Source organism: Myroides phaeus, from assembly GCF_900099675.1.
Taxonomy (GTDB): domain Bacteria; phylum Bacteroidota; class Bacteroidia; order Flavobacteriales; family Flavobacteriaceae; genus Flavobacterium; species Flavobacterium phaeum.
Genome location: NZ_FNDQ01000015.1, coordinates 1 through 57,671 on the forward strand (window position 1 = coordinate 1; position 57,671 = coordinate 57,671).

General features: G+C 32.5%; 56 protein-coding genes and 6 tRNA genes (1 of these 62 running past the window's edge). 21 read left to right on the forward strand and 41 right to left on the reverse strand.

Translation table 11 applies throughout. The features are described 5' to 3' along the window. Positions 1-265 precede the first annotated feature (265 nt). The 3 genes from BLT46_RS08660 to BLT46_RS08670 all read left to right on the forward strand — a co-directional run bounded on the left by BLT46_RS08660 (position 266) and on the right by BLT46_RS08670 (position 4,669). Positions 266-1,003, forward strand: a complete 738-nt coding sequence (locus BLT46_RS08660) for a CDP-alcohol phosphatidyltransferase family protein (protein WP_090409263.1) — start codon at positions 266-268, stop codon at positions 1,001-1,003. An 831-nt stretch (positions 1,004-1,834) separates the two neighbouring features. Then, entirely contained in the window at positions 1,835-3,337 is a 1,503-nt protein-coding gene (putP, locus tag BLT46_RS08665; protein WP_090409266.1) for a sodium/proline symporter PutP, read from the forward strand. A gap of 159 nt (positions 3,338-3,496) precedes the next feature. Beyond that, a complete protein-coding gene (locus BLT46_RS08670; RefSeq protein WP_090409268.1) occupies positions 3,497-4,669 on the forward strand; it encodes an MFS transporter in 1,173 nt (390 codons plus the stop codon). A 25-nt stretch (positions 4,670-4,694) separates the two neighbouring features. Here BLT46_RS08670 and BLT46_RS08675 read toward each other — a convergent pair whose 3' ends face one another. Further along, positions 4,695-5,474: an AraC family transcriptional regulator gene (locus tag BLT46_RS08675; RefSeq protein WP_090409270.1), complete on the reverse strand. Its 780-nt coding sequence runs from the start codon at positions 5,472-5,474 to the stop codon at positions 4,695-4,697. An 86-nt stretch (positions 5,475-5,560) separates the two neighbouring features. On the opposite strand from BLT46_RS08675, the gene BLT46_RS08680 reads away from it, so the two are divergent. Then, positions 5,561-6,712, forward strand: coding sequence for a multidrug effflux MFS transporter (locus BLT46_RS08680; protein WP_090409273.1), 1,152 nt, complete (start codon positions 5,561-5,563; stop codon positions 6,710-6,712). Between the two features lie 36 nt (positions 6,713-6,748). Here BLT46_RS08680 and BLT46_RS08685 read toward each other — a convergent pair whose 3' ends face one another. The 3 genes from BLT46_RS08685 to porV form a co-directional block, all read right to left on the reverse strand. Then, on the reverse strand, positions 6,749-8,143 hold the full coding sequence (locus BLT46_RS08685; protein WP_090409417.1) for a hemolysin family protein: 1,395 nt from the start codon (positions 8,141-8,143) through the stop codon (positions 6,749-6,751). Positions 8,144-8,403: 260 nt separating this feature from the next. Continuing rightward, complete coding sequence (cdd, locus tag BLT46_RS08690) at positions 8,404-8,886, reverse strand: cytidine deaminase (RefSeq protein ID WP_090409276.1); 483 nt, start codon at positions 8,884-8,886, stop codon at positions 8,404-8,406. 83 nt (positions 8,887-8,969) lie between these two features. Continuing rightward, the gene (gene porV, locus BLT46_RS08695) at positions 8,970-10,121 is read right to left on the reverse strand and encodes a type IX secretion system outer membrane channel protein PorV (RefSeq protein ID WP_090409279.1); all 1,152 of its coding nucleotides are present in this window, start codon (positions 10,119-10,121) and stop codon (positions 8,970-8,972) included. A gap of 633 nt (positions 10,122-10,754) precedes the next feature. Here porV and gldJ point away from each other — a divergent pair. Both gldJ and BLT46_RS08705 read left to right on the forward strand, forming a co-directional pair. Further along, positions 10,755-12,275 carry a gliding motility lipoprotein GldJ gene (gldJ, locus tag BLT46_RS08700; RefSeq protein ID WP_090409282.1) on the forward strand — a complete coding sequence of 507 codons (1,521 nt, stop codon included), beginning with the start codon at positions 10,755-10,757 and terminating at the stop codon, positions 12,273-12,275. Positions 12,276-12,342: 67 nt separating this feature from the next. Next, the gene (locus tag BLT46_RS08705; RefSeq protein WP_090409285.1) at positions 12,343-13,641 is read left to right on the forward strand and encodes a UDP-N-acetylmuramoyl-tripeptide--D-alanyl-D-alanine ligase; all 1,299 of its coding nucleotides are present in this window, start codon (positions 12,343-12,345) and stop codon (positions 13,639-13,641) included. Positions 13,642-13,714: 73 nt separating this feature from the next. Here BLT46_RS08705 and BLT46_RS08710 read toward each other — a convergent pair whose 3' ends face one another. The 6 genes from BLT46_RS08710 to BLT46_RS08735 all read right to left on the reverse strand — a co-directional run bounded on the left by BLT46_RS08710 (position 13,715) and on the right by BLT46_RS08735 (position 19,995). Beyond that, entirely contained in the window at positions 13,715-14,758 is a 1,044-nt protein-coding gene (locus tag BLT46_RS08710; protein WP_090409288.1) for an endonuclease/exonuclease/phosphatase family protein, read from the reverse strand. A gap of 6 nt (positions 14,759-14,764) precedes the next feature. Continuing rightward, complete coding sequence (locus BLT46_RS08715) at positions 14,765-15,613, reverse strand: rhomboid family protein (protein WP_090409291.1); 849 nt, start codon at positions 15,611-15,613, stop codon at positions 14,765-14,767. Continuing rightward, positions 15,613-16,362 (reverse strand): rhomboid family intramembrane serine protease, encoded by a 750-nt coding sequence (locus BLT46_RS08720; protein ID WP_090409419.1) that lies wholly within the window; start codon positions 16,360-16,362, stop codon positions 15,613-15,615. The genes BLT46_RS08715 and BLT46_RS08720 overlap by 1 nt, the downstream gene beginning before the upstream one ends. After that, a complete protein-coding gene (gene mutL, locus BLT46_RS08725) occupies positions 16,362-18,548 on the reverse strand; it encodes a DNA mismatch repair endonuclease MutL (RefSeq protein WP_090409294.1) in 2,187 nt (728 codons plus the stop codon). Before mutL ends, BLT46_RS08720 begins: the two co-directional genes overlap by 1 nt. 171 nt (positions 18,549-18,719) lie before the next feature. Further along, entirely contained in the window at positions 18,720-19,208 is a 489-nt protein-coding gene (gene ribH / locus BLT46_RS08730) for a 6,7-dimethyl-8-ribityllumazine synthase (protein WP_090409299.1), read from the reverse strand. Between the two features lies 1 nt (position 19,209). Further along, a complete protein-coding gene (locus tag BLT46_RS08735; RefSeq protein ID WP_090409302.1) occupies positions 19,210-19,995 on the reverse strand; it encodes a tetratricopeptide repeat protein in 786 nt (261 codons plus the stop codon). A 134-nt stretch (positions 19,996-20,129) separates the two neighbouring features. Here BLT46_RS08735 and recF point away from each other — a divergent pair, with 134 nt between their 5' ends. The 4 genes from recF to BLT46_RS08755 all read left to right on the forward strand — a co-directional run bounded on the left by recF (position 20,130) and on the right by BLT46_RS08755 (position 24,000). After that, complete coding sequence (gene recF / locus BLT46_RS08740) at positions 20,130-21,224, forward strand: DNA replication/repair protein RecF (protein WP_090409305.1); 1,095 nt, start codon at positions 20,130-20,132, stop codon at positions 21,222-21,224. 17 nt (positions 21,225-21,241) lie between these two features. Next, the gene (gene murB, locus BLT46_RS08745; RefSeq protein ID WP_090409309.1) at positions 21,242-22,255 is read left to right on the forward strand and encodes a UDP-N-acetylmuramate dehydrogenase; all 1,014 of its coding nucleotides are present in this window, start codon (positions 21,242-21,244) and stop codon (positions 22,253-22,255) included. Positions 22,256-22,321: 66 nt separating this feature from the next. Beyond that, positions 22,322-23,428 carry a glycosyltransferase gene (locus tag BLT46_RS08750; RefSeq protein WP_090409312.1) on the forward strand — a complete coding sequence of 369 codons (1,107 nt, stop codon included), beginning with the start codon at positions 22,322-22,324 and terminating at the stop codon, positions 23,426-23,428. After that, positions 23,425-24,000: an RNA polymerase sigma factor gene (locus BLT46_RS08755; RefSeq protein ID WP_090409315.1), complete on the forward strand. Its 576-nt coding sequence runs from the start codon at positions 23,425-23,427 to the stop codon at positions 23,998-24,000. Before BLT46_RS08750 ends, BLT46_RS08755 begins: the two co-directional genes overlap by 4 nt. Before the next feature lie 138 nt (positions 24,001-24,138). On the opposite strand, the gene BLT46_RS08760 is transcribed toward BLT46_RS08755, so the two are convergent. The 11 genes from BLT46_RS08760 to BLT46_RS08810 form a co-directional block, all read right to left on the reverse strand. Further along, entirely contained in the window at positions 24,139-24,450 is a 312-nt protein-coding gene (locus BLT46_RS08760) for a DciA family protein (protein WP_090409318.1), read from the reverse strand. A 5-nt stretch (positions 24,451-24,455) separates the two neighbouring features. Next, on the reverse strand, positions 24,456-24,887 hold the full coding sequence (locus BLT46_RS08765) for a hypothetical protein (RefSeq protein ID WP_090409321.1): 432 nt from the start codon (positions 24,885-24,887) through the stop codon (positions 24,456-24,458). A 5-nt stretch (positions 24,888-24,892) separates the two neighbouring features. After that, positions 24,893-25,846: a signal recognition particle-docking protein FtsY gene (gene ftsY, locus BLT46_RS08770; protein ID WP_090409324.1), complete on the reverse strand. Its 954-nt coding sequence runs from the start codon at positions 25,844-25,846 to the stop codon at positions 24,893-24,895. Positions 25,847-25,977: 131 nt separating this feature from the next. After that, on the reverse strand, positions 25,978-26,130 hold the full coding sequence (locus BLT46_RS08775; protein ID WP_006260302.1) for a DUF4295 domain-containing protein: 153 nt from the start codon (positions 26,128-26,130) through the stop codon (positions 25,978-25,980). 9 nt (positions 26,131-26,139) lie between these two features. Then, positions 26,140-26,322 (reverse strand): 50S ribosomal protein L33, encoded by a 183-nt coding sequence (gene rpmG / locus BLT46_RS08780; RefSeq protein ID WP_090409327.1) that lies wholly within the window; start codon positions 26,320-26,322, stop codon positions 26,140-26,142. Between the two features lie 26 nt (positions 26,323-26,348). Then, positions 26,349-26,585 (reverse strand): 50S ribosomal protein L28, encoded by a 237-nt coding sequence (rpmB, locus tag BLT46_RS08785; protein ID WP_010250743.1) that lies wholly within the window; start codon positions 26,583-26,585, stop codon positions 26,349-26,351. A gap of 82 nt (positions 26,586-26,667) precedes the next feature. Beyond that, complete coding sequence (locus BLT46_RS08790; RefSeq protein ID WP_090409330.1) at positions 26,668-27,912, reverse strand: competence/damage-inducible protein A; 1,245 nt, start codon at positions 27,910-27,912, stop codon at positions 26,668-26,670. Further along, the gene (locus BLT46_RS08795; protein WP_090409333.1) at positions 27,909-28,259 is read right to left on the reverse strand and encodes a histidine kinase; all 351 of its coding nucleotides are present in this window, start codon (positions 28,257-28,259) and stop codon (positions 27,909-27,911) included. The genes BLT46_RS08790 and BLT46_RS08795 overlap by 4 nt, the downstream gene beginning before the upstream one ends. A 4-nt stretch (positions 28,260-28,263) precedes the next feature. Further along, the gene (locus BLT46_RS08800; protein WP_090409335.1) at positions 28,264-28,875 is read right to left on the reverse strand and encodes a fumarylacetoacetate hydrolase family protein; all 612 of its coding nucleotides are present in this window, start codon (positions 28,873-28,875) and stop codon (positions 28,264-28,266) included. Between the two features lie 17 nt (positions 28,876-28,892). Next, positions 28,893-29,666, reverse strand: coding sequence for a 3'-5' exonuclease (locus BLT46_RS08805; protein ID WP_090409337.1), 774 nt, complete (start codon positions 29,664-29,666; stop codon positions 28,893-28,895). A 184-nt stretch (positions 29,667-29,850) separates the two neighbouring features. Next, a complete protein-coding gene (locus BLT46_RS08810; RefSeq protein WP_090409343.1) occupies positions 29,851-30,876 on the reverse strand; it encodes a cytochrome-c peroxidase in 1,026 nt (341 codons plus the stop codon). Positions 30,877-31,106: 230 nt separating this feature from the next. Here BLT46_RS08810 and BLT46_RS08815 point away from each other — a divergent pair, with 230 nt between their 5' ends. Beyond that, positions 31,107-31,556, forward strand: coding sequence for a hypothetical protein (locus BLT46_RS08815; protein ID WP_090409346.1), 450 nt, complete (start codon positions 31,107-31,109; stop codon positions 31,554-31,556). Between the two features lie 58 nt (positions 31,557-31,614). Here BLT46_RS08815 and BLT46_RS08820 read toward each other — a convergent pair whose 3' ends face one another. The 4 genes from BLT46_RS08820 to BLT46_RS08835 form a co-directional block, all read right to left on the reverse strand. Beyond that, positions 31,615-32,052 (reverse strand): acyl-CoA thioesterase, encoded by a 438-nt coding sequence (locus tag BLT46_RS08820; protein WP_090409349.1) that lies wholly within the window; start codon positions 32,050-32,052, stop codon positions 31,615-31,617. 146 nt (positions 32,053-32,198) lie between these two features. Beyond that, entirely contained in the window at positions 32,199-32,603 is a 405-nt protein-coding gene (locus BLT46_RS08825) for a hypothetical protein (RefSeq protein ID WP_090409352.1), read from the reverse strand. A gap of 463 nt (positions 32,604-33,066) precedes the next feature. Further along, positions 33,067-33,858, reverse strand: a complete 792-nt coding sequence (locus tag BLT46_RS08830) for a DNA alkylation repair protein (protein WP_090409355.1) — start codon at positions 33,856-33,858, stop codon at positions 33,067-33,069. Positions 33,859-33,861: 3 nt separating this feature from the next. Then, the gene (locus BLT46_RS08835) at positions 33,862-34,500 is read right to left on the reverse strand and encodes a peroxiredoxin-like family protein (RefSeq protein ID WP_090409358.1); all 639 of its coding nucleotides are present in this window, start codon (positions 34,498-34,500) and stop codon (positions 33,862-33,864) included. Between the two features lie 92 nt (positions 34,501-34,592). Between BLT46_RS08835 and BLT46_RS08840 the strand changes: the two genes are divergently transcribed. Continuing rightward, entirely contained in the window at positions 34,593-34,934 is a 342-nt protein-coding gene (locus BLT46_RS08840) for a winged helix-turn-helix transcriptional regulator (RefSeq protein ID WP_090409361.1), read from the forward strand. Between the two features lie 28 nt (positions 34,935-34,962). Here BLT46_RS08840 and BLT46_RS08845 read toward each other — a convergent pair whose 3' ends face one another. The 5 genes from BLT46_RS08845 to BLT46_RS08865 form a co-directional block, all read right to left on the reverse strand. After that, on the reverse strand, positions 34,963-35,493 hold the full coding sequence (locus BLT46_RS08845; protein WP_245722968.1) for a hypothetical protein: 531 nt from the start codon (positions 35,491-35,493) through the stop codon (positions 34,963-34,965). Positions 35,494-35,776: 283 nt separating this feature from the next. Then, positions 35,777-36,229, reverse strand: coding sequence for a DUF6428 family protein (locus BLT46_RS08850; RefSeq protein ID WP_090409364.1), 453 nt, complete (start codon positions 36,227-36,229; stop codon positions 35,777-35,779). Positions 36,230-36,293: 64 nt separating this feature from the next. Then, positions 36,294-36,623, reverse strand: a complete 330-nt coding sequence (locus tag BLT46_RS08855) for an ArsR/SmtB family transcription factor (protein WP_090409367.1) — start codon at positions 36,621-36,623, stop codon at positions 36,294-36,296. 212 nt (positions 36,624-36,835) lie between these two features. Then, complete coding sequence (locus tag BLT46_RS08860) at positions 36,836-38,269, reverse strand: RtcB family protein (RefSeq protein ID WP_090409370.1); 1,434 nt, start codon at positions 38,267-38,269, stop codon at positions 36,836-36,838. A gap of 381 nt (positions 38,270-38,650) precedes the next feature. After that, a complete protein-coding gene (locus BLT46_RS08865; protein ID WP_090409372.1) occupies positions 38,651-39,745 on the reverse strand; it encodes a slipin family protein in 1,095 nt (364 codons plus the stop codon). 689 nt (positions 39,746-40,434) lie between these two features. On the opposite strand from BLT46_RS08865, the gene BLT46_RS08870 reads away from it, so the two are divergent. The 5 genes from BLT46_RS08870 (at position 40,435) to BLT46_RS08890 (ending at position 45,641) form a co-directional block, all read left to right on the forward strand. Further along, entirely contained in the window at positions 40,435-41,463 is a 1,029-nt protein-coding gene (locus tag BLT46_RS08870) for a helix-turn-helix transcriptional regulator (protein ID WP_090409375.1), read from the forward strand. A gap of 124 nt (positions 41,464-41,587) precedes the next feature. Continuing rightward, positions 41,588-41,911: a hypothetical protein gene (locus BLT46_RS08875; RefSeq protein WP_143021884.1), complete on the forward strand. Its 324-nt coding sequence runs from the start codon at positions 41,588-41,590 to the stop codon at positions 41,909-41,911. 94 nt (positions 41,912-42,005) lie between these two features. After that, entirely contained in the window at positions 42,006-42,971 is a 966-nt protein-coding gene (locus tag BLT46_RS08880; protein ID WP_090409380.1) for a hypothetical protein, read from the forward strand. A gap of 46 nt (positions 42,972-43,017) precedes the next feature. Next, positions 43,018-45,027: a TonB-dependent receptor plug domain-containing protein gene (locus BLT46_RS08885; protein WP_090409382.1), complete on the forward strand. Its 2,010-nt coding sequence runs from the start codon at positions 43,018-43,020 to the stop codon at positions 45,025-45,027. Between the two features lie 188 nt (positions 45,028-45,215). Continuing rightward, a complete protein-coding gene (locus BLT46_RS08890) occupies positions 45,216-45,641 on the forward strand; it encodes an acyl-CoA thioesterase (RefSeq protein ID WP_090409384.1) in 426 nt (141 codons plus the stop codon). Between the two features lie 4 nt (positions 45,642-45,645). Here BLT46_RS08890 and BLT46_RS08895 read toward each other — a convergent pair whose 3' ends face one another. From BLT46_RS08895 to proS, 11 genes are all read right to left on the reverse strand, one after another. Continuing rightward, positions 45,646-46,350, reverse strand: a complete 705-nt coding sequence (locus BLT46_RS08895) for a Dph6-related ATP pyrophosphatase (protein WP_090409422.1) — start codon at positions 46,348-46,350, stop codon at positions 45,646-45,648. 85 nt (positions 46,351-46,435) lie between these two features. Next, positions 46,436-47,746, reverse strand: coding sequence for a dihydrolipoamide acetyltransferase family protein (locus BLT46_RS08900; RefSeq protein ID WP_090409387.1), 1,311 nt, complete (start codon positions 47,744-47,746; stop codon positions 46,436-46,438). Between the two features lie 382 nt (positions 47,747-48,128). After that, a complete protein-coding gene (gene typA, locus BLT46_RS08905) occupies positions 48,129-49,928 on the reverse strand; it encodes a translational GTPase TypA (RefSeq protein ID WP_090409390.1) in 1,800 nt (599 codons plus the stop codon). A 139-nt stretch (positions 49,929-50,067) separates the two neighbouring features. Next, positions 50,068-50,319 carry a 30S ribosomal protein S20 gene (gene rpsT, locus BLT46_RS08910; RefSeq protein ID WP_090409392.1) on the reverse strand — a complete coding sequence of 84 codons (252 nt, stop codon included), beginning with the start codon at positions 50,317-50,319 and terminating at the stop codon, positions 50,068-50,070. Positions 50,320-50,360: 41 nt separating this feature from the next. After that, positions 50,361-50,432 (reverse strand) — tRNA-Glu (locus BLT46_RS08915). A gap of 37 nt (positions 50,433-50,469) precedes the next feature. Continuing rightward, positions 50,470-50,541, reverse strand: a tRNA-Glu gene (locus BLT46_RS08920). A 34-nt stretch (positions 50,542-50,575) separates the two neighbouring features. Then, positions 50,576-50,647 (reverse strand) — tRNA-Glu (locus BLT46_RS08925). Positions 50,648-50,680: 33 nt separating this feature from the next. Then, positions 50,681-50,752, reverse strand: a tRNA-Glu gene (locus BLT46_RS08930). A 34-nt stretch (positions 50,753-50,786) separates the two neighbouring features. Further along, positions 50,787-50,858: transfer RNA gene (locus BLT46_RS08935), tRNA-Glu, on the reverse strand. Between the two features lie 34 nt (positions 50,859-50,892). After that, positions 50,893-50,964 (reverse strand) — tRNA-Glu (locus tag BLT46_RS08940). 76 nt (positions 50,965-51,040) lie between these two features. Continuing rightward, positions 51,041-52,516 (reverse strand): proline--tRNA ligase, encoded by a 1,476-nt coding sequence (gene proS / locus BLT46_RS08945; protein ID WP_090409394.1) that lies wholly within the window; start codon positions 52,514-52,516, stop codon positions 51,041-51,043. Positions 52,517-52,618: 102 nt separating this feature from the next. Between proS and BLT46_RS08950 the strand changes: the two genes are divergently transcribed. From BLT46_RS08950 to rimO, 4 genes are all read left to right on the forward strand, one after another. Further along, positions 52,619-53,641 carry a hypothetical protein gene (locus tag BLT46_RS08950; protein WP_090409396.1) on the forward strand — a complete coding sequence of 341 codons (1,023 nt, stop codon included), beginning with the start codon at positions 52,619-52,621 and terminating at the stop codon, positions 53,639-53,641. A 30-nt stretch (positions 53,642-53,671) separates the two neighbouring features. After that, the gene (locus BLT46_RS08955; protein ID WP_090409399.1) at positions 53,672-55,210 is read left to right on the forward strand and encodes an OmpP1/FadL family transporter; all 1,539 of its coding nucleotides are present in this window, start codon (positions 53,672-53,674) and stop codon (positions 55,208-55,210) included. A 109-nt stretch (positions 55,211-55,319) separates the two neighbouring features. Next, the gene (locus BLT46_RS08960) at positions 55,320-56,177 is read left to right on the forward strand and encodes a hypothetical protein (protein WP_090409401.1); all 858 of its coding nucleotides are present in this window, start codon (positions 55,320-55,322) and stop codon (positions 56,175-56,177) included. 560 nt (positions 56,178-56,737) lie between these two features. Beyond that, positions 56,738-57,671, forward strand: partial view of a 30S ribosomal protein S12 methylthiotransferase RimO gene (gene rimO, locus BLT46_RS08965; RefSeq protein ID WP_090409403.1) — the 5' portion only. Its footprint extends 380 nt past the window's final position; the window shows 934 of its 1,314 coding nt (coding positions 1-934); the start codon lies at positions 56,738-56,740; the stop codon falls past the right edge of the window.

Genomic DNA, 57,671 nt, shown 5'->3' on the forward strand with positions numbered 1-57,671 from the left:
GCTTATCTGATAAGCTCCATTTCTTGTATTTCATAAGTCCAAAGTTATGTAATTAATTTATTAATTTAACTCCAGCTTATTTAGGGGCTAATATACTAACCAATACCCTTATAAAGTACATTTTCACTTTTAAACCTATTTTTATTGTAGTCCACAAAAAGTAATCACTGCTAAAAGTGCGATAATTACTAACTTTATGATACATTTGCACCATATTAAATAGATAAACTAAGCGATTTGCTCAGTTTTTAAACTTTAGATATTTATGAAAAAACATATTCCTAATATTATAACGCTACTTAATTTATTATCTGGATTAATCGCGTGTGTTTATGCCTTTGACGACAATATTCATATGGCTTTCTTATGGGTGTGTATCGGAATATTTTTTGATTATTGGGATGGATTTGTAGCGCGACTTTTAAATGTAAAAAGTGAATTAGGACTACAATTAGATTCTTTAGCAGATATGGTAACCAGTGGTGTAGTACCAGGTTTAGTTGTTTACAAACAATTAGCGAATATTCAAGCTAACCAAGAATTATACAACCTAACACCTGAGACGTATTATATGGGAGTAGTTCCTTATTTAGGATTTATTATCACTTTAGGAGCAGCTTATAGATTGGCGAAGTTTAATATTGATACACGTCAAACTGATTCGTTTATTGGATTGCCAACACCAGGTAATGCTTTATTTATATTAAGTTTACCTATGATTATATCAACAACAGATAATGAAACTGTAATCTCTGTACTAAGTAATCCTTACTTATTAGTTATCTTGAGTATTTTGAGCGCAATCATTATGAATGCAGAGTTACCTTTATTCTCATTAAAAATAAAACCGGGGAATATAGGTGCTTATAAACTACAGATTGGTTTTGTAATCGCATCAATTGTCTTATTAGTAGCATTACAATACTTAGCAATACCGATTATCATTTTGGTTTATATTCTCCTTTCAATTATAAAGAATATAACATCAAAACAAACAGCATAACAAAAGAGGATATGATAGACATCATATCCTCTTTTTCTTTTAAAAACCACTGGTTTACAAAGTAGTACATTTTGCAAACTATACTATTTATTCTTCAAAACAGCATTTACAAAAAAGTTTTGGCATAGTAATTGAACTATACTTGAAAACTTTTTTTTCATACTACTTTTTTTTGCCCTATACTACTTACCCCAATTTGTATAGGGCTTTTATTTTTTTTAAGTGCGCTTCTACGCACAGAAATAGCGATCAAGGTACAAATAATAGACTCTTTCTATTTTCTTTTTTTGTACGTGCTTACCTCAAGAAGCTTCAATATAAAGCAAATCTTTTAAACACCATAGAGTACTCATTTGTAGGTTTTATTTTGAGTGTATGTATAGTGTATGTATACTCCTTGTATAGTCAATGTATAAAAACTATGTAAAATTATACAAGCAATATACATAGCATTCAGATACAATATACATATACCTAAAATATGATTAATAAAACTCTACCATTATAGCTCTCTGATGTTCATTTATAAAATTTATTGATCAAGTGGTAATCTCTATTTTACTTCAAAAAAGTTGTTGTTCAAACAAATTGCCTTTTTTAAAAGCTTATCAAAAAATTAGCAAAAAATATAATGTCACTAATAATTTTAAAAAAACTTTTTCTTTCTTAAATTCAAACCGACAAAAATATAATCAACTAAAAACCAACACCTAACAAATTATCAAAAAGGCAATTATTAATCAGAATAAGCGCCTTTTTTTAATTTTTTTCATTATTAACATTGAAATAAAAATTTTTTACATATTTTTAACAAAACATAATTTAAACAACATGCTAAATAATTTAGACCCAACTATTATTACCTTTTCAATCTATTTGGTTGCTGTTTTAGGTATTGGAATAATAGCTTACTTACGCACAAAAGACTTTTCTGATTACATTTTAGGAGGTAGAAGTTTTGGGCCATTAGTTACTGCTCTTTCTGCGGGAGCATCAGATATGTCAGGATGGCTTTTGATGGGCTTACCTGGAGATATTTATAAATTTGGATTATCTCGTAGCTGGATTGCTATTGGATTACTAATTGGAGCTTATTACAACTGGAAACTTGTAGCGGGGAGACTACGCGTTCACACAGAAGTAAACAATAATGCTTTAACATTACCTGACTTTTTTCACAACCGATTTGGTAGTGATGGTAAAGTGGTAAAAACAGTAGCTGCTATCACTATTCTATTCTTTTTCACTATTTATTGTGCCTCTGGAATGGTAGCTGGTGCAAGGTTATTTGAAACCTTATTCCACATGGAATACATCAATGCTCTATACTTAGGAGCTTTAGCAACTATTGCATATACATTTATTGGTGGATTCTTAGCTGTAAGCTGGAGTGATACAATTCAAGCCTCATTAATGTTATTCGCTTTAATCTTAACACCTGTTATGATTGTAATGCATATGGGAGGATGGGATTCTATTGTTACTTATACAGAACAAGCATCTTTATTGACATCAATTCCTTATAGAAGCTTCACGCATAATGTTGAATTTATTGCTATTATTAGTGCTGCTGCTTGGGGATTAGGATACTTTGGTCAGCCACACATTCTTGCTCGTTTTATGGCAGCTGATAGTGCTAAAACAATGCGTAATGCAAGAAAAATTGGGATGACTTGGATGGCATTATGTCTTGGAGGAGCTGTAACAATTGGTTACTTAGGAATTAGCTACTTCCAAAAAAATCCTGACCAAGCAAGTGTTGTAAGTGGTGACAATGAAATGATTTTTATTGAACTTATCAAACACTTATTTAATCCTTGGGTAGTTGGTGTTTTACTTTCTGCTATTCTTGCTGCAGTAATGAGTACATTAAGTTCGCAACTTTTAATGTCTTCGAGTACACTAACACAAGATTTCTATAAAGCGTATTTTAGAAGAAGCGCAAGTCAAAAAGAATTAGTGTGGACAGGAAGACTTACTGTTCTTTTAATTTCTTTTGTTGCAATCTTAATTGCGTATGACCCAAATAGTAAAATATTAGCATTAGTAGCTCACGCGTGGGCAGGATTTGGTGCTGCTTTTGGACCAGCAATCTTATTCATCTTATTCTGGAAAAGAACAACTGGAGTTGCAACTTTAGCAGGTATTACAGTTGGAGCATTAACTGTTGTCCTATGGCCAATTTTAGTTGGTACAACAGTGTATGAAATCATTCCTGGATTTATATTTAGCTCAATCGCTATTTATTTAGTATCAAAATATGGAAAACAATCAAGTGAAGAAATGCAAAACAAATTTGTGGAAGCAGATGCAATTTATCACCGTGAAAAATAATTGTTAGAATTATATATATTTCTTTTTGTAAAATCCCAAAGGCGCTAATGTCTTTGGGATTTTTTTATGTACTTATAAAATGAAATACAATTCATATAACTGAATAATTGTCTAACCAAAACAAAACTGATAACTTTGCTGACTCTTTTATAGACAATCATGCAGACAACAAATCCAGTACATCCTATCTATAACTTACAGTTTATTTTAGTTTGTTTAAGTTCACTATTATTCTCGGCAAGTTTTAATATGCTTATTCCCGAACTTCCGGATTACTTATCAGGATTGGGAGGAGCAGAATACAAGGGGTTAATCATTGGATTGTTTACCATTACAGCAGGAATTTCTCGTCCTTTCAGTGGAAAACTAACGGATAAAATTGGTCGTGTGCCTATTATGGCAATAGGTTCTGTGGTATGTTTTGTATGTAGTTTGCTATATCCAATCTTGACATCTGTATCTGGTTTTTTATTCCTGCGTTTACTACACGGTTTTTCTACTGGTTTTAAACCAACAGCAACAGCCGCTTATGTTGCAGACATTGTACCGAAAGAACGTTGGGGAGAAGCCTTGGGACTTCACGGAATATGCTTTAGTACAGGAATGGCAATTGGTCCTGCAATTGGTAGTACTATCAAAATATATACTTCTATAAATTTTTTGTTTTACACCTCTGCTCTATTTGCATTATTGTCTATTATCATCTTATTAAATATGAAAGAAACATTGAAAGACAAAGAGAAACTGTCTTTTAAAATGTTCAAGCTAACAAAGAAAGATATATTCGATATTGGTGTATTCCCTGCTGCTTTTGTAACGTTTATGTCATACATCGCTTATGGTGTAATCCTTACGTTAATACCCGATTGGACAGGACACTTGGGTTTAGAAAACAAAGGGATATTCTTTATGATTTTTACCATATCTTCACTACTGGTACGTTTTGTAGCAGGGAAAGTATCGGATAAATACGGCCGTGTATTAATTATCAATATTGGGTTAATCCTTTTATTTGCTTCTTTAATGATTATTGGTTTTTATGAATCAGTATCAGGACTATATATGGGGGCGTTTATGTATGGGATTTCTTTAGGAATTTTATCTCCTGCTTTAAATGCGTGGACGATAGACTTTAGTAATCCAGATCAAAGAGGTAGAGCTATTTCTACAATGTACATAGCTCTTGAAGCTGGTGTTGGTGGAGGAGCATTTATTGCGGGATGGTATTATAAAGACACTATTGCACACATACCAACGATTATGTACGCAAGTGCGGCTGTGATATTCATCAGTATATTATATATGTTTTATAGAAAAGTTTCTTTGAAATAACCTCTTATTCGATTAACATTATATACTATTTCTCCTGCAAATATTTGTTAGGAGTTACACCTGTGTGTTTTTTAAAAAACTCAATAAAGGCACTGTCTGAAGAGAAACGTAATTCTATAGCAATTTCAGAAATAGTTAATTTTTCTGCTAACAATTCTATAGCACGAAGTAAGTTCCACTGTAAACGCCAATCTTGATAAGACATTCCTGTTTCTTTTTGAAAAATACGCGAAATAGTTTTTTCGCTCGCCCCCACTTCTTTACTCAAATCCTTTAAAAAAGGAGGCATTTCTTTCTCAAAAACAAACGACTTTACTTTGTCTATTAATCGATAATCAGTTGGAATTTTAAGCTCATAATTGCCTTTTTTGGCTATTGTTAGTTCATCCCAAAAAACAGTAAGAATGTGCTCCTGTTCTACCGAATATGAAGTAGTCCAGTCCCACCAGGCAATGCGCTCAATTAGTTGTTGCAATAAAGGATTCACAGATAATACAGTTAAATCTGTAGGCAAACTTTTTATCGCTACACTATGAATATAAATAGATCGATAAGCTACTACATTTCTAAATGTTACTCTATGTTTAACCCCTGCCGGAATAAGCAATAACTTCCTTGGAGGAAGTATCACTTGTCTATCCTCAGCAATCAAAGTCATACAACCAGACGGAGCATATAAAATTTGCAGATGACTATTGTGTATATGATAGCCAGAATCGTGTTGTACCAAATCAGAAGCTAATCCTATTACAGGCAAACCAATCTGTTCTAAGTGAAAAATATCTTCTTTGTTCAAGTACGCCATCTGACCTCTAATTGATGTTTTTTGTTTTTATAGTGTTATAAAGATAATCCAATTACGTCAGACCTTTGCACAAAATATCACTCTTTATGCAAACAAAACTCAATATCACTTTGATGGTTCTACTAATGATGTTCCCTCAATTTGTAGAAACAATTTACAGTCCAGCTTTACCATCTTTATCATTACACTTCAACATTCCTCCTGAAAAAACATACCTAACTATAAGTATCTATTTTAGTGCCTTTGCAATTGGCGTAATATTTTGGGGAATAATAAGCGATTATATTGGTAGGAGAAAAGCGATGTTAGTAGGACTACTTGTTTATGCACTTGCTTCGTTGCTTGCCTTGATAGCCTCTACATTTGAAATAGTATTAGCTGCCAGATTTATTGCTGCTTTTGGAATAGCTGTAGGCTCTGTCATTACGCAGACTATGATGCGAGATTTATATAGTGGTCAAGAATTAAATAAGGTATTCTCAATAATGGGTATAGCCCTTTCCATTAGTCCTGTGATCGGATTGTTTTTAGGCGGATTAATTGCATCATTATTAGGGTATGTAGGTGTCTTTTCAGTATTAGCATTATTAGCCAGCATTCTGCTGTTTATTACTTATAACAAGTTGCCAGAAACAAAACAAGGCGAAAGTAAAGTCACTTTTAAAACGATTATACAAGTAGCCCATTCCCTGTTTAGAAGCACAGATATTTGGCAATTTGCGCTGCTTATAATGTGCTTTAATGTGTTGCTTTTTAGTTACTTTACTTATGCTCCTTTTATATTTGAAAAAGCGGGACTAAATACAACAATATATGGCTATAGTGGTGTGCTACTTGCTTTGGGAACATTTATTGGAAGTTATTTTAACAAGCACTGCATTTCGAAGGGAGTTAGCACAACTATGCTTATTAAACTATCCACACTATTAGCACTTATCAATTCCCTTTTGGTTTTCTTACTAAAGGATAGTTTGCTATTTTTACTACCTAACATATTAATCATAGCGTCATTTGGTATAGCAATTCCCAACATACTAAGTATAGCACTACACAACTATAAAACATCTATCGGTACTGCTGGAGCCCTATTTGGCTTACTTTATTACTCTTTAATTGGGTTAGGCTTATTAATTAGTCAGTGGATTAACAACTATGCCTTAGTACTACAAACTTATAGTATTATAGCGCTGGTAATTTCTCTGTTTTTGAATAGTACAAAAGAGCATAAAAAAGGTTAGCCAAATAGCTAACCTTTCTTTTATAATAAAAATATTTTAGTCTTCTTTTTTATCCTCCTCATCATTAGGAGTCTTTAATGATAACTGTATTTTCTCAATTGAGTTTCTATACATTTTTAAGACTTTACCATTATAATTTTCTAAAGAAACTTCATCATTCACTTTATACTCATCAGCTGGGTAAACTTCACTGATTAAACCAGCAAGAGTATCATAGTGTTCACTTTCTACAAGACGTATTGGTAATAATCTATTAATGTCAGAAAGATTATAGTGTGCATTCACAACATAAACACCTTCCTCTATAGCTTCTACAATTGGTTCTTCATTATCATATTCATCTTGAATCTCACCTACAAGCTCTTCTAAGATATCCTCCATTGTTACAATACCTGTAAACTCCCCTACTTCATTAGTAGCGATAGCCATCTGAAGGTGCTTAGCTTGAAACTGTTTAAGAACATTTTTAATTAAAGCATTCTCTGAAATAAAGATTGGTTCACGAATTAAAGAAGCTAAATCAATATCTTGTTGTTCTTTAATCATTGCCTTCATCAAATCTTTAGTGTAGATGACACCTTTAATATCATCTAAAGAATCCTCATATACAGGAAACCTTGAATATCCTTCGTTAATAGCATAGTCAATAGCCTCTTTAACAGTAGTAGACAACTCAATAGCAGAAACATTCTTACGCAAAGTTTGAATATTATTTACACGACGATCGTCAAAATCAAACACGTTTTGAATTAAAAGGCGCTCAGTCTCTTCAATAGCTCCTCCTTCTTGACTTTCAGTAATAATCATTTTTAACTCTTCCTCAGTGTGGATATCAGACCCGTGAACAGGTGTAATACCAAACAAGCGAAGTAGTCCATTAGCTAATCCGTTCATCAACCAAATAATAGGTCTGAATACGAAATAAAATATACGCAAAGGTAACGCTACCGTAAAAGTAGTTTTCGTTGGAAAATGAATAGCTAATGATTTTGGTGCTAATTCACCAAATACGATATGTAAAATTGTAATTATAGCAAATGCTACCGGGAATGAAATACTTTTAGCAAAAGAATACCACTCAGGACCAGTCAGTCCAAATACTTCAAATAAATACATTAATACAGGTGTTAGTGAGCTTTCTCCTACCCAACCTAATCCTAATGATGCTAAAGTAATACCTAACTGAGTTGCTGCTAAGTAAGCGTCTAAGTTAGCAACAATGCCCTTAGCTACACCAGCAACTTTTGAGTTTAACTCTTGATGTACTTCAATCTGAGAAGTACGGACTTTTACAATTGCAAATTCCGCTGCAACGAAAAATCCATTTAATAAAACAAGGAATAGCGTAAGTAACAACTTCGCTACAGAAATTTCTTCGTGTACAATGCCAGAATTAACCAACATTGTAACAATCTGGGGGTGTATATCCATTTTAAGAATTAATAAAAGACCAAGTTTAAGTTTTTTTAAAGGCCTTAAAATCATATTATAAGTAATATGAATCTTATGTCAAAATTACTAATTTAATTGATATTAAGCCTAAGTTAAAATACTAATTTTAAAAAATATATATTAATCTGTCTATCATTCCAATATTAGACCTACTAATAACATAATATTGGACACAAGAACAACTACATCTTTTCTACATAAAAACCTAATCACATAACAATTTACTAAGACCTTTGCCTTTAAATTGAATCTTTCTCAAAGTGAAATGGCAATATATTAACCAAAGAAGGAGAATAGCAAACCTTACCCTCAGCACCCATAAAATACATTTCAATAGGTTGCTCTTGTTTTGTTTCATACTCCAAAATACTCTGTCTACAAGCACCACAAGGAGGTATTGGACTATTGGTAAGCTTCATATCAGATGAAGCTGTAATTGCTATTTTTAATATTTTCTTTCCTGGATGAACTGCTCCTGCATAAAAAATTGCAGTGCGCTCTGCACATAAACCAGATGGAAATGCTGCATTTTCTTGATTAGATCCAACTACAATTGTACCGTCTTCTAACAATAATGCCGCACCAACTCTAAACTTAGAATAGGGCGCATAAGCCTCTTTTCTAACTTGAATAGCTCTCTCCATTAACGCTTTATCTTGGGCTGCTAATTCAGCCATTGAATCATACTCGATAAAGGTTGTAACAATTTCAATTTTTTTCATAATATTTCATTATTAGAGACAAAAAATCCAAACTCACGGTTTAATGTGGTTTGGATTAGTTATACAAATATACTTATTTTTTCTTATCCTTTGTATCTTTTATTACCGATATCAAAAGTTAGAGAAAAACGTAAAGTATTTTCCATTGGATTATTAATTTTAGATGTTGAGAACAGATAAGCCAAATCAATAGACACTACGTTATATTTAAATCCAGCACCAACAGTAGCATATTGTCTTGCACCTTTTTCTACACTTTCGTGAAAGTATCCTGTTCTAAAAGCAAATTTATTATCGAATAAATACTCAGCTCCTAAAGACCAAGTGATTTCTTTCATTTCTTCACTAAACCCTCCTGGTGCATCACCAAATGATTTAAACACTCCTTTAAACCATCCCATATCACCATATTTCTGTAATTCCATTTGGTAATCATCTTGGTTGTTTCTATTAAATTTAGGAGGAGTTGGAACTAACAATTTATTCAATTCTCCAGAAACGGTAATCGTATTTTGTTGGTCAATAATGAAATCAAAACTACCACCCAATTTTAAATTAGCTGGCAAAAATGATCCGTATTGATCTTCATCATACTTTATTTTAGGACCTAAGTTTTGTACGTTAAACCCTGCTCTCCACTTACCGTCAAAATTTGAAAAAGCTATTTTATCTGATTCATAAAATCCAGAAATATCAACAGCAAAAGAACTCGCACTTGTACTTGTTCCATCAACTTCAGGCATTTTTAAATTTGAATTTATAAATCTACCAGTAACAGCCATAGCAAATCTTTCACTTAATTTTAATGAATAAGAAACATCAATTGCAAACTCATTAGGTTTCTTTGTTACTACACCACCATTCAAGTCTTCTCGCAAATCAATCTCTCCCATTCCAAAATAACGTAAGCTTGCACCAATAGCACTTCTCTCATTATATTTATTGTAATAGTTAAGTTGTCCTAAAGACATATCACTTGTTATTTTTGACATATACGGTGTATAACTAACAGCAAAACCTTGACTCTGATCAGCAAATGCATATTTTGCAGCATTGTGTTGTTGAGAAAATGCATCTGTAGTAGTTGCTACTCCAATATCTCCCATTCCTGCCGAACGAGCATCTCCTGCTATCAATAAAAAGGGTACTCCTGTAGTAATTGGGCGATTTTCTTTTTGTGCGAACAAAGATTGTCCTACTAAAACACTAACAAGTAAAGCTGTTACTTTTTTCATTTATCTTTTATTTAAATTCAATATTCTTTTAACGAGCATTAAAATTGTTTGACTCTATAGTTGGGTAAATATATACTTTTAAAATTTCTCATAAAGAAAAAAGCCCAATTAATATTACAATAGTATTAACAATTAAAACGAAAAGTCAATATTACTATTTCCTAATTAGAAATACAAATATTATATCAAAAAACTAAATAGGTATACTTTTACTCATTATTTTTAGCTAAAAACAAATTTTATTAAAAATAATAGTAATAAAAAAACACCCCATTATGTTAAAATTAATAATAAATATTCTCATTCATTACTAAACTCATCTTGTTCTTTGTGTTTTAAAAATGAAAATGATTAAGACTAAAATAATAACTCGTAAATTATTTATCTATATGCTACTTCAAAAACTAAATAAGTACATTTTTAATATATCTTTGTATTTAATTTTTTAGCAATATTTGATTACCGAATATTCCTCATCTATACAATAGACGATTTAAATAAGCGTTATATAGTAGATAGATTTATAAAAAATAACAAAATACTGATAATTTGTATTTATAATAGAGGTAATATTATTGCTAATTAAACGTTAATTACTAAATTGCGTACAATTTCATATCCATTATAATAAAGATGAGAATTAAAAGACTTTTTAACTTTCGAGTACTTAGCGGTATACTAATTGCTGCAAGTATCACGAGTTGTGGTAATTCAAATAGCAACGTTTCAACTGCTACGGGTTGGAAAATTAATGATAGTAAAGGAGGATTCCAATATAACACAAAATACGAACAAAAAACTCCAAATGGAATGGTTGCCGTTGAAGGCGGAACATTTACAATGGGGCAAGTACAAGATGATATTATGTCTGATTGGAATAATAGTCCAAAACAGATGTATGTACAATCTTTTTATATGGATGAAACAGAAACAACAAATATAATGTACAACGAGTACTTATATTGGTTGCGTACTGTATTCCCTCAAAACAATGAGATATACAAAGAAATCTATAATAGTGCTCTTCCTGATACAACAGTTTGGAGAAGTGCTTCTGGCTTTAATGAAGCTTTAATCACAACTTATTTAAGACACCCAGCATATGCAAATTATCCGGTAGTTGGTGTTTCATGGCTACAAGCAACAGATTTTGCTAAATGGCGTACTGACCGTGTTAATGAGTTAGCACTTGAAAAAGCAGGTTATTTAAAAAAAGATGCTAAAATTGTTGAAGCATATGCTGATGCACATTTCAGTACAGATACTTATTTAATGACTCCTTCTCAGGTTTATGGAGGTAATAGCGATATTGTTTATAGAGGTAAAGACAACAAGGCTGCTGAAGGCGACAGAAACCTTTACGCAACTCAAAATTATGGACTTTTCACATCTCAATTTAGACTTCCTACTGAAGCAGAATGGGAATATGCTGCAATTGGTTTAATTGGAAACCGAGAGTATAATAATTATAAAGGGCGTAAAACTTATCCTTGGGATAAATCAGGAAAAAGAAAGAAAGGCAAGCCTGTTCCTCAAAATACTAAATACGCGAACTTTAAACAAGGACGTGGGGACTACGGAGGGATTGCTGGATGGTCAACAGATAATGGAGATATCACAAATGCCGTAAAATCGTATCCTCCAAATGACTTTGGTTTATATGATATGGCCGGTAACGTTGCTGAGTGGGTTGCAGACGTATATGATCCTGCAGTAGATCAAAACGATACTGACTTCAATTTCTATAAAGGAAATGTTTACTACAAAAACAAAATAGGTCCTGATGGAAAACTTGAGATTGTAACAGATCAATCTGTACAATTTGACACGCTTTCTACAGGAAAATTAAGAGTTAGAAACTTACCTGGTCAAATAGCACAAGAGGTATACGACCCAGCAATTATTGATGAAATTGTTCAAACTGGTTTAGGAGGTAGATCTCCTGAAGACAAACCAAAAACAAAAGAGAGAACTGCTTTATATGACAGTAAGTCAAGAGTTATTAAAGGAGGTTCTTGGAAAGATAGAGCTTATTGGTTAGATCCTGCAACAAGAAGATTCTATGCAGAAGATCAATCGACAGACTACATCGGATTTAGATTAATTATGACTAAAGTTGGTCCAAAATCAGATAAACGAAAAACGAAAAATTAGTATTTTTTATAATATTCTTTTACAAAGCCCTAATTCAAATTAGGGCTTTTTTTTATACTTTTGACGCATGGATATAACAGAACTTTACCAATGTTTTTTACAGTGTGACGGAGTTTCTACAGATACAAGAAACATACGCCCAAACTCTCTTTTCTTTGCTTTAAAAGGAGATAACTTTGATGCAAATGAATTTGCACAAGAAGCTTTAAATAAAGGAGCTGCTTATGTTGTAATGGATAATAAAAAATTAATAACTGATGCAACTAAAATGCTTCATGTTCCTAATGTTTTAGGCACTTTACAACAATTAGCTAAATACCATAGACAACAATTAGGTTTACCTGTTTTAGCATTAACTGGTAGTAATGGGAAAACAACTACAAAGGAATTAATAACAGCTGTTTTAAGTCAAAAATATAACGTTAAGGCTACTATTGGAAACCTTAACAATCATATTGGAGTACCATTAACATTATTATCATTTGATGAGGAAACTGATATTGGTATTGTTGAAATGGGAGCTAATCACAAGCAAGAAATAGCTCAACTTTGTGAAATAACTGATCCTGACTTTGGCTATATTACAAACTTTGGAAAAGCCCACTTAGAGGGTTTTGGTGGCTTTGAAGGGGTTATCAAAGCTAAAAGTGAAATGTATGATTATTTAGAAGATCATTATAAAACAGCTTTTGTAAACATAGATGACCCAAGACAAGATGCTAAAACAATTACATTTAATAGATATACTTTTGGAACTGAAGAAACAGCTGATGTAACTATACAAGGTTATAATGCTCAACCAAATGCTACTGTGATATTTGAAAACATAACTTTCAACTCTAATCTGACTGGAATATACAATACCACTAATATAGCTGCTGCAATTTCAATTGGTAAATTCTTTAATGTACCTACAGAAGATATTAAAGAAGCTATTTCTAATTACAATCCTACCAATAATCGCTCACAATGGATTACAAAAAATTCAAATAGTATTTTACTTGATGCGTACAATGCTAATCCAAGTAGTATGCAAGCAGTTTTAGAAAACTTTGTTCTATTAGATGATAAAAGAGAAAAAGTCTATGTATTGGGAGATATGAGGGAATTAGGAAAAGAAAGTAACAAAGAACACAAAGCTATTGTTGGGCGCTTTTCAGAGGATTCAACAAATACTATTTACTTTATCGGAACTGAATTCTACAAGACTTCAAATACAGTCAAAAATCAAAATATAAAATTCTTTGAAACTTTTGATAAATTCAAAGAATTCATAAATGAAAATAAAATAAGTTTTCAAGAAAAACTTTTCTTGATTAAAGGTTCAAGGGGAATTGCTTTAGAAAGAGTATTAGATTTAATTTAATCACATAAAAAAGGGGAAGTTCATTCTTTATATGAACCTCCCCCTTTTTTATATACATGAGGAAACACTATCATTACTTTTCCTCTTCTTTCTTAATCTCTAACCTGGTAATTAATGGAAAATGGTCTGAATTTTTAAACTTATCAAAAGTTTCAAACGACTTAACGTAAATTCTTTTATCTACAAATACATAATCTATACGCATAGGATAATACGAAAAATCATAACTTTTACCAAAACCTTTACCTGCCTCAACAAAGGCATCATTTAAATCTCCTTTTATATTGCGATATACATATGAAAAAGCACTATTATTCATATCTCCACAAATAATTTTAGGAATTGACACATCATTCATATGAGAACGTACTAATTCAGATTGAACCTGTTGCTCTTTAAATGCTTTTGCAATTCTATTAATTATCATTTTTGACTTTGCCTCATCTATTTTCTCATGAATATCAGGACTTATACTTATAGATTGAAGATGTATACTGTAAACCCTAATAGTATCTTGACCTTTCAAAATATCCGCAAACACAACATTGTTATTAGAACTTGGAAGATTTATTTCTCCCTTATCTATTATTCTGTATTTTGAATAGATTGCTTGTCCTGTCTTTATCTTATTACCATGTGATGTGATAAACTTATATGGATATTGTTTAAATCGAAGGTTAGTATTTTTAGAAAACTCCTGAAAACAAAGCACATCAGGATCGTGTAAATCAACAAACTCTTTTATCTTTGACGATACATCAACTCCTGGAATCCAATCAAAAAGATTAAACAACCTAACATTATAACTCATTAATGTAAACTCCTCCTTTGTAACAATTTCATTTCGTCCAGAAAACTTATAAAACTTAGTTATAAAAGTTATCCCCAAAATCAAGATCATTACTGATAACCAAATTTGACGTTTCATTTGGACCAACCAATAAAATAAAAAAACCAAATTGATTATTAAGAACATCGGTAAAATCAAGGTAAAAACAGACAGTAAAGGGAATAGTTTTGGTGCTAAAAAAGGCAAAAAATAACCTACAAGAGACAAAATTGCCACCAGTATATTTCCTCCATAAACTATTTTATTAAACCACGAAAGATCCTTCATAACCTGTTATTTTCCAGCTCTAAATAAAAAGTCTTTTTCTTCTTTAGTTAAACTTTCATATCCAGACTTACTGATTTTATCTAATATCGAGTCTATTTTTTCTTGTTTGCTACCCTCTTGAGTAAAAGATTGCTTATTCTTTTTTGGGTCTTTATTTACATATACTTTTTTAAAATTAGTGCCTTTTTTGGGCTTAAACAAGTTAGCGATCCTATCAAATATAATACTTAAATCTAAACCACTTTGCAATAATTTAATATACAATACTCCAGATATTGCTCCTCCTAAATGTGCTAAATGTCCTCCTACATTCGAAGTAGACAACTGAATCACATCAAGTACAATAATAAACAAAGCTATGTGCCACAATTGAACATTCCCTATTAGAGCCAATCTAACATTCATCCTTGGCGAAAATACAGCTAAGCCAATTAATGGAGCCATTACAGCAGCAGAAGCTCCTACCAAAACACTACTTGTATTTAAAAACTGTGTACCTATTATAAAAAATAGTCCTCCAAAAACAGCACCTAATAAATAAACAGTTAAAAACTGTTTACTTGTAAAATATGTATTGAATAGCTGTCCCACAAAAAATAAAACAATCAGATTAAAAATCAAATGAATTACTCCTGCATGTACAAAAGCATAAGTAAGCAATGTCCACGGTTTTAAAACAGTAGAAGACAAATTCCCTGACAAAACAAACCATGGAAACACAATACTATACAGCGATGAAAACAAAAATTCAAGTACAAACATTAGCACAGAAACACCTATATTCCAAAATATAAGTTTCTGTACAACACCTCCATTCTTATAATTACTAACTAAATCTTTAAATACTTTATTCATTATAAATCCCAACGATTGTGTCTAAACTGTCTTTTCTTCCAATAATACATTAAAATAAAGCCCATAAGCGCTCCTCCAATGTGAGCAAAATGCGCAATACCAGAACCGCCACCAAATAGACTAAATCCACCACTTACACCTCCGTATAAGTCTAACAATAAAATACCTGGTACAAAATACTTAGCTTTCACTGGAACAGGAATAAACATCATCATCAATTCCGCATTTGGAAACATAAATGCAAACGCAACAAGTAAACCATAAATTGCCCCTGAAGCTCCTACTACAGGAGTATTAAAAGCTGATAAAAAATTCATAAGATGTCCTTCTCCTAAAATACCTCCCCATCTTAAATCATACTTTCCTTCACTTAGTAAACTTAATATATCTCCTTTATTAAAACCACTATCAACTAAAGTAGATATTGCTGATTCTATTGTTATATAATTCACTCCTGTATGTACGATTGCTGCACCAAAGCCGCAAAGCAAATAGAAAGTCAAGAATTTCTTACCTCCCCACATAGCCTCTAATGTACTACCAAAAGAGAACAAAGCAAACATATTGAAAAAAATATGCATCATGCCCCCGTGCATAAACATATGTGTTAAAGGCTGCCAAATATAAAAATTAGGGTTTTCTACAAAATACATAGCAAATAATCCTTGCATAGCTGGTACTAAAAAACTGGCTACAAAAAAGATAATATTAACTATTATTAAATGTTTTACTGTCTCTGTTATTCTCATCATAATGCGAATTTTTTTTCTATATCCTCTACCTTCATTGTTATAAAAGTAGGTTTCATAAATGGTGAAATATTAGGCTCTTTACAGGCAAATAAAGAATTTACAATTTCTTCTTGTTCTTCCTCATTTAACACTGTACCATTTTTAACTGCCAAACTATGTGCCAAAGATTTAGCAATGCGATCACTTTGTCCTAAAGTTGTGGTTGGAACACCATCTTGAAAATCTGCAATTAAATCTTCTAAAACAATTGATGCTTCACTTTCAGCAACATTGACTGGTAATCCAGAAATTACAACAAACTCTTGAGCAATATCTTCAAAACCAAACCCCGTTTGTTTCAATAAAGGTTGTAATTCTCGCAACATCTCTATCTCAAAAGGTGCATAGTATAAAGTCAAAGGAAATAACAGTTGTTGTGAAGACGCTTGCTGCACTCTAATATTTTCCATAAACTTTTCATACAAGATACGCTGATGTGCCCTTCCTTGGTCTATAACAACCATACCAGACTTAATAGGACTTACAATGTATTTTCTGTTTATTTGAAAACGTTTAACACCACTATTTTCGTCTTTGCTATTTTCAAATAAATTTCCTGTAACAAAATCACTTTCTAATTTAATATTAGAAACATCTAAGTCGTTTGCAGAAGACTTTAAGCCCTCATACATACTTTCCCATCCAGCTACATTACTTTTAGACGATAATGTACCACTATCTCTTTTTGTAAAGTTTGAAGACGATGACCCTTTACTTAGTTTTGATTCAAACGCAATACTATCATTCCCCTTTGAAGCAATAACAAAGCCGTCATTAAAATCGTCTACCGTACTACTTGCAAAAGCTTCATCATTGCTCTTACTTTCAATTGCATCAATAAATCGCTCATGTTCTACGACATTCTTTGATCCTTCAAGACTCTCTAAGTAATTAGCTTCTGATAAATTCCCTTTACTTTCAATTGTATCGATAAAAGGACTTGACTCAATATTGCTAATATTTGATTTAATAAACCCTTCCGCACCATGCTCAAAAGGATTATACTCAAATCTGTCTGTTTCATTAGTAATTTCTCTATGAAAAGGGTTGAAGTTTCTATCAACTTCTATTGTTGGCGTCGTTGCCTCTGTTCCTTCATAATCATACGGCGTATCCAACGTTGAATCTCTTTGAAAATCTAACAAAGGAGCAACATTAAACTGTCCCAAACTATGTTTTATTATAGATCTTAAAATACTATACAACGCTTGCTCATCATCAAACTTTACTTCTGTCTTTGTAGGATGAATATTAATATCAATTGAATCAGGAGGAACATTAAAATAAATGAAATAGCTTGGATGCGTACCCTCTTTCAACAATCCTTCATATGCAGCTAAAATAGCATGATGTAAATAACCGCTTTTTACAAAACGATCATTAACAAAGAAAAATTGTTCTCCTCTACTCTTCTTTGCAAATTCAGGCTTTCCAACAAAACCCGTCACTTCAACAATGTCAGTAGTTTCATTAATAGGAACTAACTTTTCATTAGTTCTTACCCCAAAAACACTTACAATTCGTTGTCGTAAATTTGTAGGAACTAAATTAAAAACCTCACTTCCGTTGTGAATCAACGAAAAATGGATGTTATTATGAACTAGTACTATGCGTTCAAACTCATCTATAATATTTCTTAACTCTACATTGTCTGATTTAAGAAAATTACGACGTGCTGGTATATTAAAAAATAAATTCTTTACTGAAAATGATGTACCACAAGGAACAACTGCTACCTCTTGACTAATAAGCTTAGTTCCTTCTATGACAAGATGTGTACCTAACTCAGCTGAATGTAAACGAGTCTTTAGTTCAACATGAGCAATAGCGGCAATTGAAGCTAATGCCTCTCCTCTAAACCCTTTAGTACTCAATGCAAACAAATCCTCTGCTTTAGAAATCTTTGATGTAGCATGTCGTTCAAACGCCATTCTTGCATCTACATCACTCATTCCTTTTCCATTATCTATAACCTGTATTAAGGTTTTTCCTGCCTCCTTTAAAATTAATTTAATTTCTGTCGCACCAGCATCAACTGCATTCTCAATCAGTTCTTTCACAACAGAAGCTGGTCGTTGAACAACTTCTCCTGCGGCAATCTGATTCGCTACATGGTCCGGCAGTAAACGAATTATATCTGACATTTATTTGCTTAAGCTTTTTTAGTGTTTATTACGAAATATTTTATCCGAAAAACAAATTTAAAGAAATATAATCGCCTTTACTATTTCTCAATTGTAATTTATTCTAAAATAAAAAAACCTGTAAAATTTCTTTTACAGGTTTTTTTTATTTTCAATAGAATGTACTTCTATTTATCTTCTATTCAATTCTATCATTTTCAATGCAGCAACGGCAGCTTCAGTACCTTTATTACCATGCTCACCACCACTTCTTGCTAATGATTGTTCAATTTTATTATCTGTTAGAACACAGAAAATAACTGGAATTGCAGAAATTAAATTCAAATCTTTAATTCCATGAGTAACTCCTTCACAAACAAACTCAAAGTGCATTGTTTCCCCTTTAATAACGCATCCCATTACGATAACTGCGTCAAGTTCATCATCCACTTCAATCATCTTTTTTGCTCCGAAAATCAACTCAAAACTTCCTGGCACGTTCCATCGAACTATATTTTCTTGAAGCATTCCACAATCTAATAATGCTGCTTCTGCTCCTTTGTATAATCCGTTTGTAATTTCATCATTCCATTCTGATACTACGATACCTACTTTAAAATCCTTTGCATTAGGTAAAGTAGCTTTATCATACTCAGATAAGTTTTTATTTGCTGTTGCCATTTTATTGTGCTAATCCGATCAAAGCTTCAACTCCATTTGCTTCAGCTGAACCTTGATAGTTATTTTTAATATCAGTAAAAATCTTTACTGCTTCTTCTTTCTTTCCTAATTCTAAAGCTACTAATCCAGCTTTATTTAAAAATCTTGGAACAGTAAAATCATTCTTTTGTGAAGCAGCTGCTTTTTTGTAATAATCAAAAGCATCTTCTTTTTGTCCTAATTCAGAAAAAGCATCACCAATAGCACCTAAAGCTAAAGCACCTAATAATTGGTCTTTACTTTTAAATTTCTCTAAATGCTCAATTGCTTTCTGATATTCTCCTTTGTTTAAGTAAGAAGTTCCAGCATAGTAATGTGCTAAATTTGCAGATTCAGTACCTTTATAGTTTTCAATAATACCTAAGAATCCTAATTTTCCTTCTCCACCCTCTAAAGCAAGATTAAACATAGATTCTCTCTCTTCCGTATTCATTAAAGCATTGTTGTAGTATGACTGAGCTTGGAACATTTCATTTGCAGCATCGTCATTTTTAGGCTCAACAACAAATTTATCATATCCAATATATCCCATAGTTGCTAATGCAATTGCACCAACAATACCAAAAATTGCTTTTTGATTACGTACTGCCCAATTTTCAACTTTATTAGCACGCTCGTCTAAAGTGTTAAATACTTCAGCCGTAGTACTATTTGTAGTATCTACATTGTTATATTGATCGAACTCATTAGCTTCTTGTTCTTGTTCTGGTTTAGGAGCTTTATAACCTCTTTTATTATAAGTTGCCATGTATACAAAGTTTAATGAGTCGCAAAAATAGGATTTTTATTGTAATATAAAAGTGCTTTCTATTTATATTTTTGATAATTTGCACCGAAATTTCATAAAGCACTCTTGAAAACGTTAAAAAACCTAATAACTACGTGTATTTAAAAAAATTAAACCTCTTAAATTTTAAAAATATTAGTGACAAAACCTTCACTTTTAACCAGCGAATTAACTGTTTTGTTGGCTTAAATGGTGTAGGGAAAACTAATATCTTGGACGCGATATATTATATGGCATATGGGAAGAGTTATTTCAACCCAATTGCTTTACAAAATATCAAACACAATGAAGACTTTTTTGTAATTGATGGAACTTTTGTCAAAGACGATAAAGACGAACATATTGTTTGTAGTTTAAAAAAAGGGCAAAAGAAAATTCTTAAAAGAAACAGCAAAAACTACGAACGCTTTTCTGACCATTTTGGATTTATTCCATTGGTTATTATTTCTCCTTCTGATAGTGATTTAATTACGGAAGGAAGTGAAACACGCAGAAAATTTATCGATAGTGTTATCTCACAAATGGATAATGCCTATTTGCAATATTTGATACAATACCAAAAACTCATTACTCAACGAAATGCACTACTAAAAAGCTTTGCTCAAAATCAATATTTTGACAGAGAAACTCTTGAAGTGTACAACGAACAAATAGCTGAATTAGCTCATCCTATTCACATTAAAAGGAAAGAGTTTATTAATCAATTTACTCCTATTTTTAATCGCTATCACAAGTTAATTACTGAGGATAAAGATGAAGTTACTCTTTCTTACGAAACACAATTAGACAATATGTCTATGATGGAGCTATTCAACGAGTTTTTAGCTAAAGATAGAATTTTACAATATACCTCAGTTGGAGTTCATAAAGATGACTTGTCATTTGAATTAAAAGGTCATCCTATAAAGAAATTCGGATCGCAAGGACAACAGAAATCTTTCTTGATTGCTTTAAAATTAGCACAATTTGACTTTTTAAAAGAATACAGAGGGGTTGCTCCTATTCTTCTTTTTGATGATATTTTTGACAAATTAGACGAAAATAGAGTTCGAAAAATATTAGAATTAGTAAATTTAGACACTTTTGGTCAACTATTCATTTCAGATACCCACGTAGAAAGAACTGAAAGCTTATTGAATAGTATACATCAAGATTTTGAAATTTTCAAAATACAACAAAACGAAGAATAAATTAAACCAATTACCCCATGAAAATCCTTGAAAATATATCATTAAAACCCTATAATACTTTTGGTTTAGACGTAAAAGCGAAATACTTCGTTGAAGTTAACAACCTAACCGACTTAAAAGAAATAGTAAAGGCTAATGATAGTCAAAAGCTATTTATTTTAGGTGGAGGAAGTAATATGTTACTTACTACTGATATAAACAAAATAGTCGTTAAGTTAAATTTAAAAGGCATTGAGGTAGTTGAAAACGACGAAGACTATGTACTTGTAGAAGCTCAAGCTGGTGAAAACTGGCACGAATTTGTTTTATGGGCTTTAGCACAAGACTTTGGAGGAATTGAAAATCTTTCCTTAATTCCAGGTAATGTTGGTACTACTCCTATTCAAAATATAGGTGCTTATGGAGTTGAAGTTAAGGACACCCTACACAGTTGCAAAGCTTTAAACGTAAAAACTTTAGCTGTAGAAGAGTTTTCCAATAAAGATTGTGAATTTGCCTATAGAGAAAGTATTTTTAAAAATAGTCTAAAAGACCAGTATATCATCACGTCTGTAACATTTAAATTGACGAAACACAACCACAATTTAAAAGTCGAATACGGCGCTATTCAAAAAGAATTAGATTTAGAAAATATTACAGTACCAACTATCCAAGACATAAGCAAAGCTGTCATTCGCATTAGACAAAGTAAATTACCTGACCCTAAAGAAATAGGAAATAGCGGAAGTTTTTTTAAAAACCCTATAGTGTCTACAGAAACATTTAATCACCTACACAGCATTTATCCAACAATGCCTCATTATATTTTGAATGATGCTGAAGTTAAAATACCTGCTGGATGGTTAATTGAGAAAGTAGGATTCAAAGGTTATCGCATTGGTGATGCTGGTGTACATAATCTACAAGCTCTTGTTTTGGTTAACTATGGAAAAGCGACTGGTGAGCAAATTAAAAAGCTTTCTCAAACCGTTCAAAATGAAGTAAAAAAAGTATTCAACATCAGCATATCTGCAGAGGTTAACATCTTTTAAAAAACTTATTTAATTCTTATAGAAAATTGTACATTTGCATACCTCTATTTAGAAGGGATTTTTACTATGCTAACAATATTATTTTACCTATTTATTACAGTCTTAATAATTGAATTTTTACAATATATTATTGTTTATAGTCGTTTGGCATTTTCGTCTCAAACTTCTAACAAAAAATCAATTGATTACGAACCTGTATCTGTTATTGTTTACATTAAAGACCAAGAAGAAAAACTTACTAATTTCTTAACTTCTTTAATCAATCAAAATTACCCACAATTTGAAATTATCTTAGTAAATAATGCCTCTGAAGATAACAGCTTAGATATACTTGAATCGTTTGAAAGACAATTCCCAAATGCCAAATTAGTTAATGTAGCCAATAACGAGGCATTCTGGGGCAACAAAAAGTATGCACTGACTTTAGGAATAAAAGTTACTTCTTATGATCGTTATATTTTTATCGACCCTACTGTTATGCCTGCAAATTTAAATTGGCTAGCAAGCTTAGCAAGTAATTTTTCTACCAAAAAGAAAGTGATTATTGGACATACAAGCATATTAAAAAAGAAAAAGTCTTTTCTTAATAAATTAATGCGCTATCAAAATATGTTTAAATCAATAAACTTATTTTCTTGGGTTGCTTTGGGCAAACCTTTTCACGGTAACGCACAAAATCAAGCTTACGAAAAAGAATTATTCTTTAAAGTAAACGGCTTTATTGAACAAATGAAGATACCTTTTGGTGACGAATATGCTTTTATAAACCAAATCGGAACGAGTAGAAATACAGCAACAGCACTACATCCCGATAGTTTTGTAATCACCGAAAGTGACAATAAATTCTCAACTTGGAAAAAGCAACTTAAAAATAACGACTTACTACTTAAGAATTCGAAAACTATAAACAATATAAAAGTTCGATTCTTTAACTTTTGCCGTGTCTTATTTTTCATATCGTTTGCAGTATTAGTTTCTTTTTTACATCAAATAGAAATAGTTGTAGGTCTTTTTATTTTCAGATATATCTTAATTTATATCTTCAATGCAAAGCTTTTTAAGTTATTTGCAAACAAAGATCTACTGTGGACACTTCCTATATTAGAAATAATTCATATTTTTATGTCTACTTACTATAGTGTTACACATTTTATATCAAGAAAAAAGATTTGAAAGACTTAGTACCACAAAATATCGAAGCAGCACGAAAAGGAGATCAAACTGCCTTCACTTTCTTACTAAATTTTTATTGGTCTGAAGTATACAACTATATCCTTAAAAGATCCGCTAATGAAGCCGATAGTGAGGATATTACGATTGAAACTTTTTCTAAAGCATTTTCCAGTATCAATAGTTATAAACCTGAATTTGCATTTAACACTTGGCTTATATCAATCGCAAAGAACGTACATATTGATATGATTCGCAGGCGAAAAAACATGTCTTTTGTAGATCTTAATGATGAATATAATTCTGAATACAGCAACATCGTTGATGACACATCAAATATAGAAGACAAATTAATAAAAGAACAGAGCTTAGCTATTTTTAAGAACTACATAAAGCTACTAAAGCCACACTATCAGGAGGTGATTGAACTACGCTTCTTTCAAGAGCTTTCTTACAACGAAATTTCTGAAGTTCTAAACGAACCCCTTAACAATGTTAAAGTCAAAATAATGCGTGCTAAAAAGCTTTTAGCAGAGATTATTTTAAAACAAATTGACCACAATTTCAATTTATAAATCTAATGACTGCAAAAGATTTTCTTTTCTAACATATAAAACAACTACTCTTTTAAGAATTAATAATTCAAAAAGATTACCAATATAAAACAAAAAACGTCTGTAATTTTTACAGACGTTTTTTGTTTTATATAAGCACTAACGAAAAATTATATCGCGTATTACATCACGTCTTAATTCTTCATTAATCATTTTTATAATTTTACTTTTACCATATGTCAACTCCTCCCTTACAATTGGAGACGATAAAGCCACATATAATACATCCCGTTTCAAAATAATATCTAAAGTATAATTCGCAATACCAGGCCCTAATAAATTACGCCAAGCCTCGCGAACATCAAGAGAATTGATACCATAATCCAACTTATTCTCTTTGATTATAATCTTCAGAATATCTTGAATACTACTTTCTTCTCTAAGTCGCTTTTGCGCTTCAAATTTTTTCACGATAATTATTTTTTTACACTTACCGGATCTGCTTTCTTATAATAGTAAATGATATTATTCTCATTTTTAACCACTAATTCCTTTTCATTTAATTTAACTAATTCCTCTTTCCATTCAGAAAAATCAGTCTTATATGAAAATAGTGTTTTTCCTCCTTCATTTAAAATAACCAATTGCTCAGGAACATCATTAGTCAAGAACTCTCCACTAAACTGAGGCATTACCTTTTGACGAAATCCAACTCCTAAACTATCAACCTCAAAGTAATCGATCGTTCCATTTACGGTATAATCTTTCTCAGCACCATCTGGCAACTTAGCTTTCTCGATTTCCCAGTAACCATTAACCATTACAAAATCAGCCTGTTTGATCTCTTTACCACACCCTACCAATAGTAATAATGCACTAAAAATAACACTAAATAATATCTTACGCATATCTATTATTTAAAAAATGAATCAACAAACTCATACTTATTGAACACTTGCAAATCTTCAATTCCTTCTCCAACCCCAATATATTTTACTGGAATTTGAAATTGATCAGAAATACCGATTACAACACCACCTTTTGCTGTCCCATCTAATTTAGTAACCGCTAATGAAGTCACTTCAGTTGCAGCAGTAAACTGTTTTGCTTGTTCAAACGCATTTTGCCCTGTAGATCCATCTAAAACCAACATTACATCGTGAGGTGCATCACCAACTACTTTTTGCATAACACGTTTAACTTTTGTCAACTCGTTCATCAAGTTTACTTTATTGTGTAAACGCCCAGCTGTATCAATAATTACAACATCCGCACCTTGATTAACTGCAGACTGTAACGTATCAAACGCAACAGAAGCAGGATCACTTCCCATTTGCTGTTTCACAATTGGAACGTCAACCCTATCAGCCCAAACTTGTAACTGATCTATTGCTGCTGCTCTAAACGTATCAGCTGCCCCAAGAACAACCTTTAAACCAGCCTTTTTAAATTGGTAAGCAAGTTTTCCAATAGTAGTTGTTTTACCAACACCATTAACCCCTACTACCATTAAAACATAAGGTTTTTTATCTTTAGGTACTTCAAACTCCGTAGATTCACCTGATTTTGTTTCAGATAACAAACTTGCGATCTCTTCTCTCAGAATTTTATTTAATTCATCTGTTCCAACATATTTATCACGTGAAACACGCTCTTCAATACGTTCTATAACCTTTAAAGTTGTATTAACTCCAACATCAGATGAAACAAGTATCTCTTCTAAATTATCAAGTACATCATCGTCAACTTTTGACTTACCCGCAACTGCTTTAGTAAGCTTTGAAAAAAAAGAAGATTTAGACTTTTCTAAACCTTTATCTAATGTTTCCTTCTTCTCAGAAGAAAATAGCTTTTTGAAAAAACCCATAATTACGTTATTAACTTACACAAATATAAAGAATAATTACCATCCTTAAAATAGGTGCAAAAACAAAATAGATATAATAAAAAAAAAGCTGTCGAATAGACAGCTTTTTTCAAGATTTTATAATGGTAAAATTATTTCTTGTTTAAGAAATCATCTACGAAATCAGGAGCCATAACAGCCTCAACGAATGTGTAAGCACCTGTCTTTGGAGATTTAACCATTTTGATTGCTTTAGTCAACTTTTTAGAAGATGTTCTTAAAGTTGCTACGGTTTTCTTTGCCATGACTACTAATTATTTAATTTCTTTGTGTAATGTTACTTTCTTCATGATAGGATTGAATTTTTTGATTTCCAATCTATCTGGAGTATTCTTCTTATTCTTAGTCGTGATGTATCTTGAAGTCCCTGGTAAACCAGATGCTTTATGTTCTGTACACTCTAAGATTACTTGAATTCTGTTACCTTTCTTTGCCATCGTATTCTATTTTTTATGGTCTCAGATTATTTTACTAATCCCTTTACTTTTGCATCTTTCAACACAGCAGTAATACCTTTTTTATTAATTGTTTTTAATGCAGACGTTGATAATTTCAATGTTACCCATCTGTCTTCTTCAGCAATGTAGAAACGTTTTTTAACTAAGTTTACAGAAAACTTTCTCTTAGTTTTATTCATCGCGTGAGAAACGTTGTTTCCAACCATTGCTCTTTTACCAGTAATTTCACAAACTCTTGACATTATTTCTTATCTTTTATTTCAATATTCAAAATCAGGGTGCAAAGTAACGAAAAAGAAAATTATTTTACAAAAACTTTTTACGTTATTTTTCTAATATTTCATTATATATCAAGTCTAAACCTTTGGAAACGGCACTATTTATGACTTTCTCCCTTGGTTGACCGAACTGATATTTCTTTGCAAAAACTTTTTCAGGTGTTGCTATACCTATATAAACTGTTCCTATTTCCGCAGGAGAGTCTCCTTTTGTTGGTCCAGCATTACCAGTTGTAGCAATCGCATAGTCAGATTTAAATCTTTCTTTTGCTTTCATCGCCATTTCTATAGCTACCTTTTCACTTACTACACTATATTTATCTATTGTCGCTTGGTTTACTCCTAACAAGTCTATCTTACTTTGAGTAGAATAGGTTACTATCCCTCCTTTAAAATAACTTGAAGAACCTGGCTTCTCATTAAACATTGTAGAAAGTTTCCCCCCTGTACAACTTTCTGCAAAGGAAATAGTTTTTTCTCTATTTTCCAATTCTCTGATAACAATTTCTCCTAAACTTAAATCCTCATATGCTCTCACATAGGGAATTACAGTCTGAGGCAACATTTTTAATTGATTATCAACAACTTGCTCCAAAAATTCCTTAGAATCACCTTGAATAGATAAACGCAATCTAACACTTCCTGCACTTGGTAAATAGGCCAACTTAATATTTTGTGGTAAATTATCTTCCCATTCTTCCAATAATTCTGCTAATAAACTTTCTCCTAAACCATACGTAATTATAGTCTTATGAAGATTAAATGACTTTTGAAATGTCTTTTCTATGAAAGGAACAACCTCATCTTTAAAGATTGTTTTCATTTCAAATGGAACACCAGGTAAAGATATAAATGCTGTATTCTCTTTACACATTAACATTCCTGGAGCTGTACCCACTTTATTAAATAGCACGTTAGCTTTCGAAGGAACTAATGCTTGCTGTCTATTTATTGGAGAAAGAGGTCTTTTAAATAAACGTTCCAACATTTCTGAAACGTGATTTAAAACTCTTTCATCCTCAACTAAGGTATCGCCGAAAAAATCACAAAAAACGTTTTTAGTAACATCGTCTTTGGTAGGACCTAAACCTCCTGTGATAATAACTAAATCAACAATACTTAACTGTTTTTGTAAAACTGCTTCTATCGTCTCTCTTTTATCTGAAACTGTAATAATTTCTATAACATCAAAACCGAGCTTGTCTAATTCTTTTGCAAGATAAGCCGAATTTGTATCAACTATTTGACCTATCAGAATTTCATCACCTATTGTTACTATACTCGCTTTCATACTTGTAAATCGAAATCTTTCTTCAACTCTTTTACAGCATTTTTCACGTGTGTTTTAAAAGACTTGAATATCTCTTTAACTTCTTTAGTCTTCCCTTCTTCTTTTGTCCATTTCTCAATTAAAGAAAGTTCTTCTAAAGCTTGATCCATACCTAAAAAATCTAATGAAGGCAATAAAGCTTGTGTATGCTTGTTAACTTTTACATACGCCTTTTCATCTATCCCTGTCTTCATTTTTTTCAAACGACGACGTGAATCCTCTATAAAAGCAACCAATCTCTCTTTGACAAGTTCTTGATCGTCATTATATTTTTTAAACAACGGACCTAAGTCATAATAAAGTGCCATAAAACTATTTTACATTTAAACGGAATATCGGTCTTCCTGCAATTTCACCTTCTAAAACATCGCCTTCATTTACTTTACCTACTCCTGCTGGAGTTCCTGTATAAATTAAATCGCCTGTTTTTAAAGTGAAATATTTTGAAACTTCTGCAATAATCTCATCTATATTCCAAATCATTTGCGCCGTTGAAGCTTTCTGAACTACATTCCCATTTTGTTTCAACAAAAACTCTGTATCAAACAAATTAGGTAATTCATCCTTTGAAAAAAAGGTTCCAACATTTGCCGAACCATCAAAGCCTTTTGCTTTTTCCCAAGGAAGTCCTTTTTCTTTCAATTTGCTTTGAAGATCTCTTGCGGTAAAATCAATTCCTAACGAAATTTGATCATAATACTTATGAGCAAATTTAACATCAATATATTTTCCTACTTTACACACTTTCAACACAAGCTCTACTTCATAATGAATGTCCTCTGAAAACTCAGGAATTACAAAAGGTATTTCTTTTCCCAACAAAGCGGTATCCGGTTTTATAAACAAAACAGGTTCACTTGGTCTTTCATTATTAAGCTCAGCTATATGATCTACATAATTTCTACCAACACAAATAATCTTCATTTTCTTATGTTATTAGATTAAAACTTATTGTTTAATTTTCTCAATTTAATTCCTGTCAACACTTTTTTAGTATATAAAGGAAAATCAGCATTTTGAATCCAACCATAATAACCTGGTTCCTTTTCTAATACCTCAGACACTAATGCTCCTTTATTTTTTCCGAAAGTAAAAATCTCTTCTCCATCTTCATTTAATGCAATAAAGCCTGCAAAATCTACACTTCTCTTTCTGGTTGTGAATTCAGACAATGCTTTCATATCATTCTCCAAATCTTCATAACGATCTAATTGTGCTTTTAAAATTTCATAAGTAGCATTTGTATCTGCTGCTGCTGAATGCGCATTTTCAAGAGTTTCGTTACAATAAAAACGATAAGCTGCACTTAAAGTACGCTCTTCTTTTTTATGAAAAATAGTTTGAACATCAACCGACACTCTATTTCCCATTTCAAAATCAACTCCAGCGCGCAACAATTCTTCTGCTAATAAAGGAATATCAAATCGATCTGAATTAAACCCAGCTAAATCAGCATCTTTAATCATATTGTAGACTTGTGAAGCCAACTCTTTAAACGTTGGTTCATTAGCTACTTTCTCATCTGTAATCCCATGTATCTTTGAAGACTGCTCTGGTATTGGCATTCCTGGATTTACCAACCAAGTTCTACTTTCTTTGTTTCCGTTTGGATATACCTTTAAAATTGCAATTTCTACAATTCTGTCCTTCGCTACATCAATACCTGTTGTTTCTAAATCGAAAAAGCAAATCGGTCTATGTAATTTTAATTCCATTATTCAGATTTTGTTTACTACAAATATATAAAATGTAAAACACTCATTCAGGTTATAACGTCCTAAGTTTAAAAAACAATTAACGTTAAGATTTAAATTCTACTTATTTTTTAAACAAAAGAAGCCACTTGCGAATAAGTGACTTCCTTCTTTAAAAACAATTATAACATTAACATTATCCCTTTTAGAAAGGTGATTTTTTTACACTATCTGGTAAATCAGAAGATAAACTACCTAAGAAAGCAGCAATATCGTCTAATTGTTGTGCATCAAGTGTTATATTATTTTGTACAATACCCATAATTTCAATTGCTTGTTTTAAATCTGATACCGAACCATCGTGAAAATATGGTGCTGTGTTTGTTACGTTTCTTAATCCTGGTACTTTAAACAAATACTTCTGAACTTCCTCTTTTGTTAAATCATACAACCCATTGTCTATTTTTTCAGATTCAGTCAATTCCCAGTAATTTTTGTACACTCCGAATTTCTGGAACATTTGCCCCCCTAATGCTACGCCATTGTGACAAGTAATACACCCTACACTCATAAAAGTTTCTAATCCTTTTTGTTCTTGTGCAGTTAAAGCTTTTTCATCTCCATCCAAAAACTTATCAAATCTACTTTCTGGATTTAATGTTCTCTCAAAAGCACCAATGGCATTGGTAATATTACCAAAACTAATAGGCTGTTTTTCGTCTTTATATACCTGAGCAAATAAATCCTTATATAAATCAATCTTCTGAATTCTCTCTTCTAATTCTTTTTCATTTTTAATATTGTGTTCTACAGGATTCAAAATAGGTCCCCCTGCTTGTTCCTCTACATCTTTTGCACGTCCGTCCCAAAACTGCATACTATGCAATGAAGCGTGTAATACCGTTGGTGAATTTCTTGCTCCTAATGAACCATCGTCTCCAGGAGAAAGCCTTTTGTTATCTACTCCAAACGTATTCAAATCGTGACATGAATTACAACTAATATTCCCTTCCCCTGATAACCTCGTGTCAAAATATAAATACTTCCCTAATTCTACTTTTTTAGGATCCAACTTCTCAAACTCTACAGTTGATAGCGATTTAAAATAAGTACTCGCTTTACTTAATAATTCTGATTTCTCATTTGAATTAACGTCCGTAGTTTTTTCTTTCTCGTTTTTACAAGCTACAAATGACATTAAAACAGCTAATAAAACAACTTTTTTAAACATAGGTTTTTGATATTTATTTGATTCTAAATGTACCTTATCACGCTAACATTACATATGATAAATGTCAGCAGAACAGAAGTATTTCAAATTAAATAATTCTCAAAAACTTCATCTACAAACAATACTTTTAAGCAACAAAAAACACATTAAAAAACACTTACTATAAATTTAATTTTGTTTTATTAATTAATTATTATATTTTGGTGTCAACCAAACAAAAACAATAAGCAATGAAATCTTCTTTTTACTTACTAATGCTAACTTTTTCTGGGTTACTTCTTCAAAGTTGCCAAACAACAGAAACTATTGTTTCGGCTCCTTATAAATTAAACAAATCTGAAACAACTGTATATTCTGCCAAAACATTTATGTTTAAAAATTATTTCTTTACATATAAAGATGGAGAAGCTACACTTGTATATCAACAAGACGATAAGCTAAATAAAAAGTCAGAACCCATTTTCTTGAAACTTCAAGAGAATAACTCTAATGGTAGATACCAAGAGTTTATAGATTCAAGTAAGCAGATAAGTGTAAAGATTATTAATCAATATGAAGTAAGACTACAATTAGATAAAGCAAGATACACGCTGTACACTTCAAATCATTTAAAAGAAGTGAATGCTGACACTGATAAAATATTAGCCGATATGGCTATTTGGAAAAATGTTCGTTTTTAAACAAGAAGAGGTTTCTAATAATAGAAACCTCTTCTTGTTTAATGTTATTGTATTTTTTTTACAAAGCTGGTTCGTATGTAGCAATTTCATTTCTTAACCACTCAGGTATTTCTATTGACCTTTTCTCTTTCATATCAATCATCACTTGGGTACTTGTTCCAATAGCGTGTACTACTACTTCTCTCTCAGCACCATCACTTAAAACTGCATATTCAATTTCAAAACTCTTTCCTCCCATTTTTGAAACCCGAACCCCTACCCGTGGATTTTGTACTGTTAAATTTATTTCTTTTAAATAATTACACGAAATATTTGCAATCACAAACATATCTTTATACCAATCCCACGTCTTACTGGCTTCCTTCATATAATACCCTCTTCCTATTTGAAAATAGTCGATAAACACAACATTATTAACATGTCCTAAAGGGTCTAAATCACTCCATCTAACTTCTAAAGGGTGATAAAATCTAAAATCACTTATATTAAATTCCATTTTTTTCTAATTTATATGTCAATATATAAATTCTAAAAGTGATTTCAATTTTTTTTAACAAATAGTACTTCCTTTTAAAACAATAAAAAAAAGCCTTTAGCAAAATACTAAAGGCTTTTTCAATCTCAGAAAGTATTTACTATATACTAGTAAATATCATAATGCTCTACTTGATGGAAGTCTTCATACGCCACTTCCTCATCGCATTCTAAAGACGGATAATGATTTTCTCCCGCATCAAACAACATAACATTAATACGCTTAAATAATAACTCAAGCATCGTTTTTTGTCCCTCCACATCTAAACTCACATTCATCTTTACAATGTGCTCTTTTAATGGTGAACTTTTTTCATTGTCCACACATATTAAAGTAAGATTAAAGCTTGTAATTCCCGACATAGAAATTCCTACTACTTTAAACCTTTCTTTATCTATACCAAAGTATTCCCCAATACTACTGATATAATTACCTTTGTTTGCAGCGATTCTGTCAGATATATCAGCTGCGATACTTCCTGTGAAGTCATTGTAATGTACTTCTGCTTTCATAAAACAACAAATTTAATTTTCACAGATAAATATACTAATTCATTAATGATCAAAAGAATAAAAAAACATTATTCAGAATTTCTATCCTTAGAAACACTTAACAATAATTAAAAGACAACTTTTTATTAAAAACAAACACATAAATCAATTTTTACAATAAATAATTCTCAATATATGTATTTTTTAACACATGTATTAAAATGTAAATAAGTCAAATGAAAATTATTCAAGGATCAATAAACTTTACGCTTAAAACAAATAAATAATACTAAATTATACTATTTTTAAAATAAAATTATCAAATAATAAAGATTTAAAACATTAATACATATAAAAATAGACTAAATTACTCCCAAATACTGTTATAATACTATTGTAAAAAAGTCAACTTATCACTTTTTGTGATTATTTCCGTTTTATAATTACTCTAAATAACCTTATTTTCACTATTTAAAAACAAAAATCACACATTTCTTGTCCCTTTTTTGACGATGTAAGCTGTTTCTTTACTATCATTTCCCTTCATCCATTCCTTACAAACTTCTTGTACAAAAATAGGATTATCCTTAGCTGCATCATTTAACCAATTTCCCACACTGTCTCTAACGTATTTTGAAGAGTCTGCTTTTAATGCTTCTAATATCGGAAAAGCAAGGCTGGGATTAGCTTTCAACTCTGTAATATGTGTTGCCCATACTCCTCTTGGACGTGTAGCTTCTGATGCAAATCTTCTGATATTCTCATTTTTATCCTTCGTCCATTCTTTTAATAAAATCAAACTTTCTTCTAAATTTTCAATAATATCCTGTCGAACTGCCATCCAAGAAATCTCTCGTACTCCAAAATGTTTATCACCCGCAAAGTCTCTTATAGCACTAATTTTGTCACTTATCGTCATTTCTTGATTGTTTTGTATGAAATATGTAGCCCAACAACGTACAGAATCACTTTTGTGATTTTTTAGTAATCCAAATAACTCCTTATCTCCTTTTTCTTCTGATAATTGATATAATGTGTATCCGACACTTTGATTAATCGTATTTGCTGTAACTTTTTTAAGACCTGCTATTCCATCTAACACAATAGGTATATATGCTGTACGTTTTAAATCTGTCAAAACGTTTTCTACCAATAACAACTTATCAATTGCTAACCATTCTGTAAGATTAGCACTTTCTATTTTTCCTCTATTCAATTGTTTTAAGATAGTAGTCGGTATATCTTTCATTGAACGAGCTCCTTTGCGCTTTTCCATCTCTTAAATATTTATAAGTAGTTCTGTAACCTCTACGCGATTCATATAATCCTTGTCTTCATATTTATAAACTACAATTCCCTTTTCGTTTACAATATAAGTAACTGGAATTGGCAACTTATAAGCCTCATTTCCATTAATCAAAGTTAAATCAATTCCCAATGCTTTATAGTATGGTATTACATTTTCTTGTAGCGCAAAACTTATTCCTAATAAATTACTCAGTGCATTGTCTTTGTCTTGTAGTACGCGGAAAGGAAAACTTGCTTCTGTACTCCACGCTGCATTAAAACTACTTTTTTGGGGAGTAATAACAACTACTTCCCCTCCTTTTTGTTTGATTTCTGCATAATTTTTGGCAAGAAAACTGACCTCAACAGAACAAAAAGGACACCAATTACCTCTTACAAAAGAAACAATCAACTTACTTGAGCCATATAATTCTTTTAAATCAATCCTTTCTCCTTCTACTGTCAACAAACAGGCATCGGGAAATAAATCGCCTACCTCAACAACAGATTTTAACTCATCTTGGCTCTTTAAATCTTCTATTGAATAATTAAATGCTTCTACTACTTCAGCAGGTAATTGCTTTGCCATTACCTGCTTTATTTCTTCTAACGCTTGCTTAACTTCATTCATTATAAAAACCTTATTTTTACAAAGATTATAAAGAGTAGCGGTCTGTACAATACCGCATAAAATTACCTCATAGGGATAAAAAAGTCACTTTTATGAATAGCAAGCAACCAACGATAGAAGAAAAAATATGCCCTCTTGAATTTGCAGTTAATGCAATCAGTGGAAAATGGAAAATTCCTATTGTTTGGCAAATCAATAATGGACATAAGCGCCCAAGTGAAATGCTTAGAGGAATAATGAAAGTTGACCGACGTGTTCTCAACCAACAGCTAAAAGAGTTGGAACAAGATGGCATATTGCTGAAAACAAGTTTTAATGAACTGCCACCACGAGTAGAATATTCATTAACTCCGCTTGGAGAAAAGTTAGTTGCCGTACTTTGGAACCTAAATGCTTGGGGAGAACTATTGCTAAAAGAAAAAACGGAATTATAATTCCTTATAATCCCGTTTTTATTTACTATTAACCATCAAACTCACCACAGTCGTGAATACTAAAAGTTTTCAACTTACTATGTGTAGTGTAAAATGCTCCTATTCTAAAAAATTCTTTGTCTAACGACTGTCCTGTTACCGTAACTTTATAAACCGGCACCTCATCAATTTGTTCGAATATAAACTCATTAACAGGTGTCTTTACAGTAATTGTATTATCCTTCTCTTCAATTCCTGTTACTTTAAACGATATTTGATTTTCTAAATCACACGCATTCATTAAAGTAATCATTTCACCATCTATCAATATGTTAGCAATATCACAAGCATAACAATTACCTGAAAAGTCAAGTCCATATCGCTCTGTAGCAATTGTACTTCCTTCCTCTACTATTTCCAAAGGAACCATTAATTCTGAAGTCAACTTGTGAATAGCTTCACTTTGTGTAGCTGTAACTTCTGATTTTACTTCACTTACTCCTGCTGTTTCTTCGGTTTCACCTTGCTTACAAGCAAACAATGCAAAACAAGCAATTAGTGTTACAACAATTTTTTTCATATTGATGATTTTTGACAAATGTATAGGATAGAATAATTTCTTACAATAGGTTACGAAAGTATTAATATTATTATTTGAATGCTATTCACCTTGTATGTATATTTTTTATATGGTACTTGTAATATGCTTCTATACTTTTACATAGTTTTTATACATTGGGTATACATAGAGTATACATACACTATACAAGCACTCTGAATAAAACTCCTTTAAAAGAGTTGCAAAAACATAGTAAATACAACATACTATTCTTTATTTAGGACTTAATTAATCTCCATACATTCTAACAACAGCCTGACCCCGGACTACATTCGCTCTTATTATCTGCTACTTGTTCTGGTGTTATACCACAAGCATCTTCTGCTAAACAAGCGGTTAATGTATTGATTAACACAAAATGTGTACCGTTAAAATCTAATGTATATTTTCCTATTGTTGCTGCTCCTTGATACTCAACCTCAACTTCTGCATCTTCTATCCCTAATTTATTCTCTGACAAGCGAATTATATTAAGCAACTTTCGAGCTTTTAATCGATGCTCAAAGTCGTTGGCATTCCACAACTGAAAACTAACTTTGATTTCGCGTCGAATTACACCTCCACAATCAATATATTTTTTATCAACTTGTCCCACTTCTGTTACGTGAAAATGTGCTGGAACAAACGAACCATCTTCAAACTGAAAATCTACTTTTTCTAAACTTTCTAATGCAGCTTTAACCTCTGATAATTTCATATTCTTTTATTTATTGTTTTACTTATAATCGTATTATTACGATACGTTTATTTAAAAAAATGCTTTAACAGCATTTATCTACTTTTATATCTTGCGCAAAGAAAAGTCCAAACTCAACAGCAAATTCTTGCCACACTTGTTCGTCAATACAATAGCATACTGATTTCCCTTCAATATTCCCTTTGATAATCCCTGCATTTTTTAATTCTTTCAAGTGCTGAGAAATTGTAGCTTGTGCTAAGCCAAGTTCTTCTACTAAATCATTGCATATACAAGCGTGTTGGTTGATTATATACTGTAAAATCGCTAATCTGGCAGGATGTGCCAACACCTTAAACATTGCTGCTAACTTATTCTTCTTATCGCTAAACAATTCTGACTTTGTAATTCCCATAACTTTTAATGCTTATAATATCATATCGCAATATTACGATATATATACAATGTAAAAAAAGAAGTTTCTGTTAAATAGTAAACAACCTTCCTTTTCAGATTCTCCCAAGTAATAAATCACAGCTTTTGTATTTCACTAAAATTGTAATCAAAAAAAGAGTTACTTCTTTTTACAAAAAGTAACTCTCTTAATTTATAAAACTTTTATCCCCTTTAATCTTCTCTACTTCCATCATCAGCCATACGAACAATTTTAGGAGTAAACTTCGCTAATACATCAACTAACTCTCCTTGTGCTGCCATTACTTCATAAATATCTTTATAAGCCATTGGCGCTTCGTCTTTTCCGGCTCCAATTAACTGTACACCACAATCTGCTAAAACGGCTTTGATATCTTCTGCCTTCAAGTTCTTGATAGCTTGTGTACGACTCATTTGTCGTCCTGCTCCGTGAGATGCTGAATTTAATGCAGTTGCTTCTCCTTTTCCGCGAACTAAAAACCCAGGGGCAGTCATAGATCCTGGAATAATTCCCATAACACCTTCACTCGCTGGTGTTGCCCCTTTTCTGTGTACAATAACTTCTTTTCCTTGATACATCTCTTTCCACGCAAAGTTGTGGTGATTTTCAATCTTTGCTAATACCTCTGCACCTATAGCTTTGGTCAACTTATCGTGAATTACCTCGTGACAAGCAGAGGCGTAATCTCCAGCTAAGTTCATCATCATCCAATATTCTTGTCCTTCTTGTGAATTCAAATCTAAGTAAGCAAGGTTAGCCGCTTCTTGTGGTAACTTACAAACCTCTTTTGCAATTTTAGTGTAATGCCCTGCAATTGTTGCTCCCATTCCACGAGAACCTGAGTGTGTCAATAAGGCTAAGTAAGTTCCTTTATCAATATTCAACACCTCATCGCGGTCTGTAAACTCCATAATCCCCCATTCCACAAAGTGGTTTCCACCTCCTGATGAACCTAACTGTGACCAAGCTTTATCTTGTAAATTCTTGATAAACGGATTTAAGTTAAACTCTCCTCTATCTAATATAGCGTGATTGGCTTTATGTTGTCCTAAAAAACCGTGTCCTGCTCCAAACTTAGTGTGTTTCACTAATTCCTCTTTTAGCAAACCTTCCATTCCATAAAACTCTACTCCTTTAATATCAAAAATAGAAAGGGCCATTCTACACCCAATATCTACTCCTACACCATACGGAATGACCGCATTTTCGGTAGCCAACACGCCTCCAATAGGTAATCCGTATCCTTGGTGAGCATCTGGCATTAACGCCCCAGCTACTGCAACGGGTAATTTCACAGCAGTTTGCATTTGTTTAATTGCTCCTTCTTCAATATAATCTGCTCCGTAAATACTGTAAGCAACTGCTGCTTCTCTTAATGGGATTACTTCTGTTTCCTCTCTTTGTCCTACGCCATCAATTATCGCTTTAGCCAACTTTCCAAATACCTTGTGATTTAGATAATCTTCTGCATTATCTAACACCATTTTATAATGTGCTAACATCTCTGTTTTGGTAAACCCTGTACGCTTCTTATTTGCTTTTAAGGCAACACCCAACAAAGCGTTCTCTGGATAACCTATCGCAATCAAATCATTTCCGTTTATAACTGTATTTTCCTTTTTCATTTTGTATTATCTTTTTTCTCAGAAGAACAATTCTCTTTATTTGTAACTCTGGTGGGATTCGAACCCACATTCCATATTGGCAGTACGGCTGTTAATACGCTTCCCTACTAACTTCGGTGCCTCTGTAAACTCTACCAACTTGTCCGCGCAGGTCAAGCCGGGATATCCGTACACTCTACGTTAGCAAATTTAACCGTAGGCTTTTCCTTTTAAGCTACAGAGTCATTTGACTATTAATTACAAAGAATGTGTTCTTCTAAATTATACAATGCCTTCTTATAAGCAAACTGCTTGGGTTAACGCCATAAAAAAAGGCAATTACGATGTGTAATTGCCTTGATATCTATAGCAGGTAGTGTGTTACTACAGCAAAACGATGCATTATTTTCCAAATACCTCTTTCAACTGTTGTAATACATTACCACCACCAGATAAGCTGATTTCACCAACTTTCTCGGCAATTTTCTCGATGTATTCCATCTCTTTTAACTTCAGCAACATTTCATTCTCTTCCATTAGTTTGGCAGTATTCAACAAACTTCTTGTTGCTGCTGTCTCTTCACGGCGAGTAATCATATTGGCTTGTGCTTTCTTTTCAGCAACTAACACTTGGTTCATAATTTCACGGATTTCTCCTGGCAAGATAATATCTTTGATACCACAAGCTGTTAAATCAATACCTAATGCTGCAATTGAAGCCTTCACTTCTTGCAATAAATCGCCTGATAAGTTCTCTTTATTTTCCATTAATTCGTCAAAAGACATTCTTCCGATTTTCTCTCTCAACATTAATTGGATAATAGTGTACACTTGTCTTTCAACGTCTTTATTATCAACATAAGCTACAAGTAGGTCTTTCACTTGATACGTCAAGCTAAAGTTTACTCTTAATTGCACTTTGTCTTTTGTCAATATCTCTTGCCCATTCATCTCCATATTCTGTTGACGAATATCAATATACTGTGTTTCAATAATAGAATCGTTGTTCCAGAAACGGTATTCACCTGCTTCTAAAATACGTTCAAACTTACCGTTTATTATTAATAACGCTCTCTCATTTGCAGACACAACAACCTTGCGGATGAATTGTCCCATATTACCTTTGTTTGTCAATACACGAGGAATTGTTTCGTCAACCTCTATTGTATCGATATTGTAACGCTCAAAAGTAAACTCAATAGCGTCTTTCCAAAAGATATGTCTTCCCGCCCCAAGAGCAGTCATAAATACCTTGTTCTTGAACACTAAAACAACTTCATTGTCTAATACGTCAATTACATTCAACATCGCTTGTAATGTACTATTTTGCAATAGTGCATCTACGTCTTCGCGAACTGGAAACATATCCGCTTTGTTGAATTGCACAATTTCTTTATTACCCCAAATGATATATTGTCCTGTTTGATATACTTTAGTCAATTCACCTTGGTTAAAAACTAAGGCAACGTGATTTGTTTTTACTTGTAACTTTTTCATTGTACTATTTTTTTAATCTTTTAAATCTTTTGTTGAAAAAGGAGCGATAAATAGGCTTCCCTTTTTTATAAACGGAAAAACGAGTTAAGTATTCGTTAGTATAGCTTGTGTAGTGTCCAAGTTACCTCAGCAAGCAAAGTAAATTCTCACTACATCCCATATACCTCACCAAAACTTATACTTGTTTTTTCAGGTTTAAAAAAAGGTGTTCTTTGTCGAAACAAAAAACAGAAACACTATTTATCAGAACCTTTTATGATGAGAGGTTTTTATAGAAGTCCTCTGCTTCATCCATAAATGCCCGAAGGCTGCGTGAATATTCTGCTTTACCAATTAAGCTATTTTGCCTTTTGACAATAGCAGGATTCGAACCTACATCTTGAATATGGAAACGAGCATTGCCCGTTTGTTCTACGTCCACAAGCAGTATAAGGTAAACTATTGTCCCTCACTTCCGTGCTATTCAGAAACACTTCCAAGGCTTGCGTCTTTCGAACAGTACAAAGATGCGCATTTATATGCGCAATAGACTTGCGCAGATTAAAAAAAGTTCAAAATTATTCACTAACCTTTGTTTTACAACACTTTACAAACAATAACTTTTTAAACAAAAAACAACTGCGCAAATACATTGCGTACATAAGAAGTTTTTGTGTACTTTTATCTCCTATTATTAATCGACAAAAGGAATGGCTACAAATAAATTGGCATTATTACGCTACAAAATCATTGACGAATGCTTACAAAATAGGTTTAGAAAATGGACATTAGATGACTTGATTGAAAAAGTCTCTGATTCGTTGTATGAATTTGAAGGAATTGATAGTGGTGTGAGTAAACGCACTATTCAACTGGATATTCAAACAATGCGCAGTGATAGCTTAGGATATAATGCCCCTATTGTTGTTGTAGACCGAAAGTACTATACTTACGAAGATCCTGATTTTAGCATTAAAAATTCTCCTATTAACGATACTGATATGGAGAAACTAAAAGAGGTAGTCAATATTTTAAAACACCTCAACGGTTTTAGTCAAGTGGATGAGATGAGTGAGATGATTGCTAAACTTGATAATAACTTGCTTAAGCGTAGTTCTAAAGCTCCTGACTATATACAGATGGAAAACAATAATCGCTTGAAGGGAATTCAATTTATCAATCCTTTGTATGAAGCGATAAAAAATAAACAGCCTATTTTGATTGAATACAAATCTTTCAAATCGCAACAGGCAAGTAAAGAAATATACCATCCTTATTTATTGAAAGAATATAGAAATCGTTGGTTCTTGATTACAAGAAATAATAAGTTTCCTCATTTACTCACGCTGGCTTTGGACAGAATTGTAAATATACACACCTTAGCAAACGAACCTTTTAAACAATATGAGGGCATTGATTTCAACCGTTATTTTGAGGATACAATAGGCGTTACTAAAACTGAAAAAGACAGAGCGAAAAAAGTTGTTCTTTGGATTGATGCCAAAAATGCTCCTTATGTAAAGACAAAACCAATTCACCCTTCACAACAGATGATTTCCGAAACGAAAGAAGGAACAACTTTTCGCTTAGACGTGGTTCTAAACTTTGAATTGGAACGTGAAATACTTGGTTTTGGGGAAAATATGATAGTTCTTGAACCAAAAGAATTAAAAAAGAGAATAGGTAAACGCTTAAGTAAAATGATTGAAAATTATAATATTACGCCTAAAAATGATTGATTATCTAAATCATAATATTGTTTTTTAAAACAAAACTGCCTTTAATCATATAATTATTTCTCAAAGCTTGCGTACCTTTGCAGTTATGAAACACTTTATAGTAGTCATAGTAATGTTATTCTTTATGAAGCCAGTATTCCCAATATTGGACTTCGTGGTTAACTATGATGCTATTCAAGAACTGTGTATCAATAAAGATAAGCCTGAATTAGAATGTAATGGTAGCTGTCACTTAAAAAGTGAATTAGCTAAAACAGCTCAGGACGATAATCCTTTCTCAGCTAAGAAGACATTTCAATTGCAATTAGAGGTACTTTTCTTTAATCCCTACGAATGGGATAGTCCTGTAATCCCCACAATTCCCTTTGCTACGAAAGTAACTGATAGTTACCAAATAGCTTATACTTACTTACCTACGTTTGATTTCATCAAACCACCACACGCTTAAATCTTATTTTATTACCGTTTTATATACTGACTTTGTGCTATTTAGCGCATAAGCCACTATGTACCTATAATTATAATTTTAAGATTTAAACAAAATGAAAAAAATACTATACTTCGCTTTTACTGCAATTGCAATCGCTTTTACAACAACTTCTTGTTCTTCTGATGATAATTCAATGTTAAAGGGACCAACTACAAGACCTGTTGAAATCATTACAGACCCCCTAAAAATACAAACAGAAGGTGATTATTCTATTAAAGTATTTACTAATACTAAAGAGTTTTACGCTCCTTCTACAGCTCCAATTATCATAGAAATTACAGATAATAAAGATGAGACTAATAAAGTGTTTACAAACACAAAAATGGCTATCACAATGCATATGACAATGCAAGATGGTCATCAAATGTCTCACTCTGCTCCTATTACACAACTTAGACCTGTAGCTGGAACTACTAATAAGTTTGAAGGGGAAATTATGTTTTCTATGGCAGGAATGGAGTTAGATAAAAACTATTGGACAATTACTGTTGAATCAGAAAACAAAGGAAATAAGATTAAAACAGATATCAATACAACTGTTAGACCAGGCAATTTCTTTGACAGAGAAAATATTATAAATTCTATTGCAAAAGGAGATAACAAAACATTAGAAATGTTCACTTATAATGGTAAAAATCATTTCATCGCTTTTCATCAAATACCAAATCTAAAGGTTGGAAGAAATAAAATGCAGGTATCGGTTTTTAGATCAGAAAAAATGGGAATGGAATTTCCTGTTGTAGAAAACTTATCTATAGAAATTGATCCAAGAATGCCAGATATGGCAAACCATGGTGTTAGTGCAGCTATAAACCCTTTAAAATACAATAGTAATATTGGAATGTATGATGGTACTATTGTATTCAATATGCCTGGATATTGGTATATCAATTTAGTAGTGAAAGACGAAGCTGGGAATATTGTTGCTGGTAAGCCTGTATATACTCCTGTTAGAGTTAATAAAGACACTGATACAACTCCTGTTCTTGGTGACAAATTCCTTGATGTATTCATATAATTTATACTTGCCTAACCTAAAGTCATCCACTTTTTAATAAAAGACTATGTTTAAACATATATATATAACTGGTGTATTAACTGCCCTAAGTGCTACAACAGCAATAGGGCAAAATACATCGGCAAATGACACGCTTAAGAATAGCAATTTGAAAGAGGTTGTTCTAACTTACTCAAAAGAAAAAGAGCTTGTTGATAAAAAACCATTGACAACTATTGATGATTATCTTGCTAAAAAAGAAAACATCACTTTAGTTAGACGTGGTGCTTATGCTTGGGAGCCATTAATCAACAATATGACGATTGAGCGTACAAGACAAACTATTGATGGAATGCAAATATTCCACGCTTGTACAGATAAAATGGATCCTATTACTTCTTATGTCGAAATCAACAACCTTGACCAAATAGATGTTACTTCTGGTTCACAAGGCTCTATTTTTGGTCCTACTTTAGGAGGTAGCATCGACTTGAGAACAAAGAAACTTGCTTTTACTGAAGACAAACAATTTAGCGGACAAGTGCAAACTGGTTTTGAGAGTATCAACAAACAAAAGATTGTAGGCGGAAACTTCGACTTCACTTCTAAAAAATTCTATGCGAGTGGTTCTATTATGTTTAGAGATGCAGACAATTATAAAGCTGGTGGAAATAAAGAGGTTTTATACTCTCAATTTAGAAAACTGAATACATCTGGTATTTTAGGTTACTCAATCAACAAAAGCAATAGCGTTGAAGCTGCTATTATCTATGATAAAGCAACAGACATTGGTTACCCTGCCCTACCAATGGATGTATCGTTGGCAGAAGCGATTATCACTTCTGTGAAACACACTTACATTCCTACTGATTCTTGGGTAACAAAATGGGAAACTAAATTGTACTACAATACAATTACACATAGAATGGATGATACCAATCGCCCAGATGTAGCTATCCGTATGGATATGCCAGGATGGAGCGATACTTTTGGTGCATATTCTACTATATCAGCAACAGCTAAAGAAAACCACCATTTAAGTGCTACAGTGAACACTTACCACAATAAGTCTATTGCGGAAATGACAATGTTCTCAACTCTTACTAACGCCGTTAACATGTCTGTTTACACTTGGCCTAACGTTAAAACTACTTATGTTGGAGGGACTTTTAAAGACCATTGGCAAATAGACGACAGTCAGAGTTTAATGCTAACAGCAAGTATCGGATCTCATAATAATACAGTTAGTGAAGCTGGTGTAAATCAATTGAGAATTTTCTTAGTAGATGATTCATTTAAAAAAGATAAAACAAGAGTAGTTGGTAATTTTGCTGCTAACTATGAAAAACTACAAGACAATTGGGTTTATGGAGTTGGTATAGGATACGGTAACAGAGCTCCTTCTGTTTCTGAAGGGTATGGATATTACCTTTTCAACAGTGGAGATAAGTATGACTATATTGGTAACCCAGGTATGAAAAACGAGTCTTCTTACGAAGCTAACTTATTTGTAAAATATGTTACTCCTGCTTTCTCAACTAAATTATCTGGTAATTTCTTCTATTTAGACAATTATATCATTGGGGTAATTACTCCTCCATTCAACGCAATGACTCCGGGAGGAAATGGGCTGAAGATTTACCAAAATATTGATCATGCTATTCAAGCGACAATTGATTGGAATTTCAAATACAATGTAGATACTCATTGGACTGTATCTGGAGGTGTTGGATATAGCTACGGAAAAGATAAAGACGAAAATACATTGCCTTTTATTAGTCCTATTGCTTACCGCGCTGCAGTAGATTATAAATATAATTCGTTTAATACGCAGTTAGGCGTTACTGGTAATGCAGTAAAAAGCAATGCTGCTGAAGCGTATGGAGAAACTACTACTCCTGCTTATGCAACATTAAACTATAATGCAAACTACAAGTTTAATTTTGGTACACAAATGTTAAGTATTGGTGCTGGTGTTGAAAATATCTTAGATACTAATTACACAACATATTCTGATTGGAACAAAATTCCAAATCCTGGAAGAAACTTCTTTGTAAACTTATCTTACAAATTATAATATCTTAAAAACCGGTAATTATCTCACCGGTTTTTTTATTTTTTGTTAGTGTGATCGCTATTTATAAATTGATGTATTATCTTTAACTATTTCGCATTCTTAATATAAACAGTGATTAGCTATAGAAATAAAGAAATTTCTTATAACAATTACTTATTTTTAAACACATTACACACAACCAATTTACAATGGCGCGTATTAAACTAAACTTACCAAGCGAATATATCTTCTCAACAACAATACCCGTGAGAATTACAGACCTCAATTATGGTAATCACTTAGCAAATGACAAACTCTTATCTATCCTTCACGAGGCAAGAGTGCTGTTTTTAGCTAACTTTGGATATACAGAGTTAGATTGTGCGGGTAAAGGCTTAATAATGGGTGATGTGGCCATAGAATACAAGAATGAAGCTTTCTATGGTGATATCTTAACGATACAAATAGTTGCCGGAGATTTTACAAGAGTAGGTTTTGACTTGTACTACCTTGTTCAAACAGAAACGAAACTAATAGCAAAAGCAAAAACAGGTATGGTTACTTTTGATTACAATAAGAAAGCTGTAGTAGAAGTACCTGAAGTATTGAAAACACAATTCGTTTTGCAAAAATAATAACTTATAAGATATCTAAAAACCAGAATCCGTAGTGATGTATTTCTTCCTGATTACATTGCTTCGGAGCATCATAGGTTTTATAAACTATTTCACCTATTTCAAAAGGTACACGCTTTTGAAACATAGGACCATCAAAAACAAAGGTGTGAAACTCTCCATTCTCCCCACAAGGATCGACTCCCTCTGGTAAGTCTGCAATAAATTGATGGTCTACTATCCTCCCTACAAAACTCTTATCAAGGAATTGCTCATTCACACACACAACAATAGCTTTTATTCCCACATTAACCATCTCTTCTACCAATAGCTTTGTATTCATATTCCACAAAGGAAAAACTCCTTGAATAGCTAATCTTTGTAATTGTTGTTCTCTGAAGATTTTTAAGTCCTCTAATAAAATATCCCCATACACACTATTACATATCCCCTCAGACTTATACACGATTAGTTGTTTCGTTATAATTGTCTCATACTCGTGTAAAGACAATGTTTCTGTTAAATACACAATATCTATTGGTAGTCCTAAACTTGCAGCTTGTCTATATAACACTTCTTCACGAATTCCGTGCATCGACACTCTTCCAAAAGATTTGTTTACTGTTGTCATAAGTCTAATTACATTGTATTCCTTTGTACTTTGCAGGGTATATAATGCATAAGCTGCATCTTTTCCTGTACTCCAATTTAAAAATGCCTTAGAATCCATAATCATCTAATATTTGTAATCACAAGGTATAAAAAAAACGGCTTGACAAAAGCCAAGCCGTTTTTAAATATATTAATCGAATAGATTATACTTCTCTATTTGGGTCAAACGCCTCTAAGATTTGAGCAACACGCTGTACGAATTGTCCTCCTAAAGCTCCATCTACAACACGGTGATCATAACTGTGAGATAAGAACATTTTTTGACGAATACCGATGAAATCTCCTTCTGGTGTTTCAATAACAGCAGGAACCTTGCGAATAGCTCCTAAAGCTAAAATACCTACTTGTGGTTGGTTGATAATTGGTGTACCAAATACACTTCCAAAAGTACCAACGTTAGTTACTGTATAAGTTCCTCCTTGTGTGTCATCTGGTTTTAATTTACCTGCTTTTGCACGATTTCCTAAGTCATTAACAGCTTTTGCCATTCCAACTAAGTTCAATTGGTCTGCATTTTTAATTACAGGAACAATTAAATTACCATTTGGAAGAGCCGCTGCCATACCAAGATTAATATTTTTCTTTTTAATGATATAATCACCATCAACAGAAATATTCATTCCAGGGAAATCTTTTAATGCTTTTGCAACCGCTTCCATAAAGATTGGTGTAAACGTTAATTTCTCACCTTCTCTCTTCTCGAAAGAACTCTTAACTTTATTTCTCCAGTTTACAATATTAGTTACGTCAACCTCAATAAAAGATTGGACGTGAGCTGAAGTCTGTACAGATTGTACCATATACCCAGAAATAAGCTTACGCATACGATCCATCTCTACAATCTCATCTGCACCATTAACTGATACAGGAGCTGCTTTACTTGCTGTTTGAGCTACAGGAGTCGCTTTTGGTGCAACTGCTTGTGCAGGGGCAGCAACTTGAGTAGGTTGTGAACCTCTATTTTTAACGTAATCTAAAATATCATTCTTAGTTACACGTCCATCTTTACCAGTACCAACAATAGCTTCTAATTCAACAAGAGATATTCCCTCCTCTTTAGCGATATTTTTCACTAATGGAGAGAAAAACTTTTCTGAATCAGAAAAATCAACAGGAGCTACCGCTTCTTGAGCAGCTGCAACATTGTTTTCTACTACTTTAACTTCTGGTGCTACAGTGTTATTTACTGCTGGAGCAGGTGCAGCACTTCCTCCTTCAGTTTCAATTATTGCAATTGTTTGTCCTACTTGAACAACATCATCTACTTGAAATAATATCTCAACCAAAGTTCCTTCCACTTCTGACGGAACTTCGCTATCAACTTTATCAGTTGCTATTTCTAAAACTGTCTCATCTGCCTCTATGTGATCTCCTACATTTTTCAACCAGTTTGTAATTGTTGCCTCAGCAACACTCTCACCCATTTTGGGTAATTTTAATTCGAACTTTGCCATATTTATAACCTAAGGTTGTGATTTTTGATTCAAATTACAAATTTAATAATATTTCGGACTTTTTATAATAGATTATAAAATTATCATTCTTACAAAAAGTAATCTCTATCTCCTTAATTCCTATCATTACTTCGATTTAAAAATTGTTTTTTTACTTATTTTCTTTAGAAATTTATTCAAAAGAATACATTCTATTATTATAAAGTATTTCACCAAATTACATCTAAAAAGATAGATAAAACCGATAGATGCAGAAATATACAAAAAAAGAACCTATCATAAATTAAAAAACTACTGTAGATTTCTCTAAATATTGAAGTAAAATAAATCCCAAAAAAAAGTCGACCAATACTGGTCGACTTTTATATATAATAAAGTATTATTATTTAATTACGTTACGTTTACGATCTGTTTCTTTTAAGAAGATCTTTCTAATACGTAAAGATTTTGGAGTTACCTCAACATACTCATCTTTTTGAATATACTCTAAAGCTTCTTCTAAAGAGAAAATGATTGGTGGAACGATTCTAGCTTTTTCATCATTACCAGAAGAACGAACGTTAGACTGTTTTTTAGCCTTAGTTACGTTAATACACATATCATCACTACGTGTATTCTCTCCAATTACTTGTCCCTCGTAAATTTCGTCATTCGCATTAACGAAGAATTTACCACGGTCTTGTAATTTATCAATTGAATAAGGAATAGCTTTACCATTCTCCATAGAAATTAATGAACCATTATTACGTCCAGCAATTTCTCCTTTGTATGGTTGGTATTCTAAGAAACGGTGAGACATAATAGCTTCACCTGCAGTAGCTGTTAATAACTGATTTCTTAAACCAATAATACCTCTTGAAGGAATATTAAATTTAATGATCATACGCTCTCCTTTAGGTTCCATACTTAACATTTCACCTTTTCTTAAAGAAACGTATTCAACAGCACGTCCTGATAAATTCTCAGGAATATCAATTGTTAACTCCTCAATTGGTTCACATTTAACACCATCAACTTCTTTGATGATAACTTGTGGTTGTCCAATTTGTAATTCGTATCCTTCACGACGCATTGTCTCAATCAATACAGATAAGTGCAATACACCACGTCCAAATACCATAAACTTATCAGCACTGTCAGTCTCTTTAACACGTAAAGCTAAGTTTTTCTCAAGCTCTTTGCTTAAACGATCCTTAATGTGACGAGAAGTTACATACTTACCTTCTTTTCCGAAGAAAGGAGAATCATTAATTGTAAACAACATACTCATTGTTGGCTCATCAATAGTGATAGTAGCTAATGCTTCTGGATTTTCGAAGTCAGCGATAACATCTCCAATTTCAAAACCTTCAATTCCTACAACAGCACAAATATCACCAGCGTGAACTTCGCTTACTTTCTTACGTCCTAAACCTTCGAAAGTTTGCAATTCTTTAATTTTACTTTTAACGATTTTTCCATCGCGTTTAACTAAAGAAATATTCATTCCTTCTTTTAAAATACCTCTGTGAAGACGACCGATAGCAACACGACCTGTAAAAGTAGAGTAATCTAAAGATGTAATCAACATCTGTGGCGTACCTTCGTTAGCTTTAGCTTCTGGAATATGTTTCAAAACCATATCTAATAAAGGCTCAAATGAATCTGTTGGTTGTTTCCAATCATCAGACATCCAATTGTTCTTAGCAGACCCGTAAACAGCAGGGAAATCCATTTGCCATTCTTCAGCACCAAGTTCGAACATTAAATCGAATACTTTCTCGTGAACTTCTTCTGGAGTACAGTTTTCTTTATCAACTTTATTTACAACTACACACGGCTTTAATCCAAGACTAATAGCTTTTTGTAGTACGAAACGAGTTTGTGGCATTGGTCCTTCAAAAGCATCTACAATTAAAAGAACACCATCAGCCATGTTCAATACACGCTCTACCTCCCCACCGAAATCGGCGTGGCCTGGAGTATCAATAATGTTGATTTTTGTTCCTTTATAACTTACTGAAACGTTTTTTGAAGTAATAGTAATACCTCTTTCTCTTTCGATATCCTCATTATCCAAAATTAATTCTCCCGTGCTCTCATTGTCACGAAACAATTGACAGTGGTGTAAGATTTTATCAACCATAGTTGTTTTACCGTGGTCAACGTGTGCAATAATCGCAATATTCCTAATTGGTGTCATATAAGGATTTTAAAATTTAAATTTTTAATTTAATAACTTCGTTTATAAAACGAATAAGAAAAACAAGAAAAGCCCTCAGATATTGAGAGCTTGATATTTTTTTCTTCTTAACAAACTAAATCGTCTTTCTGTATTATTATTATAATGCAGCAACGTGTTTAGTTAATTTTGATTTCAAGTTAGAAGCTTTATTCGAGTGAATGATATTTTTCTTTGCTAATTTATCAATCATAGAAACAACTACAGGTAATTTAACACCAGCCTCAGTTTTATCCTCGATCATACGTAATGCTTTGATTGCGTTACGAGTTGTTTTGTGTTGGTATCTATTTAATACTCTTTTCTTTTCGTTACTTCTAATTCTTTTTAAAGCTGACTTATGATTTGCCATTTTCTAAATATTTTATTAAGTCTATACTATTTTTTCTCTTGTAGTCCGTAGGGGAATCGAACCCCTGTTACCAGGATGAAAACCTGGCGTCCTAACCCCTAGACGAACGGACCAAAAAAATCTCAATGTGTAAGTTCTAAATGAACTAAGTAGTCCGTAGGGGAATCGAACCCCTGTTACCAGGATGAAAACCTGGCGTCCTAACCCCTAGACGAACGGACCAAAATCTCAATATATTAAGTTTCAAAAAAACTTGTAGTCCGTAGGGGAATCGAACCCCTGTTACCAGGATGAAAACCTGGCGTCCTAACCCCTAGACGAACGGACCAAAATCTCAATATATTAAGTTTTAAAAAACTTGTAGTCCGTAGGGGAATCGAACCCCTGTTACCAGGATGAAAACCTGGCGTCCTAACCCCTAGACGAACGGACCAATAATATCAATATATAAGTTTTAAAAAAACCTGTAGTCCGTAGGGGAATCGAACCCCTGTTACCAGGATGAAAACCTGGCGTCCTAACCCCTAGACGAACGGACCATTAATATCAATATTTACATTTAAAAGAACTTTGTAGTCCGTAGGGGAATCGAACCCCTGTTACCAGGATGAAAACCTGGCGTCCTAACCCCTAGACGAACGGACCATTTGTTTCTCTAATGCGGATGCAAAACTACAATAATTTTTTTATCCTACAAGAGAAAAACAAAAAAAATTAAAAATTAATATGCTTTTGCAAAAAGAACTCTACCCTTAGATGGTTGGCCTGTTAGTACACAAACACCCTCTTCCTCTTTTCTATCAATTGGAATACAACGAATTGTAGCTTTAGTAAGGTCTTTTATCTTCTCTTCTGTCTCCGCAGTACCATCCCAGTGAGCTGAAATAAATCCTGCTTTATTTTCTAACACATCTTTAAACTCTTCAAAAGAATTTACTTCTGTGATGTGTTCATCTCTATATTTTAATGCCTTATTGAATAGGCTTGATTGAATCTCTTCTAACAAATCTTGGATATACTCCACAATTCCATCTTTAGAAACAACCTCTTTTGTCAATGTATCACGACGTGCAACTTCAAAAGTTCCGTTTTCAAGATCTTTTGGCCCCACTGCAACACGTACAGGCACTCCTTTCAACTCATACTCATTAAATTTCCATCCTGGTTTGAAAGTCGTACGATCATCAAATTTGAATGAAATATTTAATTTTTTAAAACTATCTGTGATTTTCTTAACCTCAGCACGAATAGTTTCTAATTGCTCATCCGTTTTGTGAATTGGAACAATTACCACTTGTATAGGTGCTAAGTTTGGAGGCAATACTAAACCATTATCATCAGAGTGTGTCATAATCAACGCTCCCATTAAACGAGTTGATGTACCCCATGATGTAGCCCATACATATTCTTGCTTACCTTCTTGGCTTGTAAACTTAACATCAAATGCTTTTGCAAAGTTCTGACCTAAAAAGTGAGATGTACCCGCTTGTAATGCTTTTCCATCTTGCATTAAAGCTTCAATACAATAAGTTTCATTTGCACCAGCAAAACGCTCTGTCTCGGTTTTAAATCCTTTTACAACAGGGATAGCCATAAAGTTCTCTGCAAAATCTGCATACACTTCAAGCATTTGTTCCGCCTCTGCAATTGCTTCATCTTTTGTTGCGTGAGCTGTATGCCCTTCTTGCCATAAAAACTCAGCAGTTCTCAAGAACAATCTCGTTCTCATTTCCCAACGAACAACGTTTGCCCATTGATTAACTAAAATAGGTAAATCTCTATAAGATTCAATCCATTTTCTATATGTATCCCAAATAATCGTTTCAGAAGTTGGACGTACGATTAATTCTTCTTCAAGTTTTGCATCCGGGTCAACCTCAATTGTTTTCCCATCTTCACTTGTTTTCAAACGATAATGCGTTACTACCGCACACTCTTTTGCGAAACCATCTACGTGACTTGCCTCTTTACTAAAATAAGATTTGGGGATGAACAAGGGGAAATAAGCGTTTTGATGTCCAGTTTCCTTGAACCTCTTATCCATTTCTGCTTGCATCTTTTCCCATATAGCATAACCATACGGTTTGATTACCATACACCCGCGTACACCTGAGTTTTCAGCTAAATCAGCCTTCACTACAAGTTCATTGTACCACTTTGAATAATCCTCTTCTCTTTTAGTAATATTCTTGCTCATCTTTTAAATTTGGCACTAATTAGTGTTTAACTCTTAATTAACTATAATAATTCCACAAAACTAACTAAATTTGTTTTGACCGACAATTAAAAAAACAATGAAATGAAAACAATTACGAAAACTTCTAAGTTAATAAGCAGATTCTGTGCGTTTCTGTTTATCGGAGGATTAGCGGTTTCTTGTGGTTCTTATTACAACACCTCATATTATGATGATGGTGTTTATTCTCAAGGGAATAGCCCACAACAAAATAGCAGTAATCAAAATGACAACTACTATGAAAATTATTTTCAATCATTAAACAATGATTTAGAATATTTCACAGATATTAATCAATATACTTCGCCTATCAATGATAGCGTAGTTAAACATAAACCAACTAAAGCTGTTTCTTACGGATCTTGGGGTAGTGAACCATCAAGTATCCAAGTGAATGTTTATAACAGAGGTTACTATGGGTATCCTTACTACGGATATAATGGTTATTACAACAGCTATTGGGGTGGATATTATGCCCCATTTTATAGCCCTTATTATTGGGGCAGTGGTATTAGTTTAGGCTTCGGATGGGGATGGGGTAATGGATACTACAATCGTCCTTGGGGTGGTTATTACGGCTATCCTTATTACGGAGGTGGCTACTACTACTCGCCTTATTACAACAATTACTATGTAAGAACTACTCGTCCTTATGGTGATCGATCAAGCTATAGTGGTAATCGTTCTTCTTACAACAGTATAAATAATACCAGATCAAGTAATTCTTATTACAACAGAGGCAACTCTTCAAGTAATCGCGGTAATTATGGAAACACAAGATCTTCTTATTCAAGATCGAGCTATCAAAGTACAGGACGTCCTACAAATGTAAATTCGTCTAACAGTACAAATACTTATTACAACAACACAAGAAGTTCTAATTCAAGATCATCTTATAGAAATAGTTCTTCTTCATATGATAATTCGAGATATAACAATAACAATTCTTCTAACAATATAAATACAAGAAGCAGTAATAGCAGAAGCAGCTACTCTACATCATCATCAAGAAGTAGTTACTCTGCTCCTTCTTCATCGTCAAGAAGTAGCTCAAGTGGATCATCTCGCAGCAGTTATCGCCGTTAATTAAGCCAAAGACCATAAAACACAACTATTATGAATAAATATTTTTATAGCTTACTTTCTGCTATATTGTTAACCGGAGCTACTTATGCGCAAGAAGCATCTCCTGGTGATGTAATGAAATTTAACCAAACCGACCTAAATGGTACAGCTCGTTTTAGAGGAATGAGTGGTGCTTTTGGAGCCGTAGGAGGAGATTTATCTGCATTGAGTATAAACCCTGCAGGGGGAGCTATTTTCAATTATAATACTGCTGCTTTCACAGTATCATACGTTGCTAAAAACAATAAATCAGATTACTTTGGCAACAAAGAATCTAAAAACTACAACGGACTTGATGTTGGCCAAATGGGAGCTTTATTTGTATTTAACAGCTATGACAAAGATGCTGTTATGAAAAAGTTTACTATTGGGCTTAATTATGAGAGCACAAAAAATTTAAGAAACGACTATTTGTTTAGAGGATTGAGCAATGGCAATAGTTTAGGTGATTATTTTTTTAACATTGCTAATAACAATCATATTCCTTATGATGTTGCAGATCCTAAAACAAATGATGGTACAGATGCTTATATACAAGCTGGTAATATGGCTGGTTATGATGGGCAACAAACTTTCTTAGCACACGAAACGGGTGTAATCTTATCCGATAAACAAGATGGTGTTTACTCAGCAAATTACGCTACTAACAGTGCTTATCATCAAGCCAGAGTATTTACTACTTCTGGTTTTTCAAGTAAATTTGCTGGTACTTTTGCAGCTCAATTAGGTGATCGATTTTATGTGGGAGGAAACTTAAATATTCATGTAGTTGATTATACACAAACATCACGCGCTATTGAAAGAGCACAAACACCTGGAGAAGATGGAACTATTGATATTATGAATTTTTACAATAGTACTTATACTTATGGTACTGGGTTCTCTTTCAACTTAGGAGCAATTGCTCAAGTTACTGATGAACTTAGAGCAGGTATATCTTATGAATCTCCAACTTGGTATTCTTTAAAAGACGAATTAGCACAAGGATTAGAAACTATAGCTGTAGGAAAAGAAGAATCTGAATATATCTATCCACAAGTAGTAAACTTATATGATCGTTACCGTTTGAGAACTCCTTCTAAATACACAGGGAGTTTAGCTTACATTTTTGGTGAAAAAGGACTTATTAGTGTTGACTATACTTATAAAGATTATAGCAACAACGAATTCCGTCCAAAAGGAAATAATGCTTACAAAACTTTAAACAATTCTATTGCAAATACAACACAAGGTACAAGCCATATACGTATTGGAGGTGAATATAGAATTAAAGACTTTAGCATCAGAGGTGGTTATAGATTTGAACAAAGTCCTTATAAAAAGGATTTTAAAGCTTATGGTGATTTGAATAGTTTTTCAACAGGTATTGGTTATTCATTTGGAAACTCAAGATTAGACCTTTCTTACACAAGAACTGCTCAATCGTTTCAAACCAGCTTAGTTGATATGACTGTAAACAACTTATATTCAGCTGCAAATATTAAAACACGTGATAATTTTGTCAACTTAACATACAATATAAGTTTCTAATATTTTTAGAACTTTTTATACTAAATCTCTTTAATGGTTAAACTATTAAAGAGATTTTTTTTATTGTACCTTTGCAGTTCGTTTTTAGTAAATAAAAAGATTAGAAGAAATGAAGAATATTTTCAAACTATTTGTAGCTCTTTGCTTATTTGCAACTGCTTCTGGTTTTGCACAAGATGCTGTTACAACGCCATTGCGCTATACTGATTCAAACAAAGGTAAATTTTATATTTACTGGGGAGGTAACCGTGGATATTATACAAACTCAGATATCCGTTTTAGAGGTGCTGATTACGACTTTACATTGGAAAATGTACAGGCAAGTGACAAACCAAAAGGATGGCATGTTGATTATATCAACCCAGGTCGTATGACTATTCCACAAACAAACTTAAGAGTTGGTTATTTTATTAGTGATAAATACAATATCTCTTTAGGTGTTGACCATATGAAATATGTAATGGATCAAAACAAAACAGTAAATATTAAAGGTTATTACCCTGGACAAGGAGATAATCTATATGGTGAAGCTGTTACTGGAAATCCAGACCAAGTATTACTTACTGATGACTTTTTAACTTTTGAACATACAGATGGTTTAAACTACCTTAACTTTGAAGTAAACAGAGTTGATGATATTTCTAAATTATTCGGTGTTTGGAATACAGATAAAGTACAAATAAACTTAACTGAAGGTGTTGGTTTTGGTCTTGTTTATCCAAAAACAAACACAAAATTGTTAGGAAAAGAAAGATATGATGAATTCCACGTTGCTGGTTTAGGAGTTTCTGCTAAAGCTGGTTTAAACGTAACTTTCTTCAAACACTTCTTTATTCAAGCAGAATTAAAAGGTGGTTTCATCAATATGTATGATGTACGTACTACTGCTGATAAAGCTGATAAAGCAATGCACGATTTCTGGTTTGGAGAAACTGTTATTGCCTTTGGTGGTATCTTTAGATTATAATACTCTTTTAAGAGTTCAATATAACGAGAGTCCGTTTTCAATTGAAAACGGACTCTTTTTTTTAATTATCCTAATTTCTTTCTTGGTAAACTTTTAAAGCAGAAAGCCAATAACTCTATGACTTACTTAGGCTCAAATTCATATTTGTTTTCAGTTTATCCAAGACATATACCACACATACACCACATTTCTCCCAGACATGTTCGAAAAAAAAGCTTTTTTCCGAACTTCTGTGGTACTTGAGTGGTACATGTCTCGAACAAGATACCTCTAAAACTATAATAAACAATCACTAACACTGCTATTCAGTAAATCGAGGAACTCTCATTAGCAATATAAGTTTCATAAATAATGTCTCCTCTTTCTTTTTATTCCTCAACCTAAAAGATTATCCTAAATTCATATTATGTGTATCTAAAACAAAATAAATCAAACAATATCAATCATTTAAGAATTAACAGGAATGAATATAATTTACTACACACAATATTATAATTATACTAAAGCTGATGCTTTCTATAGAAAAAAAATGTACTTTTGCAGTCCAATTTTTTAAATCAATGAGAACCAAAACTTTAAAAACAAATAAAATCAACGTAGTAACTTTAGGTTGTTCAAAAAACGTTTACGATAGTGAAGTGTTGATGGGACAACTAAAAGCAAGTGGTAAAGAAGTAACGCATGAAGCAGCTAATGATGAAGCAAATATTGTAGTAATTAATACCTGTGGATTTATCAATAATGCAAAAGCTGAATCTGTAAACACTATTTTAGAATACGTAGATAAAAAAGAACAAGGTATTGTTGATAAAATTTTCGTGACTGGATGTTTATCTGAACGTTATAAACCAGACTTAGAAGCAGAAATTCCAAACGTAGATCAATACTTCGGTACAACTGATTTACCTTTATTATTAAAAGCTTTAGGAGCTGACTATAAACACGAATTATTAGGAGAACGTATGACTACTACTCCTAAAAACTACGCATACTTAAAAATTGCTGAAGGATGTGATCGTCCTTGTAGTTTTTGTGCTATTCCAATTATGCGAGGAAAACACGTTTCTCAACCAATTGAAAAATTAGTAAAAGAAGCTGAAGGACTTGCAAAAGATGGTGTAAAAGAACTTATATTAATTGCACAAGATCTTACTTACTACGGATTAGATTTATATAAAAAGAGAAACTTAGCTGAACTATTAGAAAACTTAGCTAAAATTGAAGGTATTGAGTGGATTCGTCTTCACTATGCATTCCCTACAGGATTCCCTATGGATGTATTGGAATTGATGAAACGTGAGCCTAAAATCTGTAATTACATAGATATTCCTTTACAGCATATTTCTGATAATATCTTGAAGTCAATGCGCCGTGGTACTACACAGGCAAAAACTACTAAGTTATTAAACGAATTTAGAGAAGCAGTTCCTGGAATGGCTATCAGAACTACATTAATTGTAGGATATCCTGGAGAAACAGAAGAAGATTTCCAAA

What these genes read in the sequence shown, in the direction of transcription:
- BLT46_RS08835 (WP_090409358.1), bottom strand. Translation starts at nt 34,500, where the DNA reads ATGAATGAAGTTAAGCAAGCGTTAGAAGAAATAAAGCAGGTAATGGCA.
- BLT46_RS08660 (WP_090409263.1), top strand. Translation starts at nt 266, where the DNA reads ATGAAAAAACATATTCCTAATATTATAACGCTACTTAATTTATTATCT.
- BLT46_RS08870 (WP_090409375.1), top strand. Translation starts at nt 40,435, where the DNA reads ATGGCTACAAATAAATTGGCATTATTACGCTACAAAATCATTGACGAA.
- BLT46_RS08810 (WP_090409343.1), bottom strand. Translation starts at nt 30,876, where the DNA reads ATGTTTAAAAAAGTTGTTTTATTAGCTGTTTTAATGTCATTTGTAGCT.
- BLT46_RS08885 (WP_090409382.1), top strand. Translation starts at nt 43,018, where the DNA reads ATGTTTAAACATATATATATAACTGGTGTATTAACTGCCCTAAGTGCT.
- ribH (WP_090409299.1), bottom strand. Translation starts at nt 19,208, where the DNA reads ATGGCAACAGCAAATAAAAACTTATCTGAGTATGATAAAGCTACTTTA.
- BLT46_RS08880 (WP_090409380.1), top strand. Translation starts at nt 42,006, where the DNA reads ATGAAAAAAATACTATACTTCGCTTTTACTGCAATTGCAATCGCTTTT.
- BLT46_RS08850 (WP_090409364.1), bottom strand. Translation starts at nt 36,229, where the DNA reads ATGAAATTATCAGAGGTTAAAGCTGCATTAGAAAGTTTAGAAAAAGTA.
- BLT46_RS08775 (WP_006260302.1), bottom strand. Translation starts at nt 26,130, where the DNA reads ATGGCAAAGAAAACCGTAGCAACTTTAAGAACATCTTCTAAAAAGTTG.
- BLT46_RS08825 (WP_090409352.1), bottom strand. Translation starts at nt 32,603, where the DNA reads ATGAAAGCAGAAGTACATTACAATGACTTCACAGGAAGTATCGCAGCT.
- BLT46_RS08670 (WP_090409268.1), top strand. Translation starts at nt 3,497, where the DNA reads ATGCAGACAACAAATCCAGTACATCCTATCTATAACTTACAGTTTATT.
- murB (WP_090409309.1), top strand. Translation starts at nt 21,242, where the DNA reads ATGAAAATCCTTGAAAATATATCATTAAAACCCTATAATACTTTTGGT.
- BLT46_RS08685 (WP_090409417.1), bottom strand. Translation starts at nt 8,143, where the DNA reads ATGGATATACACCCCCAGATTGTTACAATGTTGGTTAATTCTGGCATT.
- cdd (WP_090409276.1), bottom strand. Translation starts at nt 8,886, where the DNA reads ATGAAAAAAATTGAAATTGTTACAACCTTTATCGAGTATGATTCAATG.
- BLT46_RS08855 (WP_090409367.1), bottom strand. Translation starts at nt 36,623, where the DNA reads ATGGGAATTACAAAGTCAGAATTGTTTAGCGATAAGAAGAATAAGTTA.
- BLT46_RS08860 (WP_090409370.1), bottom strand. Translation starts at nt 38,269, where the DNA reads ATGAAAAAGGAAAATACAGTTATAAACGGAAATGATTTGATTGCGATA.
- BLT46_RS08805 (WP_090409337.1), bottom strand. Translation starts at nt 29,666, where the DNA reads ATGGAATTAAAATTACATAGACCGATTTGCTTTTTCGATTTAGAAACA.
- mutL (WP_090409294.1), bottom strand. Translation starts at nt 18,548, where the DNA reads ATGTCAGATATAATTCGTTTACTGCCGGACCATGTAGCGAATCAGATT.
- BLT46_RS08705 (WP_090409285.1), top strand. Translation starts at nt 12,343, where the DNA reads ATGGATATAACAGAACTTTACCAATGTTTTTTACAGTGTGACGGAGTT.
- BLT46_RS08895 (WP_090409422.1), bottom strand. Translation starts at nt 46,350, where the DNA reads ATGGATTCTAAGGCATTTTTAAATTGGAGTACAGGAAAAGATGCAGCT.
- BLT46_RS08710 (WP_090409288.1), bottom strand. Translation starts at nt 14,758, where the DNA reads ATGAAGGATCTTTCGTGGTTTAATAAAATAGTTTATGGAGGAAATATA.
- BLT46_RS08950 (WP_090409396.1), top strand. Translation starts at nt 52,619, where the DNA reads ATGAAAACAATTACGAAAACTTCTAAGTTAATAAGCAGATTCTGTGCG.
- putP (WP_090409266.1), top strand. Translation starts at nt 1,835, where the DNA reads ATGCTAAATAATTTAGACCCAACTATTATTACCTTTTCAATCTATTTG.
- BLT46_RS08800 (WP_090409335.1), bottom strand. Translation starts at nt 28,875, where the DNA reads ATGAAGATTATTTGTGTTGGTAGAAATTATGTAGATCATATAGCTGAG.
- BLT46_RS08680 (WP_090409273.1), top strand. Translation starts at nt 5,561, where the DNA reads ATGCAAACAAAACTCAATATCACTTTGATGGTTCTACTAATGATGTTC.
- gldJ (WP_090409282.1), top strand. Translation starts at nt 10,755, where the DNA reads ATGAGAATTAAAAGACTTTTTAACTTTCGAGTACTTAGCGGTATACTA.
- BLT46_RS08790 (WP_090409330.1), bottom strand. Translation starts at nt 27,912, where the DNA reads ATGAAAGCGAGTATAGTAACAATAGGTGATGAAATTCTGATAGGTCAA.
- BLT46_RS08960 (WP_090409401.1), top strand. Translation starts at nt 55,320, where the DNA reads ATGAAGAATATTTTCAAACTATTTGTAGCTCTTTGCTTATTTGCAACT.
- ftsY (WP_090409324.1), bottom strand. Translation starts at nt 25,846, where the DNA reads ATGGGTTTTTTCAAAAAGCTATTTTCTTCTGAGAAGAAGGAAACATTA.
- rpmG (WP_090409327.1), bottom strand. Translation starts at nt 26,322, where the DNA reads ATGGCAAAGAAAGGTAACAGAATTCAAGTAATCTTAGAGTGTACAGAA.
- rpsT (WP_090409392.1), bottom strand. Translation starts at nt 50,319, where the DNA reads ATGGCAAATCATAAGTCAGCTTTAAAAAGAATTAGAAGTAACGAAAAG.
- BLT46_RS08840 (WP_090409361.1), top strand. Translation starts at nt 34,593, where the DNA reads ATGAATAGCAAGCAACCAACGATAGAAGAAAAAATATGCCCTCTTGAA.
- BLT46_RS08875 (WP_143021884.1), top strand. Translation starts at nt 41,588, where the DNA reads ATGAAGCCAGTATTCCCAATATTGGACTTCGTGGTTAACTATGATGCT.
- proS (WP_090409394.1), bottom strand. Translation starts at nt 52,516, where the DNA reads ATGAGCAAGAATATTACTAAAAGAGAAGAGGATTATTCAAAGTGGTAC.
- BLT46_RS08765 (WP_090409321.1), bottom strand. Translation starts at nt 24,887, where the DNA reads ATGCGTAAGATATTATTTAGTGTTATTTTTAGTGCATTATTACTATTG.
- BLT46_RS08815 (WP_090409346.1), top strand. Translation starts at nt 31,107, where the DNA reads ATGAAATCTTCTTTTTACTTACTAATGCTAACTTTTTCTGGGTTACTT.
- BLT46_RS08750 (WP_090409312.1), top strand. Translation starts at nt 22,322, where the DNA reads ATGCTAACAATATTATTTTACCTATTTATTACAGTCTTAATAATTGAA.
- BLT46_RS08830 (WP_090409355.1), bottom strand. Translation starts at nt 33,858, where the DNA reads ATGGAAAAGCGCAAAGGAGCTCGTTCAATGAAAGATATACCGACTACT.
- typA (WP_090409390.1), bottom strand. Translation starts at nt 49,928, where the DNA reads ATGACACCAATTAGGAATATTGCGATTATTGCACACGTTGACCACGGT.
- BLT46_RS08845 (WP_245722968.1), bottom strand. Translation starts at nt 35,493, where the DNA reads ATGAAAAAAATTGTTGTAACACTAATTGCTTGTTTTGCATTGTTTGCT.
- rpmB (WP_010250743.1), bottom strand. Translation starts at nt 26,585, where the DNA reads ATGTCAAGAGTTTGTGAAATTACTGGTAAAAGAGCAATGGTTGGAAAC.
- BLT46_RS08955 (WP_090409399.1), top strand. Translation starts at nt 53,672, where the DNA reads ATGAATAAATATTTTTATAGCTTACTTTCTGCTATATTGTTAACCGGA.
- BLT46_RS08795 (WP_090409333.1), bottom strand. Translation starts at nt 28,259, where the DNA reads ATGGCACTTTATTATGACTTAGGTCCGTTGTTTAAAAAATATAATGAC.
- porV (WP_090409279.1), bottom strand. Translation starts at nt 10,121, where the DNA reads ATGAAAAAAGTAACAGCTTTACTTGTTAGTGTTTTAGTAGGACAATCT.
- BLT46_RS08720 (WP_090409419.1), bottom strand. Translation starts at nt 16,362, where the DNA reads ATGAGAATAACAGAGACAGTAAAACATTTAATAATAGTTAATATTATC.
- BLT46_RS08890 (WP_090409384.1), top strand. Translation starts at nt 45,216, where the DNA reads ATGGCGCGTATTAAACTAAACTTACCAAGCGAATATATCTTCTCAACA.
- BLT46_RS08820 (WP_090409349.1), bottom strand. Translation starts at nt 32,052, where the DNA reads ATGGAATTTAATATAAGTGATTTTAGATTTTATCACCCTTTAGAAGTT.
- BLT46_RS08865 (WP_090409372.1), bottom strand. Translation starts at nt 39,745, where the DNA reads ATGAAAAAGTTACAAGTAAAAACAAATCACGTTGCCTTAGTTTTTAAC.
- BLT46_RS08715 (WP_090409291.1), bottom strand. Translation starts at nt 15,613, where the DNA reads ATGAATAAAGTATTTAAAGATTTAGTTAGTAATTATAAGAATGGAGGT.
- BLT46_RS08675 (WP_090409270.1), bottom strand. Translation starts at nt 5,474, where the DNA reads ATGGCGTACTTGAACAAAGAAGATATTTTTCACTTAGAACAGATTGGT.
- BLT46_RS08900 (WP_090409387.1), bottom strand. Translation starts at nt 47,746, where the DNA reads ATGGCAAAGTTCGAATTAAAATTACCCAAAATGGGTGAGAGTGTTGCT.
- BLT46_RS08735 (WP_090409302.1), bottom strand. Translation starts at nt 19,995, where the DNA reads ATGGCAACTTATAATAAAAGAGGTTATAAAGCTCCTAAACCAGAACAA.